58 protein-coding genes, 7 tRNA genes, 2 other RNA genes and 1 pseudogene (2 of these 68 cut by a window edge) are annotated in these 53,831 nt (G+C 62.0%); 45 read left to right on the top strand and 23 right to left on the bottom strand.

Annotated features, from left to right (window positions below):
• Positions 1-879, top strand: partial view of a LysR family transcriptional regulator gene (locus ABNP46_RS11445; RefSeq protein WP_349917865.1) — the 3' portion only. The gene continues 42 nt to the left of window position 1, outside the view; only the last 879 of its 921 coding nucleotides appear in the window; the start codon falls outside the window, past its left edge; its stop codon occupies positions 877-879.
• A 69-nt stretch (positions 880-948) separates the two neighbouring features.
• Entirely contained in the window at positions 949-1,422 is a 474-nt protein-coding gene (locus ABNP46_RS11440) for a DUF4442 domain-containing protein (protein WP_349917862.1), read from the top strand.
• 76 nt (positions 1,423-1,498) lie between these two features.
• Here ABNP46_RS11440 and ybcJ read toward each other — a convergent pair whose 3' ends face one another.
• On the bottom strand, positions 1,499-1,732 hold the full coding sequence (ybcJ, locus tag ABNP46_RS11435; RefSeq protein WP_100860961.1) for a ribosome-associated protein YbcJ: 234 nt from the start codon (positions 1,730-1,732) through the stop codon (positions 1,499-1,501).
• Positions 1,733-2,064: 332 nt separating this feature from the next.
• Between ybcJ and ABNP46_RS11430 the strand changes: the two genes are divergently transcribed.
• The 3 genes from ABNP46_RS11430 to pdxY all read left to right on the top strand — a co-directional run bounded on the left by ABNP46_RS11430 (position 2,065) and on the right by pdxY (position 4,770).
• Entirely contained in the window at positions 2,065-2,643 is a 579-nt protein-coding gene (locus ABNP46_RS11430; protein ID WP_349917859.1) for a VC2662 family protein, read from the top strand.
• 76 nt (positions 2,644-2,719) lie between these two features.
• Positions 2,720-3,475: a DUF429 domain-containing protein gene (locus tag ABNP46_RS11425; protein ID WP_349917857.1), complete on the top strand. Its 756-nt coding sequence runs from the start codon at positions 2,720-2,722 to the stop codon at positions 3,473-3,475.
• A 431-nt stretch (positions 3,476-3,906) separates the two neighbouring features.
• On the top strand, positions 3,907-4,770 hold the full coding sequence (gene pdxY, locus ABNP46_RS11420; RefSeq protein ID WP_349917854.1) for a pyridoxal kinase PdxY: 864 nt from the start codon (positions 3,907-3,909) through the stop codon (positions 4,768-4,770).
• Positions 4,771-4,809: 39 nt separating this feature from the next.
• Here the strand turns inward: pdxY and ABNP46_RS11415 are convergent, their stop codons facing one another.
• The 4 genes from ABNP46_RS11415 to cyaB form a co-directional block, all read right to left on the bottom strand.
• On the bottom strand, positions 4,810-5,124 hold the full coding sequence (locus ABNP46_RS11415; protein WP_349917853.1) for an antibiotic biosynthesis monooxygenase family protein: 315 nt from the start codon (positions 5,122-5,124) through the stop codon (positions 4,810-4,812).
• 125 nt (positions 5,125-5,249) lie between these two features.
• Positions 5,250-5,756 carry a GNAT family N-acetyltransferase gene (locus ABNP46_RS11410; protein WP_349917850.1) on the bottom strand — a complete coding sequence of 169 codons (507 nt, stop codon included), beginning with the start codon at positions 5,754-5,756 and terminating at the stop codon, positions 5,250-5,252.
• A 120-nt stretch (positions 5,757-5,876) separates the two neighbouring features.
• Positions 5,877-6,269 (bottom strand): NUDIX hydrolase, encoded by a 393-nt coding sequence (locus ABNP46_RS11405; protein WP_349917847.1) that lies wholly within the window; start codon positions 6,267-6,269, stop codon positions 5,877-5,879.
• Positions 6,270-6,283: 14 nt separating this feature from the next.
• Positions 6,284-6,838, bottom strand: coding sequence for a class IV adenylate cyclase (cyaB, locus tag ABNP46_RS11400; RefSeq protein WP_349917846.1), 555 nt, complete (start codon positions 6,836-6,838; stop codon positions 6,284-6,286).
• 265 nt (positions 6,839-7,103) lie between these two features.
• On the opposite strand from cyaB, the gene ABNP46_RS11395 reads away from it, so the two are divergent.
• The 4 genes from ABNP46_RS11395 to ABNP46_RS11380 all read left to right on the top strand — a co-directional run bounded on the left by ABNP46_RS11395 (position 7,104) and on the right by ABNP46_RS11380 (position 9,473).
• A complete protein-coding gene (locus ABNP46_RS11395) occupies positions 7,104-7,946 on the top strand; it encodes a DUF5718 family protein (protein ID WP_349917843.1) in 843 nt (280 codons plus the stop codon).
• 211 nt (positions 7,947-8,157) lie between these two features.
• Complete coding sequence (locus tag ABNP46_RS11390) at positions 8,158-8,490, top strand: YnfA family protein (protein WP_349917841.1); 333 nt, start codon at positions 8,158-8,160, stop codon at positions 8,488-8,490.
• Positions 8,491-8,516: 26 nt separating this feature from the next.
• Positions 8,517-8,969 carry a GNAT family N-acetyltransferase gene (locus tag ABNP46_RS11385; RefSeq protein ID WP_349917839.1) on the top strand — a complete coding sequence of 151 codons (453 nt, stop codon included), beginning with the start codon at positions 8,517-8,519 and terminating at the stop codon, positions 8,967-8,969.
• A gap of 54 nt (positions 8,970-9,023) precedes the next feature.
• Positions 9,024-9,473: a GNAT family N-acetyltransferase gene (locus ABNP46_RS11380; protein ID WP_349917837.1), complete on the top strand. Its 450-nt coding sequence runs from the start codon at positions 9,024-9,026 to the stop codon at positions 9,471-9,473.
• 67 nt (positions 9,474-9,540) lie between these two features.
• Here ABNP46_RS11380 and ABNP46_RS11375 read toward each other — a convergent pair whose 3' ends face one another.
• Together ABNP46_RS11375 and ABNP46_RS11370 are read right to left on the bottom strand one after the other, a co-directional pair.
• Positions 9,541-10,956: a DEAD/DEAH box helicase gene (locus ABNP46_RS11375; RefSeq protein WP_349917834.1), complete on the bottom strand. Its 1,416-nt coding sequence runs from the start codon at positions 10,954-10,956 to the stop codon at positions 9,541-9,543.
• A gap of 204 nt (positions 10,957-11,160) precedes the next feature.
• Entirely contained in the window at positions 11,161-11,637 is a 477-nt protein-coding gene (locus ABNP46_RS11370; RefSeq protein WP_349917832.1) for a glutathione peroxidase, read from the bottom strand.
• Positions 11,638-11,878: 241 nt separating this feature from the next.
• Here ABNP46_RS11370 and ABNP46_RS11365 point away from each other — a divergent pair, with 241 nt between their 5' ends.
• Both ABNP46_RS11365 and ABNP46_RS11360 read left to right on the top strand, forming a co-directional pair.
• On the top strand, positions 11,879-12,487 hold the full coding sequence (locus ABNP46_RS11365) for a 2OG-Fe(II) oxygenase (RefSeq protein WP_349917829.1): 609 nt from the start codon (positions 11,879-11,881) through the stop codon (positions 12,485-12,487).
• Positions 12,488-12,709: 222 nt separating this feature from the next.
• Positions 12,710-13,693: a D-alanine--D-alanine ligase gene (locus ABNP46_RS11360; protein ID WP_349917827.1), complete on the top strand. Its 984-nt coding sequence runs from the start codon at positions 12,710-12,712 to the stop codon at positions 13,691-13,693.
• Between the two features lie 62 nt (positions 13,694-13,755).
• On the opposite strand, the gene ABNP46_RS11355 is transcribed toward ABNP46_RS11360, so the two are convergent.
• Positions 13,756-14,169, bottom strand: a complete 414-nt coding sequence (locus tag ABNP46_RS11355; protein WP_349917825.1) for a VOC family protein — start codon at positions 14,167-14,169, stop codon at positions 13,756-13,758.
• Positions 14,170-14,342: 173 nt separating this feature from the next.
• Here ABNP46_RS11355 and ABNP46_RS11350 point away from each other — a divergent pair, with 173 nt between their 5' ends.
• Entirely contained in the window at positions 14,343-15,116 is a 774-nt protein-coding gene (locus ABNP46_RS11350) for a tRNA-uridine aminocarboxypropyltransferase (protein WP_349917823.1), read from the top strand.
• 145 nt (positions 15,117-15,261) lie between these two features.
• Entirely contained in the window at positions 15,262-16,041 is a 780-nt protein-coding gene (locus ABNP46_RS11345; protein ID WP_349917821.1) for a TSUP family transporter, read from the top strand.
• A gap of 3 nt (positions 16,042-16,044) precedes the next feature.
• Here ABNP46_RS11345 and ABNP46_RS11340 read toward each other — a convergent pair whose 3' ends face one another.
• On the bottom strand, positions 16,045-16,932 hold the full coding sequence (locus ABNP46_RS11340; RefSeq protein ID WP_349917819.1) for a LysR family transcriptional regulator: 888 nt from the start codon (positions 16,930-16,932) through the stop codon (positions 16,045-16,047).
• Positions 16,933-16,983: 51 nt separating this feature from the next.
• A complete protein-coding gene (locus ABNP46_RS11335; RefSeq protein ID WP_349917817.1) occupies positions 16,984-17,901 on the bottom strand; it encodes a DMT family transporter in 918 nt (305 codons plus the stop codon).
• Positions 17,902-18,114: 213 nt separating this feature from the next.
• Between ABNP46_RS11335 and ABNP46_RS11330 the strand changes: the two genes are divergently transcribed.
• From ABNP46_RS11330 to yjjG, 14 genes are all read left to right on the top strand, one after another.
• Entirely contained in the window at positions 18,115-19,002 is an 888-nt protein-coding gene (locus ABNP46_RS11330) for an AraC family transcriptional regulator (RefSeq protein WP_349922467.1), read from the top strand.
• Positions 19,003-19,061: 59 nt separating this feature from the next.
• Positions 19,062-19,184 carry a hypothetical protein gene (locus ABNP46_RS11325; RefSeq protein WP_349917814.1) on the top strand — a complete coding sequence of 41 codons (123 nt, stop codon included), beginning with the start codon at positions 19,062-19,064 and terminating at the stop codon, positions 19,182-19,184.
• Positions 19,185-19,261: 77 nt separating this feature from the next.
• The gene (locus ABNP46_RS11320) at positions 19,262-20,896 is read left to right on the top strand and encodes an ATP-dependent endonuclease (protein ID WP_349917812.1); all 1,635 of its coding nucleotides are present in this window, start codon (positions 19,262-19,264) and stop codon (positions 20,894-20,896) included.
• A gap of 126 nt (positions 20,897-21,022) precedes the next feature.
• Positions 21,023-21,751 carry a hypothetical protein gene (locus ABNP46_RS11315; RefSeq protein ID WP_349917810.1) on the top strand — a complete coding sequence of 243 codons (729 nt, stop codon included), beginning with the start codon at positions 21,023-21,025 and terminating at the stop codon, positions 21,749-21,751.
• 57 nt (positions 21,752-21,808) lie between these two features.
• Positions 21,809-22,552, top strand: coding sequence for a hypothetical protein (locus tag ABNP46_RS11310; RefSeq protein WP_349917807.1), 744 nt, complete (start codon positions 21,809-21,811; stop codon positions 22,550-22,552).
• A gap of 210 nt (positions 22,553-22,762) precedes the next feature.
• Positions 22,763-22,839 (top strand) — tRNA-Met (locus ABNP46_RS11305).
• Positions 22,840-22,951: 112 nt separating this feature from the next.
• Positions 22,952-23,028: transfer RNA gene (locus ABNP46_RS11300), tRNA-Met, on the top strand.
• A 112-nt stretch (positions 23,029-23,140) separates the two neighbouring features.
• Positions 23,141-23,217, top strand: a tRNA-Met gene (locus tag ABNP46_RS11295).
• 112 nt (positions 23,218-23,329) lie between these two features.
• Positions 23,330-23,406: transfer RNA gene (locus tag ABNP46_RS11290), tRNA-Met, on the top strand.
• Between the two features lie 112 nt (positions 23,407-23,518).
• Positions 23,519-23,595: transfer RNA gene (locus ABNP46_RS11285), tRNA-Met, on the top strand.
• Between the two features lie 112 nt (positions 23,596-23,707).
• Positions 23,708-23,784: transfer RNA gene (locus tag ABNP46_RS11280), tRNA-Met, on the top strand.
• 112 nt (positions 23,785-23,896) lie between these two features.
• Positions 23,897-23,973, top strand: a tRNA-Met gene (locus tag ABNP46_RS11275).
• A 139-nt stretch (positions 23,974-24,112) separates the two neighbouring features.
• Positions 24,113-25,579: a M17 family metallopeptidase gene (locus tag ABNP46_RS11270; RefSeq protein WP_349917805.1), complete on the top strand. Its 1,467-nt coding sequence runs from the start codon at positions 24,113-24,115 to the stop codon at positions 25,577-25,579.
• Between the two features lie 70 nt (positions 25,580-25,649).
• The gene (gene yjjG / locus ABNP46_RS11265; RefSeq protein ID WP_349917802.1) at positions 25,650-26,330 is read left to right on the top strand and encodes a pyrimidine 5'-nucleotidase; all 681 of its coding nucleotides are present in this window, start codon (positions 25,650-25,652) and stop codon (positions 26,328-26,330) included.
• Positions 26,331-26,418: 88 nt separating this feature from the next.
• On the opposite strand, the gene ABNP46_RS11260 is transcribed toward yjjG, so the two are convergent.
• From ABNP46_RS11260 to ABNP46_RS11205, 12 genes are all read right to left on the bottom strand, one after another.
• Positions 26,419-27,675, bottom strand: a complete 1,257-nt coding sequence (locus tag ABNP46_RS11260; protein ID WP_349917799.1) for an amidohydrolase — start codon at positions 27,673-27,675, stop codon at positions 26,419-26,421.
• A 1,108-nt stretch (positions 27,676-28,783) separates the two neighbouring features.
• Positions 28,784-30,010 (bottom strand): EAL and HDOD domain-containing protein, encoded by a 1,227-nt coding sequence (locus tag ABNP46_RS11255; RefSeq protein WP_349917798.1) that lies wholly within the window; start codon positions 30,008-30,010, stop codon positions 28,784-28,786.
• A 114-nt stretch (positions 30,011-30,124) separates the two neighbouring features.
• Entirely contained in the window at positions 30,125-31,381 is a 1,257-nt protein-coding gene (locus ABNP46_RS11250) for an outer membrane protein transport protein (RefSeq protein ID WP_349917796.1), read from the bottom strand.
• Between the two features lie 249 nt (positions 31,382-31,630).
• Positions 31,631-32,890, bottom strand: a complete 1,260-nt coding sequence (locus ABNP46_RS11245) for an outer membrane protein transport protein (RefSeq protein WP_349917793.1) — start codon at positions 32,888-32,890, stop codon at positions 31,631-31,633.
• Between the two features lie 408 nt (positions 32,891-33,298).
• Entirely contained in the window at positions 33,299-34,045 is a 747-nt protein-coding gene (locus tag ABNP46_RS11240; protein WP_349917791.1) for a DUF3379 domain-containing protein, read from the bottom strand.
• Positions 34,038-34,628: a sigma-70 family RNA polymerase sigma factor gene (locus ABNP46_RS11235; RefSeq protein WP_349917788.1), complete on the bottom strand. Its 591-nt coding sequence runs from the start codon at positions 34,626-34,628 to the stop codon at positions 34,038-34,040. The genes ABNP46_RS11240 and ABNP46_RS11235 overlap by 8 nt, the downstream gene beginning before the upstream one ends.
• A gap of 39 nt (positions 34,629-34,667) precedes the next feature.
• Positions 34,668-36,119, bottom strand: a complete 1,452-nt coding sequence (locus tag ABNP46_RS11230) for a hypothetical protein (RefSeq protein ID WP_349922465.1) — start codon at positions 36,117-36,119, stop codon at positions 34,668-34,670.
• Positions 36,120-36,211: 92 nt separating this feature from the next.
• Positions 36,212-37,690 carry a vWA domain-containing protein gene (locus tag ABNP46_RS11225; protein ID WP_349917787.1) on the bottom strand — a complete coding sequence of 493 codons (1,479 nt, stop codon included), beginning with the start codon at positions 37,688-37,690 and terminating at the stop codon, positions 36,212-36,214.
• Positions 37,691-37,711: 21 nt separating this feature from the next.
• A complete protein-coding gene (locus ABNP46_RS11220) occupies positions 37,712-38,680 on the bottom strand; it encodes a VWA domain-containing protein (protein ID WP_349917785.1) in 969 nt (322 codons plus the stop codon).
• Complete coding sequence (locus ABNP46_RS11215; RefSeq protein WP_349917783.1) at positions 38,677-39,210, bottom strand: DUF4381 domain-containing protein; 534 nt, start codon at positions 39,208-39,210, stop codon at positions 38,677-38,679. Before ABNP46_RS11215 ends, ABNP46_RS11220 begins: the two co-directional genes overlap by 4 nt.
• Complete coding sequence (locus tag ABNP46_RS11210) at positions 39,195-40,091, bottom strand: DUF58 domain-containing protein (RefSeq protein WP_349917782.1); 897 nt, start codon at positions 40,089-40,091, stop codon at positions 39,195-39,197. The genes ABNP46_RS11215 and ABNP46_RS11210 overlap by 16 nt, the downstream gene beginning before the upstream one ends.
• Positions 40,092-40,131: 40 nt before the next feature.
• Complete coding sequence (locus tag ABNP46_RS11205; protein WP_349917780.1) at positions 40,132-41,082, bottom strand: AAA family ATPase; 951 nt, start codon at positions 41,080-41,082, stop codon at positions 40,132-40,134.
• A 182-nt stretch (positions 41,083-41,264) separates the two neighbouring features.
• Here ABNP46_RS11205 and fadI point away from each other — a divergent pair, with 182 nt between their 5' ends.
• The 5 genes and pseudogenes from fadI to ABNP46_RS11180 form a co-directional block, all read left to right on the top strand.
• Positions 41,265-42,575, top strand: coding sequence for an acetyl-CoA C-acyltransferase FadI (fadI, locus tag ABNP46_RS11200; RefSeq protein ID WP_349917777.1), 1,311 nt, complete (start codon positions 41,265-41,267; stop codon positions 42,573-42,575).
• Between the two features lie 14 nt (positions 42,576-42,589).
• Positions 42,590-44,737, top strand: coding sequence for a fatty acid oxidation complex subunit alpha FadJ (gene fadJ / locus ABNP46_RS11195; RefSeq protein WP_349917776.1), 2,148 nt, complete (start codon positions 42,590-42,592; stop codon positions 44,735-44,737).
• 271 nt (positions 44,738-45,008) lie between these two features.
• Positions 45,009-45,149: a TIGR02808 family protein gene (locus ABNP46_RS11190; protein ID WP_083443334.1), complete on the top strand. Its 141-nt coding sequence runs from the start codon at positions 45,009-45,011 to the stop codon at positions 45,147-45,149.
• 186 nt (positions 45,150-45,335) lie between these two features.
• Positions 45,336-45,893 (top strand): YaeQ family protein, encoded by a 558-nt coding sequence (locus ABNP46_RS11185; protein WP_349917774.1) that lies wholly within the window; start codon positions 45,336-45,338, stop codon positions 45,891-45,893.
• Between the two features lie 8 nt (positions 45,894-45,901).
• Positions 45,902-46,234, top strand: a pseudogene (locus ABNP46_RS11180) (AEC family transporter); the annotation flags it as partial.
• A gap of 254 nt (positions 46,235-46,488) precedes the next feature.
• On the opposite strand, the gene ABNP46_RS11175 reads toward ABNP46_RS11180, so the two are convergent.
• Entirely contained in the window at positions 46,489-47,172 is a 684-nt protein-coding gene (locus ABNP46_RS11175; RefSeq protein WP_332502132.1) for a helix-turn-helix transcriptional regulator, read from the bottom strand.
• Between the two features lie 443 nt (positions 47,173-47,615).
• On the opposite strand from ABNP46_RS11175, the gene ABNP46_RS11170 reads away from it, so the two are divergent.
• The 13 genes from ABNP46_RS11170 to ABNP46_RS11110 form a co-directional block, all read left to right on the top strand.
• Positions 47,616-49,829 (top strand): DNA-binding protein, encoded by a 2,214-nt coding sequence (locus ABNP46_RS11170; RefSeq protein ID WP_349917772.1) that lies wholly within the window; start codon positions 47,616-47,618, stop codon positions 49,827-49,829.
• A 41-nt stretch (positions 49,830-49,870) separates the two neighbouring features.
• A complete protein-coding gene (locus tag ABNP46_RS11165; protein ID WP_349917769.1) occupies positions 49,871-50,593 on the top strand; it encodes an ATP-binding protein in 723 nt (240 codons plus the stop codon).
• 45 nt (positions 50,594-50,638) lie between these two features.
• Positions 50,639-51,241 carry a hypothetical protein gene (locus ABNP46_RS11160; RefSeq protein ID WP_349917767.1) on the top strand — a complete coding sequence of 201 codons (603 nt, stop codon included), beginning with the start codon at positions 50,639-50,641 and terminating at the stop codon, positions 51,239-51,241.
• Positions 51,225-51,785: a transcriptional regulator gene (locus ABNP46_RS11155; RefSeq protein WP_349917764.1), complete on the top strand. Its 561-nt coding sequence runs from the start codon at positions 51,225-51,227 to the stop codon at positions 51,783-51,785. The genes ABNP46_RS11160 and ABNP46_RS11155 overlap by 17 nt, the downstream gene beginning before the upstream one ends.
• A gap of 56 nt (positions 51,786-51,841) precedes the next feature.
• Positions 51,842-52,072 carry a hypothetical protein gene (locus tag ABNP46_RS11150; protein ID WP_323939601.1) on the top strand — a complete coding sequence of 77 codons (231 nt, stop codon included), beginning with the start codon at positions 51,842-51,844 and terminating at the stop codon, positions 52,070-52,072.
• 41 nt (positions 52,073-52,113) lie between these two features.
• Complete coding sequence (locus tag ABNP46_RS11145) at positions 52,114-52,734, top strand: DUF3164 family protein (RefSeq protein WP_349917762.1); 621 nt, start codon at positions 52,114-52,116, stop codon at positions 52,732-52,734.
• Positions 52,735-52,748: 14 nt separating this feature from the next.
• Positions 52,749-52,946: a hypothetical protein gene (locus ABNP46_RS11140; protein ID WP_349917760.1), complete on the top strand. Its 198-nt coding sequence runs from the start codon at positions 52,749-52,751 to the stop codon at positions 52,944-52,946.
• Between the two features lie 4 nt (positions 52,947-52,950).
• Positions 52,951-53,020: hammerhead ribozyme type II (locus ABNP46_RS11135), an RNA gene on the top strand.
• Between the two features lie 5 nt (positions 53,021-53,025).
• Positions 53,026-53,238 carry a hypothetical protein gene (locus tag ABNP46_RS11130; RefSeq protein WP_349917758.1) on the top strand — a complete coding sequence of 71 codons (213 nt, stop codon included), beginning with the start codon at positions 53,026-53,028 and terminating at the stop codon, positions 53,236-53,238.
• An RNA gene (locus tag ABNP46_RS11125) (hammerhead ribozyme type II) lies at positions 53,237-53,300 on the top strand. The genes ABNP46_RS11130 and ABNP46_RS11125 overlap by 2 nt, the downstream gene beginning before the upstream one ends.
• A 40-nt stretch (positions 53,301-53,340) precedes the next feature.
• Positions 53,341-53,571: a hypothetical protein gene (locus ABNP46_RS11120; RefSeq protein ID WP_349917757.1), complete on the top strand. Its 231-nt coding sequence runs from the start codon at positions 53,341-53,343 to the stop codon at positions 53,569-53,571.
• Positions 53,558-53,725 carry a hypothetical protein gene (locus tag ABNP46_RS11115; protein WP_349917756.1) on the top strand — a complete coding sequence of 56 codons (168 nt, stop codon included), beginning with the start codon at positions 53,558-53,560 and terminating at the stop codon, positions 53,723-53,725. The genes ABNP46_RS11120 and ABNP46_RS11115 overlap by 14 nt, the downstream gene beginning before the upstream one ends.
• Positions 53,722-53,831: the 5' portion of a gp16 family protein gene (locus tag ABNP46_RS11110; protein WP_349917753.1), read on the top strand. The gene runs 484 nt beyond the window's last position; 110 of the gene's 594 nt are visible here — the first part of the coding sequence; the start codon lies at positions 53,722-53,724; its stop codon lies off the right edge, out of view. Before ABNP46_RS11115 ends, ABNP46_RS11110 begins: the two co-directional genes overlap by 4 nt.

Raw genomic sequence — 53,831 nt, 5'->3', positions numbered from 1 at the left:
CTGGGGGGCTTTACCAGCGCGGCCGATGCACTGAACATTCCGCGCTCCAACGTGAGCCGCCGGATCAAGGATCTGGAGACCGAGCTCAATGCCAAGCTGCTCACCCGCACGACCCGACGGTTGACCATGACCCCGGTGGGGCTGGAGTACTACAACAACCTGCAACACATCATCAGCCAGCTGGATCAGACTCACGAACAGATCCGTACCCAGAGCCATCAGCCGGTGGGCAACATCAAGATTGGGCTGCTCAATGACTCTGACATCTTCATCCACGACATCATCAAGTGCTTTCTGGCGCGATATCCGAAGATCAACATTGAGCTGCACCTGAGCAGCGTCGGCTACCGAGACATCCTGAACTACGGGCTGGACGCCAGCATCCACATCGGCGATGTGATCGATAACAGCTTTGTCGCCCGCACCATCATGCCCTTCACTCGCAAGCTCTACGCCAGTCGGGAGTATGTGGCGCGCCACGGCAGGCCCGCCTCCCTTGCGGATCTGCACCATCACAACGTGCTGGTGACGCGCCTGCCGGATGGCCAGCTGGACAATAAGCTTACCTTCAATCACGGGGAGATCCTGATCAACAGCCGGATGATCTCCAACAGCTCCTACTACATCCGCCATGCGGTGTCCGAGGGGGACGGCATCGCCGTGCTGCCCGAGCTCACCATGCGTGCCCAGGTGGAGAGCGGCGCCATCATCGATCTGCTGCCCGAGTATGAGACGACCCTGGACAACATCTGGCTGGTCTACCCGAGCCGCAAGGGACTCTCTTACGCGGCGCGCCTGTTCATCGACTATGTGCTGGAGGAGGTGGCGCTGCTGCTCAAGGAGAACGGGGGGATCCTGGGGCGTTCAGGGAACGGCTAATCGGCGCTTGCCTCTGAGGGGGGATGCTGGCAACATTTCATTCACACTCACTCATCGGATCAGTTTGCAATGGACCTGCAACGCCTCAAAGCCAACCTCGCCCTGCGTCTCTTCGCCTGGCGCTACATTCCCGTCATCGGTTTTTGCGCCCCCGTCATAGAGCGGATGGACGCAAAAGCCCTGCGCATCCGCATTCCACTGGGTTGGCGTACCCGCAATCACCTGGGCAGCATGTATTTTGGCGCCCTGGCGACCGGTGCCGATCTGGTCGGTGGTCTGCTGGTGATGGAGAAGGGGCGGCAGCGGCGCAAGAAGGTGCATTTCGCTTTCAAGGATGTGCAGGGGGAGTTTTTGAAGCGGCCGGAGGCGGACGTGCGCTTCGATTGCGAGGCCGGGGAGGCCATCGATGTCATGATCGACGAATCCCTCGCGACCGGACAACGCATCAACCGCCCCATCCAGGTGGTGGCCACCTGTCCGTCATTGAACGGCGATGAGGCGATGGCGCGTTTCGTGCTGACCCTGTCGATCAAGGCCAGCTGAGTCACAGACTCACATTCTGAAGAGGGCTCGACCCATGGCTGGGCTCTCCTGCCATCAGACCCGATGGCGGTGGTACTCACTCGATCTCGGGGCTGATCCCTTCTTTCACCACCACCTTCATGCCGTTGAAGTTGACCACCTGGCCAGCCACTATCTTGCAACGCTTGCGGGTCTCGACCTGGCCATTCACCTCGACCAGACCGTCGGCGACCAGCGCCTTGGCCGCGCCACCGCAATCGGCCCACCCCTGATGCTTGATGAGATCGCACAGGGCGACGAAGGGGTGACCCTCGAGCAGAAACGTTTCCATGATGAATCCTCTTGCTGACGATGAGTGCCGAAAACGGCAGGGCGGCTATTTTAGGCAGTTAGGGGCAACAGGAAAAGAGCCAGAGCCGGATTGAGGCAGAAAAACTGCTGTCAGGCTGCGAGGTGACAGGGGAGGGCGTCATGCCATTCACCAGTGCTATCGGTATGTCAGACCCTCTACCGGTCAAGGAAGTGACTGAGCAAGGGCACGTATTCCGTCACAAATGCAGTTACGGGATGACGGGAGGTGACGCAGCCGCGGGGTGGCCGCCTCGTGCCCGCGGTGCGGCTTTGCTAGGGTAGGGGTTTCACCTCCACTCCCAGGATTTATCGATGAAGTCTCTCGCCTTGCTGCTCACCAGCGGTACTCTGGCTTTGGGTGCTGTGACCTTGAGCAGCGCCGCTCAGGCCAGTACCCCGGTCCAGATCTCCCTGCCCGGCGTCAATCTGCCCGCTTCCCATCAGGTGGAAGGGGCGCGCGCCTCCTTCCTCTATGGCCGTACCGGTCAGGTGAAAGGCATCGATCTGCCGGTGTTTGCGCTCTCCGATGTGGATCAGTTCACCGGCCTGCAGCTCGGCATCTTCTTCGGGGCTGCGCGAGTGCGTCACCAGTTTGGCGGGGTCGCCATCAACGCCGTCAACTGGCACGAGGGGCAGGACATCGGGGTCAACCTGGGCTTCGTCAACCTGACCAATAACGTGAAGGGCCTCAACTGGGGGGCGGTGAACATCGCCAAGGGCAATGCCCTGGCCAACGTGGGCTTCGTCAATTATGCCGAGCGCACCACCTTCCAGATTGGCTTTGTCAATGCCACCAAACACCTGGATGGCTTGCAGATCGGCCTGGCCAACTACGCCGAGAACGGTGTCTTCCCCATTCTGCCCCTCATCAATTTCAAGAAATCCTTCTAGGTCGTGGTCTCGCCCTTGCTTTGGCGGGGGCAGGCATTACCCTGTGCAGCATCCTGAACAGAAAGATGTGATTGAGATGACGACTGCTCATATGGATGCCATCGGCATCGGCTGGGATGTGCGAGGCTGGCAGGGCAATGCCCAGGCGGTGGCCGTGGTGGGCTGGCAGGCGAGGACGCAGCAGCTGCATTGGCTGGGGATCTCCCCCCTGTTTCGGCTGAGCTCCCGGGTGGCTCCGGATCTGGATGCCCTGCTGCGCCCGGCGCTGCAAGACGAGATGGGGTTGATGCAGGTGCTGGCCTGCCCGCAACTGGCCCTTGGCATCGATGCGCCCCTGGCCTTCCCGCGCGCCCTTGCCGAACTGCTGGCGGGGAGGGGACCCGAGTGCGCCGTGCCCCAGCGGGAGATAGACAACCCTTTCGCCTATCGCGACTGTGATCGCTGGCTTCATCGGCAATACAAGAAGAAGCCGCTGTCGGCCACCTTCGACCGGCTCGGCAACAACGCCACCCTGGCGATCTCCATGTTGCCACGGTTGGCGGACTTGCAATTGGTGCCGAGTCGGGTGGCAGAGGCCGATCGCGCCGTGCTGGAGACTTATCCTGCCCTCGCTAAAACCGCTGGCAGGGCCTCGCTGGCGAGAGGGGAGATAGCGGCTCATCTGCCGGCGACCTTGGTACCAGGCACGGATCCCTACGATGCGGCCCTCTGCGCTCTGGTGGCGCTGCAATATGCCGCCAAGGGTGCCGTCTCCGTGTTGCCCCCCTTGCTGTCAGCCCCGGCGGACTTCCCGCTGGATGAGGGCTGGGTCTATCACTTCGCCCAAGGGTGATCCCAAGGTAGAAGCAGCCACCTGATTCATGAGTTGTTTCTGGGTCAGGTGGCGTGATATTCACCGTCGTTTGCTCTTCTGCCCGGTTTGTCTGCGCGCCATTCTACCCGCCATCCGCCATCCGCCACCCGCCACCCGTTTTTCACCCTAGTTAGAGTTGTCTGTTCTATCGCCCTATCTTGGTTCAAAAACGCTCTCATATGCCATCAAACTAAAATCTTGCAGTCCGATTTCAGGCTGACGCAACATCAAAGACAACCGAGACAAAAGGCTTCGCAGGGAGCAGGGAATGGCGAGGTTGGTAGCGGGCGCCGCCACTTTCTCGGTTTTTTGATGGGGAATTACCGGTTTGTGCCGCTAATCGCTGGAACCGCCGTCTCTTCATCCGATATATTGCCTGCTTTCCTCATGCTTCTTCTGCGGTGGTTTCCATGAAACGCATTCTCTCTATCCAGTCCCACGTGGTCTTTGGTTGCGCCGGCAACAGCGCTGCCGTGTTTCCCATGCGTCGTCTCGGCATGGAAGTCTGGCCCATCAACACGGTGCAGTTCTCCAACCACACCCAGTACGCGGCAGGCTGGCAGGGGATGGCGATGCCCGCCGGCCACATCAGTGCGCTGTGCAAAGGGTTGGGAAATATTGAGGTGTTGGGACTGTGTGACGCCGTGCTGAGCGGTTATCTCGGCTCTGCCGAGCAGGGGGACGAGATCCTGGCGGTAGTGGCGGCGGTCAAGCTGGCCAACCCGGCGGCCATCTATTTCTGCGACCCCGTCATGGGCCACCCGGAGAAAGGCTGTATCGTCGCCCCCGGCGTGACCCGTTTCCTGACCGAGAAGGCCTTGCCGGTGGCGGACATCATGGCGCCGAATCTGCTGGAGCTGGAGACCCTGTGCGACACCCAGCTGGCGGATTTGGAGGAAACCCGTGCCGCGGCGCACCAGTTGCTGGCCAAAGGGGTGAAGATGGTACTGGTCAAGCACCTGGGCCGGGCCGCCAGTCAGGTCGGCCGGTTCGAGATGCTGCTCGCGACCGCCGAGGGGGATTACCTCATCGCCCGTCCGCTCTACGAGTTTGCCCGCCAGCCGGTGGGGGTGGGGGATCTCATCAGCGCCCTGATGCTGGCGAACCTGCTGGCGGGCTTCGATGCGGTGGCGTCCTTCGAGCGCACCAATGCAGCGGTGGATGCGGTGCTGCTTCGCACCTGGCAGGTCGATGCCTATGAGCTGCAGCTCATCGATGCGCAGGCGGCGTTTGCCGAGCCGCAGATAACACACAGGGCTGAGCAACTGGCCTGATGAGGGTGATCAGCCCGTCATGTGATGGGCTGATCAGCGTTAGACCGCCTGCTCCGAACCGTCCAGGATCACGGCTTGAAAGTGCTCGACCGTGGGGAAGGGGTCGTAGAAGTGGTGCAGCAGCGCCTTCCACTCCTGATAGTGGGGGGAGCCCCGAAAGCCCTGGGTGTGATCCTCGAGTCGTTGCCAGTTGACCAGCAGCAGGTAACGGTCGGGATCGGCCAGGGACCGTTGCAACTGGTGACCGGCGTAACCCGGCATGGTGCTGATGATGCGCTGGGCCTTGGCAAACGCCTGCTCGAAGGCGGCGCTCTGGCCCGCAATGACCTGCAATGGGGCGACTTCCAATATCATGGGGACTCCTTGTTCGGTAGCGGGTTGCTTTGTAAAGAAGCCTCATCTCAACAACTTATGCCCCAATAAACAAGGCCAGCCTCGCGGCTGGCCTTGTTTATGATGGGCGTTCAATACACCCCGACTCAGAGCTGCTTGTAGAAGAACTGGGTCGCCGCCAGGGTGCCGTCTGCACTCTTGGCGAAATTGGGGATCTGGCCCGCCTCCACATAGCCGAGCTGGCGATAGAGGTTGGAGGCGACATCCCCCACCCGGGAGTCCAGCACCAGCAGGGTGCGATGGGCGTCGCGGGCCCCTTGCTCCATGGCGAGCATCAGGGCGCGGCCCACCCCCTTGCCACGGGCCTCGCTGTGCACCATGAGTTTTTCCACTTCGGCCCGGTGGCCACCGTTGGCCTTGGTGCTGAGGGAGAGCTGCAGGGCGCCGACCAGATGGTGCTGATCGAAGGCCACCCAGAGCTTGCGCACCCCGTCGGCCAAGTCGGCCTCGATGCCTTGCCAATATTCCAGTCCCTGCTCTTCTTGCAGTGGAGGCAGGAAGCCCACCGAGGCGCCGCTGGCCACGCTGTCTTGCAGCAGGGTGATCAGTGCCGGTTTGATGCCTCTGGTGCTATCGACCTCAAGGATCTCCATTGAAACTCCTCATCGTTTCTTCATTGCCAATAAATAGGGTCATCACGCCCTGAACATAATCTGGAGCAGGCTCTTCGCTGCCCATGCGCGGCACGGTGGATGCTTGTCGCTATGCCGTGCTCAGCGGATCAGACCCTGCTCTGCCAGCCACTGAAACAGCAGGCGGGAGACGGGAGAGATCTCATCCAGATGACGGCTGTCCAGCCAGCGCAGCTCGGCGATCTCCGCCGAGGCGGTGGGCGTGCCCTCGGCCTCGCCGGTGTAGCAGCGCAGCCTGACGTTCACTCCCTCGGGCTTGCCATCGGCCTGGGCGCTGAACTCGCAGGCAAAGCGCAGGGAATCCGGCTTGAGATGCACCGAGAGCTCCTCGTCGATCTCCCGGATGAGGGCTGCCTCGTCACTCTCTCCCGGCTCCCGCTTGCCGCCGGGGATGTAGTAGATGTGCTTGCCGTGGGAGCGCGCACACAGCAGTTGTTTATCCTGAAATGTGAGCCAGGAAAGTTTGTCTATCATGTAAAACTCCATTTTTAAAGTGACTCCCGCTGCTGTTCGCACAGTATGCGGTAGGAGCGGCTTTCCCGTTGTGCATCGTCAAGGCCGAGCCGGGCCGCCAGCGCCAGCAACTGCTGGCGATAGCCCGGCAGGGCGGCCTCGTCGTCGGTCATGATGGCCAGCTCGGCGAAGTCGCCGAGCCCGGTCAGGTGATCCAGCGTGAGGTGGAAGGGGCCGAGGAAGTAGATGCTGCGCCGCTTCTCGATGCAGAGCACCTGCTCATACCCCAGGTTGTGCAACATGCTGATGGCCTTGCCATCGTCGCTGATGTTGACCGCCTCACAGCGATCCGCGCCCGGCCCTTTCAGGATCCACAACCGAATGCCGGACGGCGCCATGGCACGGATCACCAGACTCTTCCCCTCGGCGGCGAGGGTACGCGCCGGGGTATCGAAGTAGCAATCCCGCTCCTGATTGTCCTCCAGCATCACCTCGGGACTGAGGTGGTCGAGGGCCGCGAGAAGGGCGGTGCGATCGGCGAGGCGATACTTGAATTCCACCTCGAAACGGCCTTCAAAATGTGTGGTCATGGCAGGCAACGGGCGCTCATCCGACAAATGAATAGCGCAGACTAGCAAAACTACGGGGCTTGCCCAAGTGACGGGATCACAGCCTGATGCCAATTGTCTGTTTTATGCTCACTCGACCCGGTAAAACAGGCGTTGGCGCACAGCTTGATGGCCGCCGGCTGGGCGAGGAGAGGGGGCTGTGCTTTAATATTCTCCCTCTTTGGCGGTAGTCACCGACCATGAACAACGACAGCGGCGGCAGGGGCCGGCGCGAGTGGAGTCACAGATGCAGATAACCGAGAGCAACTTCATCGGATTGGGGGTGGCGGGCAATTTTGCCGGCCATCTGGAGCAGGCAGGGGAGGCAGCGGACTTCGTGGCCGTGCAGGTCACGGACAAGGCGGCCCCCAAGGCACTGTTCCCCTTCTATGTGCCCTCCCACCCGGGCCAGCTCGGGGTCTTCCCCTTGAGCGGTGACGCCATCTTCCTGCCCGAGGTGGCGGTGAGCGGCGACGAGAAGGTGCAGATAGAGCCGGAAGTGGCGCTCTGGTGCGAGCTGGCCTACGCCGGGGATCAGGTGGTGGCCATCCATCCCCGGGCGTTTGCTGCCTACAACGACTGCTCCATCCGCCGCCCCAACGCCAAGAAAATCAGCGAGAAGAAGAACTGGGGCCCCGAGAGCAAGGGGCTGGCCGCGAACCTGTTGCCGCTCTCCCACTTTGCCAAGGGCTGCGAGCTCGATGATTACCGCATCGCCTGCTATCTGGAGCGGGGCGGTGAGTTGCATCCTTATGGCGTTGACAGCGCGGCGCTCGGTTACAGCTATTTCCACGGCCAGCTGCTGGACTGGGCCATCGACAAGTTCAATCATCAGCAGGATGAGGGGCCGGCGGAGCACATCCAGGGGCTGCTGGCCCAGGCCGGGCGCCCGAGCCATGCCCTCATCAGCATTGGCGCCACCCGTTACACTCCCTTCGGTGAGACCCACTTCCTGCAACCGGGGGACACCGCCTGCGTGCTGGTCTATCCGGGCAGTCGCTACAGCGAGCAGGATATCCGGGAGGCCATTCGCAACCGCACCTTCGGCGCGGATGTCTCAGTGCTGCTGCAGGCGGTGAAGACCCGCTGAGAGGCTCGCCTGCTGAGGCCCGCCAGCTGGCAGGCCTCAGCACTGATACCGCAAACCAGTCCTTTCAACTGCCTTGCCCCGCCTTGATGTTATCCCCACGGCTGCTGTCTCCCCTCCAAAGCTCACCGAGCTGCCTGACCAATTGCAGAGTCTGTATATAACAGTATGATTTGCCAAAAGAAGCGCATCCCTGCAAGGAACCTCACTGCCCATGATTGAATTCAAGACCCTGGCCCTGTTTCTGGTGACCGCCATCGCCGAGATTGTGGGCTGCTATCTGCCCTATCTCTGGCTGAATCAGGGCAAAAGCGCCTGGTTGCTGCTGCCGGCTGCCCTGAGCCTGGCCCTGTTTGCCTGGCTGCTCTCTCTGCACCCGACCGCTGCGGGCCGCGTCTATGCCGCCTATGGCGGTGTCTATATCTTCGTGGCCATCCTCTGGCTCTGGGCGGTGGATGGCATCAAACCCAGCCTGTGGGATCTGGTGGGGGCCGGGGTGGCCCTCATCGGCATGGCCATCATCATGTTTGCCCCCAGGCCCGCTTGATATCGATGCCAAGGGAGATCAGCAAGATGACTCATGTGGTGATCAGAGCATGCGAGGCGCAGGATCTGGCCGGGCTGCTGGCCCTCTACCAGGAGCTCAGACCCCGGGATCCCGTGCTCGATGAGCAAGCGGCGCACGAGGGGTTGGCGGCCCTGCTTGGCCAACCCCATACCCGCATCATGGTGGCCCTGGTGGATGGCGAGCTTGCCTCCAGCTGCCAACTCGGGATCATCCCGACCCTCACCAACGGTGGCCGCCCTTTCGGTATCATCGAGCACGTGATAACAGGCGCCGCGTTTCGTCGCCAGGGGCTCAGCCATCGGCTGCTGGAGCGCACCCTGGCACTCGCCTGGGCGCTGGATTGCTACAAGGTTATGCTGCTCTCGGGGGAGGGGCGCGAGGCCGCCCACCGTCTCTACGAGGGGCTCGGTTTCAAGGCGGGCATCGAGCGGGGCTTTGTCATCAAGGCGCCGCGCTAAGTGGGGCAGCAACAGCCAGACCTGGGCCCCGTTCACGACACATGCGAGGTATCAATGGAGATTGAAGCCGCACGCCCGTGCGATCACCCGACCCTTATCACCATCTGGGAAGCCTCGGTGCGCGCCAGCCACCACTTCCTGCCAGAAGCGGACATAGTGGCCCTGAGATCGTTGATCCTGGAACACTATTTTGATGCCGTGCGCCTTTACGGTGCCAGGCTGGATGGCAATCTGGTCGGTTTTATCGGGGTGGCTGACGGCAATATCGAGATGCTGTTCGTCGCTCCTGCCGGGATGGGGCAAGGGGTGGGCCGCCAGCTGGTGAGCCATGCCATCGCGGCACTCGGGGCGCGCCGGGTGGATGTGAATGAGCAGAACGAGCAGGCACTCGGCTTCTATCGACGGATGGGCTTCGTGGTGGAGGGACGCTCGCCTCTGGATGGGGAGGGCAGACCCTATCCCCTGCTGCATATGGCCCTGGCCGACGAGCCCGGGGCGAGTTGACCCCGGATGGACAATAAAAAACCGCCTTTCGGCGGTTTTTTATTGTCTGATGGACGACAACCAGGCCTCACTCCTCGTTGGAGTTGTCCTGGTAGTCGTCGCGCTGGGCCTTGGGCAGGCGGCGCAGGGGGGCGAAACCGGTATCCTCGCCACGCACCTCTTTCTTGCGCGCCGGGGCGACGGGTTTGCTGCTACCCCCCTTGGCGGGACGCTTGCCTGCGGGCTTGGCGGATTGCCCCTTGCCGGCGCCGTTTTTGCCGCTGTTGTGCCTGGCGTTGGCATGACCCCGCTCCCGCGACGGGTTCTGCAACTGCTTGTTGCCCGGCAGGGTCTGGCGAGTCGGCTTGCCGCTTGGCTCATAACCCTCCTGGATTTCGCTCGGGATGCTAAGACCGATGAGGGCCTCGATGGCCTTGAGCTGATCGTGCTCATCCAGACTCACCAGGGAGATGGCCTCGCCGCCGCGCCCGGCCCGACCGGTACGGCCGATGCGGTGAATGTAATCTTCGGCCACCTGGGGCAGCTCGAAGTTGATGACGTGGGGCAGATCGTCGATGTCGAGGCCACGGGCGGCGATGTCGGTGGCGACCAGCACCCGTACCTTGCCCTCACGAAAATCCGTCAGCGCCCGGTTGCGGGCACCCTGGGTCTTGTCGCCGTGGATGGCGACGGTGTCCAGGCCATCCTTCACCATCTGCTCGGCGAGCCTGTCGGCAATCTGCTTGGTGCGCACGAACACCAGCACCCGCTGCCAGTTGTTGCGACCGATCATGTGGGAGAGCAGCTCGCGCTTGCGCTCTCTGTCCACCTTGATGATGCGCTGGTTGACCTGCTCGGCGGTGCTGTTGGTCGGGCTCACCTCGATGAGGGTCGGGGTCTTGAGCAGATCGTCTGCCAGCGCCTTGATGTCATCGGAGAAGGTGGCGGAGAACAGCAGGGTCTGCCGCTCTTCCGGCAGCGCCTTCATGATGCGGCGGATGTCGGTGATGAATCCCATGTCGAGCATGCGATCCGCTTCATCCAGCACCAGCACTTCCAGGGCGCTCAGGGTCAGGGCGCCCTGGGTCAGCAAGTCCAGCAAGCGGCCAGGGGTGGCCACCAGGATATCGATCCCGAGCTTGATGGCATCGAGGTTGGGCTTGATGCTGACGCCGCCGTAGGCGACCAGGGTACGAAATGGCAGGTGGTGGGCGTACTTGACGATGCTCTCGCCCACCTGGGCCGCCAGCTCGCGGGTCGGGGTCAGCACCAGGGCGCGGACCTGGCGACGGCCACCGCGGCCGTGGTTGGCCAGCAGCCGGTGCAGCATGGGCAGGGTGAAGCCGGCCGTCTTGCCGGTGCCGGTCTGGGCGCCGCCCAGCACATCCTGTCCCGCCAGAATGGCCGGGATGGCCTGCTGCTGGATGGGGGTTGCCTGTTCGTAACCCAACTCCTTGACGGCGCGCAGAATGTGCGGTGACAGACCCAGTTCATTGAATGACATCTTTGCGAAAGACTCCGAGCCTTGGGCTCAACGGGGGCGGCGCACAGCGGCCGCCACAACATGGAAAGGAAAGATCATGGGCGCGTAATATAGCAGAACTGCGGCAAGGGCGCAGTAACCCTGTGGCGCAGGGCGGTGGGCTACCCATGAAAAATGCCTCCGCATCACGTTGGGAGGCATCTCGAATGACGAAGGAGGGAGGCCTTAGAGCAGGGCGCGGATCGGGGCCGCGAGATCCTCGGGCTTGGTCTGGGGGGCAAAGCGGTCCACCACCCGGCCTTCGCGGTCGATGAGGAACTTGGTGAAGTTCCACTTGATGGCTTCGATGCCGAGCAACCCGGGTTTTTGCTGCTTCAACCAGCGATAGAAGGGGTGAGCCTGATCCCCGTTGACCTCGCACTTGGCGAGGATGGGGAAGCTCACCGGGTAATCCACCGAGCAGAAGCGGGCTATCTCCTCGGCATCCCCCGGCTCCTGGTGACCGAACTGATCACAGGGGAAGCCCAGCACCAGCAAGCCCTCTGGGCCGAACTGGCGATGGAGGGCCTCAAGAGCGGTGTACTGGGGAGTAAAGCCGCAGCGGCTCGCCACGTTCACCACCAGGATGACCTTGCCGTGCAGGTCTGCGCTGGGAAAGTCGCTGCCATCGAGTCGCTGCAGGGGGAAGGAGGCGAGAGGCATGGGCATATCCTTTTCACATGATCCGGTGATAACCGTTTGTTGATAAACCTCGGCGGACAAGAGCCGAGTGATATCAGCACGTTAACGGCCAGTGAGCCGAGCAGCAAGGGAAAAAGCGGTCGCCGTGGCCTTTTCCCCGTACGCATTGATGGCGGGACTTCTCAAGAGAAGCAAACCGGTTTGTGCCAAGGCGCCGAAGTCGCTACAAAGCGCACTCTCTTCATTCGCTGCGAGCCCTATCTTGGACTATCAGGCCGTCATGGATGCCATTTACACCCGGGGATGGGTGATCGTGGACGACTTTTTAACCGCCGACGAGGTGGATGCACTCAAAGCCTGCCTGCCCCACGAGTGGCAGCCGGCGGGCATCGGGCGCGAGGGGCTGCATCAGGGCAATACCGACATTCGCCGGGATCAGATCCACTGGCTCGAGCCCGATCTCGGGGGACCGGTGGCGGATTATCTGGCCCGGATGGAGGGGCTGCGTCTGGCCGCCAACCGCAACCTGATGCTGGGGCTGTTCGACTACGAGGCCCACTTCGCCCGCTACCGGGAGGGGGATTTCTACGCCACTCACCGCGATGCCTTCGCCGGGCGATCCAATCGCCGCCTCACCTCGGTGTTCTACCTCAACAACGGCTGGGCCCCGGAGGCGGGCGGGATACTGCGGGTCTATGACGATGACGAGCAGTTTCTGATGGATGTCTCTCCCAGAGGAGGGCGGCTGGTGCTGTTTCTGTCAGAAGAGTTTCCCCACGAGGTGCTGCCTGCGAGCCAGGAGCGTTACAGCATCGCCGGCTGGTTCCGGGTCAATGGCAACGGGGCCGGGCGGGTGGATCCCCCTCGTTGAGGGGTGCAGGACCATTTTTGACACAGGGACGGCCCCCATCCCCCTTTTCTGGCCTCATCCGGGGGGAAAGAGGGGGCGCATCGGCTGACAAGGCTTCGCCTCCCTTGCTACACTGCCCGCACTTATGTTCGTTTCAGGCTTCGCCCGGTTTTCGTGCGGGGATCGCGCGATGGCATTATCACCGTTCATGACGAAGCCGCTTCTCCCAAGGGATCACATCTAATGAAGAACATGCATGTCTTGCTGCTGTGCGGCGGCGGTGGCGCCGAGCACGAAGTCTCTCTGCGCAGCGCCAATTTCCTCGAGCAACAACTCGGTCTGCTGGCCGGGGTCGAGGTGACCCGGGTCGAGATGTTCGCCGATCGCTGGCTCAGTGCCGATGGCCGCGAGTGCAAGCTGGGGCTCGACAAGCTGCTCTCCTTTGACAGCGTGGCCCGTCCGGTGGACTTCGTGGTGCCCTGCATCCACGGCTACCCCGGCGAGACCGGTGATCTGCAATCTTTCCTGGAGCTGGCGGGTCTGCCCTATCTGGGTTGTGACGCCGAGGCGAGCAAGATCTGCTTCAACAAGATCAGCACCAAGCTGTGGTTTTCCGCCCTCGGCATCCCCAACACTCCCTACCTGTTCCTGACCGAGCAGAGCGAAGAGAGCCTGGCCGAGGCAAAAGCCGGGCTGGCCAAGTGGGGCAAGGTCTTCATCAAGGCGGCGTCGCAAGGTTCGTCGGTCGGCTGTTATGCCGCCAGCAACGAGGCCGAGCTGCTGCAGGGGATCAAGGACGCCTTCGGCTATTCCGAGCAGGTGCTGATCGAAAAAGCGGTCAAGCCCCGCGAGCTGGAAGTGGCGGTCTATCAGTACGGCGACGAGCTGGTGGCCACCTATCCGGGGGAGATCTGCGTGCCCACCGACAAGTTCTACACCTATGAAGAGAAGTACAGCAGCGCCAGCCACACCGAGACCGCCCTGCGGGCCGAGGGATTGACCCAGGCTCAGGCCGATGCCATTCATGAGTACGCCCTCAAGGCGTTCCGCCAGCTCAAGCTGACCCACTTGTCGCGCATCGACTTCTTCCTGACGGAAGAGGGGGAGATCCTGCTCAACGAGATCAACACCTTCCCGGGGATGACCTCCATCTCCATGTTCCCGAAACTGCTGGCCCACCACGGCCACAACTTCGCGCACTACCTCGAGCAGATCCTGCGCAAATAACGCGGACTGTTACAAGCAAGAGGGGCCCACGGGCCCCTCTGTCGTATGGGTGGCAACCCGGTTTACATGGGGGCCGAGGTGAACAGCCAGATATGGGCGCCCTGCGGGTCAGCAATGAGCGCCATGCGCCCGACACTGGGGATATCCATGGGGGGCACCACCACGGTGCCGCCGTGCTGGGCCACCCTGGCGAGCCGTGCATCCACGTCGTCCACCGCCACATAGGTTGCCCAATGCGGGGGCACCCCGTTCATGTCGGGGTTGTCCCGGGTGGACATGACCCCGGCCACCGGTCGGCCGTTGGCCACCAGCATGGGGTAGTCGAACCCCTCCAGCGCCGTCTGCTGCACCTGCCAGCCGAGCACCTGGGTGTAAAACGCCACCCCGGCATCGCGATCCGGCACATAGAGCTCGTGCCAGGTGAAGGTCGACCCCTCCGCCAGGGCGTGCTCTTTTGCCATGTCTTGTTCTGCCATCTTTGCTCCTTGTCCCATCGGTTGCCCGGGCCGGGTGGATGGGTGACGACCAAGTATAGGAGGGGATGGCAGGCATGCCGGCGCTCCGGTGAGCCACTGCTTGCGAGCCATCATGGCGCTCGCTACAATCCGCTCCCTTTACCCGTGAACCCGCATCCCGAGCGCCTCCTCTCATGAAGCCCATCCCCGATCACGCCGTCAATCGCCTGCGCATCTGGCGCAAGAGCGTCTCGACCCGACCCTTTCTCGCCCGTGGCGGCGCCGTACCCCGCTGCGAGGCGTGCCAGCTGCGCCACGACTGGTGTGCCTGCGAGTGGCGCCCCGCACTGAAAGCCGAAGCGGGTTTCTGCCTGCTGATGTATGACAGCGAACCCATGAAGCCCTCCAACACAGGTCGCCTCATTGCCGACGTGTTGCCAGGCACCACTTGGGCCTTTCTCTGGAAGCGCACTCAGCCCCATCCCGAGCTGCTGGCTCTGCTGGCGGATCCCGCCTGGCAGCCCTATGTGGTGTTTCCCGCCTGCGAGAAGGCGCCGGCCCGCCTCACCACCGAGGTCGTGCCGCTCCCCGGCAAGAAGCCGCTCTTCATCTTGCTGGACGGCACCTGGCCCGAGGCGCGCAAGATGTTCAACATGAGCCCCTATCTGGATGGCTTCCCGGTGCTCGCCATCAAGCCGGATGCGCTCTCCACTTACGGCATGCGAGTTGCCCACAACGATGAACATCTGTGTACCGCCGAGGTGGCGGCCTGCGTGCTGGAGGTGGCTGGCGAGATCAGGGTGGGGCAGGCGCTGCAGCACTGGTTCAACCTCTTCAGCAGTCGCTACATGGCGGGCCGGGTGAGCCGGGCACCGGGAGAGGATGAACAGCCGCTGCTGCGGGCCCTCGAGGCCATCAAGGGGGAGGCGGCCTTGCAAGGCGAAGGTGAGGGGAGTCGCAGTCTCTGAGTCGGGACTATTGATGAATATCAGGAATCAATTGGCTGCCATCGTTTCGTTGGCTTCATGAGCCGGGGCTCGCTAGGATAGCGGCCTGCTGACTCATTCAGGTTCCTGGCTAGCGCCGGGCGCCGCAATCACACGAGGTCTATGGATGGAATTGGAACTGTATACCCTGCTCGCCCTGTTCGGGGTGGCCCTTGTCGCCGGTTTTATCGATGCCATCGCCGGGGGCGGGGGCCTGTTGACGGTGCCGGCCCTGCTGGCCACCGGCATGCCGCCGGCCCTGGTGCTCGGTACCAACAAGTTGCAGAGCAGCTTCGGCTCCTTCTCCGCCACCTGGTTCTATGCCCGCCGCGGCCTGCTGGAGTGGTCCATCATCTGGCCCGCGGTGATCTGCACCTTTATCGGCGCGGCGCTCGGCACCCTGGCGGTGCAGACCATAGACGCGGCCATCCTGGAGCGGTTGCTGCCCTTCCTGCTGGTGGCCTTCGCCTGCTATTTCTACTTCTCCCCCCGGGTGAGCGATGCCGAGAGCCAGCGCCGCCTCAGCCCCATGCTGTTTGCGTTGCTGGTGGGGGGCGGGGTCGGTTTCTACGACGGTTTCTTCGGGCCGGGCACGGGGTCGTTTTTTGCCATCGGTTTCGTGGCGTTGGCGGGGTTTGGCATGGCGCGGGCCACGGCCCACACCAAGCTGCTGAATTTCACCTCCAACATCGCCTCCCTGCTGTTCTTCACCCTGGGGGGCAAGGTGGTGTGGAGTGTGGGGCTCTGCATGGCCCTTGGCCAGTTCATCGGCGCCCGGCTCGGCTCCCGGCTGGTGCTGAAAAAAGGGGTGAAGCTGATTAAACCATTGCTGGTCACCGTCTCCTTGCTGATGTCCGCCAAATTGGTGTGGAGCCAGTATCCCGAACTGTTTTCCTGGCTTCACTGAGCATTATCTGAGGCCGGGCTGCGGCTCTTTATCGAGCCCGGCGAAGTGCCCCTTGATGGCCGCCACCAGGCGAGCGATGCGGGATCGCTTCAAGCTGTTGGGGCGATAGACCAGGTGCAGGGGGCGCCCCAATCCCGGCAGGGGGCGGGCCTGTACACCTTGCTCTCCCACCAGGGCCAGCAGGCCGGCGGGTAGCAGCACCGGGCCTATGCCCGCCTTGGCGAGTTCAATCAACGCCAGATAGGAGTCGAGCTCCATGGCGGGCTCGAACCCTTGCGCCGCCAACGGCTCGCGCAGATAGCGGTTGGAGGGGTTGTCCAGATCCATGGTCAGGATCTTGCGCATCTCCCCCTGGCTCCCCTGATCACCCACTTCCGCTTCCTGTTGATCACCTCCCACCAGATAGAAGGGCTCCGTCAGCAGGAGTTCGGCGCACAGGCCGTGTCCGGGCGGCAGTCTGCCTGCACAGATGCCGAGCAGGGCATCGCCGCCGCGCACCCGGGCCAGGATCACCGGGGTGTGGTGGGTGGAAAGGGCGAGGTGGGGATCCTGCCCGAGATAGTCGTGCATGAAGCGGGCGAGATAGCCCGCCAGCAATGTCTCCGAGCAGGCGACGGGCAGGGGGCTGCCATCGGTGAGGATCTGGCTGTCCGCCAGTACCCCCTTCATCTCGGCCAGGCTCGGTGCCACCCGGGCCAGCAGCTCGCGGGCCTGGGGGGTGAGCCGGATCTGGCGCCCGTCCGGCTCGATCAATTTCTTGCCAAGGCGCAGCTCCAGCTGATTGATGCGCTTGCTCACTGCCGACTGGCTAATATAGAGGCGGCTGGCCACCTTGGCCATGGTCCCCTCGCTCGCCAGCAGGCAGAGTGTCTCCAGTCCTTCCAGTAACATGTCGCCTCCCGGCCTCTTGGTTGGAAGTCGTTACCTTAGGGGCTGGCGGGATCAGGGGCAAGTACCGTTTGCAGCCCTCGAGAGCGGCCAGCGCCACGCCTTGACGGGAGGGGCGAAGATCACCAGGTTGCCGATGAGGCTGACCACCACCCCGACGATGGAGACCGTCTGCCAGACGAACCCCTCGTACAGGGTCGATAGGCTCAGCGCCACCAGGGGGAAGAGCACGGTGGCATAGGCCGCCTTGCTGGCCCCGATGCGCCCCACTAGGGTGAGGTAGGCGGTAAAGGCGATGACGGAGCCGAAGATGGCCAGGTAGATCATGGCTGCGACATAACGGGGCTCGGTGGGCAGGGTCAGGGACTGACCGAGCAGGGCGACCCAACCGAGCAGGAGCAGCACCCCGTAGACCATGCCCCAGGGCACCATCTGCAGTACCTGATAGCCCTGGCGCTGACCCCGGGCCGACACCAGGTTGCCGAGCGAGAAACAGAGGGTGCCGGCGCAGGCGAACAACAACCCCTTCCAGCCATTGGCACCGAGCTGGGCATCCGCCAGCACCGGCCAGAACAGGAGCAGGGTGCCGAGCAGTCCCAATACGGAGCCCTGCAGCCAGCGCAAGCCGGGGCGCTTACCCTCGAACAGCCAGAGGTTGAGGCCGTTGAAGATGCTGGCACTGGCGAAGATCACCGCCGACAGGCCGCTCGGGATGTAGAGGGTGGCGTGGTAGAAGCAGAGGAAGTTGGTGGAGAACAGCAGGGCGCCGAGCAGGGCGGCATAACGCTGCCCCTGCCAGGGCAGGCGTGGGAACCGGCCGGTGATCGTGAGCAGGGCAAACAGCGCCAGCGCCGCCAGGGCGAAGCGATAGAGCACGGACACCTCGATGGGGATGGGGCCAAGCTGCCAGGCGATGGCAATCCAGGTGCTGCCCCAGATGAGGACGGTGGAAATATAGAGCAAGAGGTTCATGGGTTTTCCGTGGAGCAAGATGACAGGATCCCAGCATGGGCCCGGTGCGCAACGCTGGCTTACAGCATCTTGCGGTTTTTTGCCGCCAGGGGCAGCGCCCGGGCAGGGCCCACGATAAGATGAGGGCAAAGGCGAATATGGGCCCACGGGAGAGTGGGCCAAGTAGCGCGGCCAACGAGGAGAACCGAGGTGCAACAGGCAATGCAGCCAATGATGCCGCCCATCAGACAGGCGGGGGTATTCGATGCCCTGGTCAGCACGGGGGCGCGGCTGGAGAACGCCTGCTGGCTGGAACCCGGGCTCGGCCTCGCCAGCTGGTGCAACCGCTATGATCAGACCCGCTATCACAAGCCCGGTCATCACACCATCAGCGTCTATCTGCAGGGGGGCGAGCAGACCGAGCGCCTCGATGGACCAGGCGGCCACGGCGGAACCGGCAAGGTGTGCATCATGCCGGATCACCACAGATCCGAGTGGCTGGTGCGCGAAGAGTTTCGCTTCTTCCACCTCTATTTCAGTCCGGCCCACCTTGCTCGCATCGCCGAGGAGGCTTGCGACAAGGAGGGGCGGCATCTGCTGCTGGAGGACAAGACCTTCATCGAGGATCCCCAGGCCGCGGCCCTGGTGCAACAACAGCTGATGGGGCTGGACTGGCAGATGGACGGGGATCGCATGGCGCTCTCTCACGGCACCTGGATGCTGATGCTCCATGCCTATCGCCACCACACCCGGGAGGCGCCGGCTCTGCCGCAGGTGCGTGGCGGGCTGGCACCCGTGACCATCCGGCGGGTGCAGGAGTACCTGCTGGCCCACCTGGCGGATCCCGTCACCTTGAGCGATCTCGCCCGGGAGGCGGGTCTGAGCGAATATCACTTCGCTCGCATGTTTGGCCAGAGCCTTGGCTGTCCACCCCATCGCTATCTGCTGGGGCTGCGTTTGCAGCGGGCCAAGCAGTTGCTGGCGGGGCCCGAATCCCTGGCCGGGATCGCCGCCCTGTGCGGTTTCTCCTCCCAGGCACACCTTGGCAACCGCTTCAAGGAGGCCTTCGGCCTGAGCCCGGGCCAGTGGCGTGGCCAGCTGTCATCTGGCTGTCACGGTTGAGGGGCACACTGCGAAGCCATGGCGGCGGTTGGCTGCCCTTGTCTCAAACGGAGTGCCCATTGAATCATCGCAAACGTCAGACCCGTACCCGCCACCTCTGGTTCAGCCACTGGAATGGCCCCAAGATCCGCCTCTGTGCCCCTGCCGCCCCCGAACCCCTCGTGCCTCACAGTTCCCGCTGAAAATCGTCGCAACCCGGTAGGTTTTTGCAGGCAACTTTGCCACTATGGCTCCATGTATATGGATCTGGTGTGGCTGAATGTTTCTGGAACGTATTGAAGTCAAAGGTTTTCGTGGCATAAACCGGCTCTCGCTCGGGCTGGATCACACCACGGTGCTCATCGGCGAGAACGCCTGGGGCAAGTCCAGCCTGCTGCGTGCCCTCTGGTGCCTGCTGGGGGATGCCGAGCCCTATCAATTCACCGCGGATGACTTCCATCAGCCGGAAGATCCTGAGCTGGCCGCCTCCCGCACCCTGCAACTGGTGCTCACCTTTTGTGAATACCGTCCCCAGATGTGCCAGCACTCCCGCCGTTTGGCTCGCCTCGGTGCGGCCTGGATCCCCCACAAGGACAAGTTCCACCGGGTTCACTACCGGGCCAGCGCCGAGTTGCAAGATGACGGCAGCGTGCTGACGATTCACGATTTTCTCGATGGCATCGGCAAGAGCCTGGAAGTAGAGAACAACGACGATCTGGTGCAACTGCTCATCACCATGAACCCGGTGTTCCGCCTGCGGGATGCCCGCACCGCGCGGGATGGCATCGAGACCCTGCCCTGGGGAGATCTCAGTACCCAGCGGCTGGGAGATCTCTCCGGCAAGCTGACGGACGAACCCCAGCGCATCGGCGAACCCGAGTTGAAAGAGGCGTTGGAGGCGGTGCGTCAGCTGATGGATCACTACTTCCGCGCCCTGGCCCCCATCAAGCACAAGCCGCGCAGCCAGCGGGAGATCGTCAATCGCCCCATGACCCTGCGCAACCCCGGCAACCTGCAGGTGCTGCTGCGCAGTGCGGACAACCGGGCGCTGCAACTGGCCATGGCGGGGATGGCGGCCATGCTGCTCAATGCCCGTGGCAACCGGGAGCTGGAGGAAGGGGCCAGACCCATCATGATACTGGAAGATCCGGAGAGCCGGCTGCACCCCACCATGCTGGCCCTGGCCTGGGGGCTGCTGGAGCAGTTGCCGGGGCAGAAGCTGCTCACCACCAACTCGGGGGACTTGCTGTCGTCACTGCCGCTCAATCAGGTGCGCCGGCTGGTACGGCGCCAGCAGGATATCCTCTGCCAGCAGCTTGGTGGCGAGCGCTACAGCAGCGACGATCTGCGCAAGATAGCGTTTCACGTGCGCATCAACAGGCCCATGTCCCTGTTCGCGCGCTGCTGGTTGCTGGTGGAAGGGGAGACCGAGATCTGGCTGCTCTCCGAGCTGGCCCAGATCTGCGGTTATAGCCTGCGGGCCGAGGGGGTGCGGATCATCGAGTTTGCCCAGTGCGGCCAGGCGCCCCTTATCAAGGTGGCCCGGGACTTTGGCATCGAGTGGCACCTGCTCACCGACGGCGACGAGGCGGGGGTCAAGTACGCGAGCTCCGCCCGTGCCCTGCTCAAGGGGGAGCGCGAGCGCGATCGGGTGACCCAGTTGCCGGCGGCGGACATCGAGCACTACCTCTACCAGAACGGTTTTGAATCCGTGTTCCGGCGTGAAGCCGGGGTCGGGGGGCGCTCGACCATGAGCCCTTCTCGCATCATCACCAAGGCCATCCATCATCGCAGCAAGCCCGGCATGGCGCTGGCGGTGGTGGAGGAGGCAGAGCGCCTCGGCAGTGATCGCATTCCCCCGGTGATCAAGCAGATGTTTGGACGGGTGGTGGCGCTGGCTCGCGGCCAGGGCTGATCGGTGCGGATCGTCGGCCGTTGGGGAAGGGGGCGAGTTTGGGTATACTCGCCCCCTTCTATATGAAGCCGCGCACCTATGGTTGGCGCGCGTCACGCCTACTTTTTGTCTGTTGCTGGAGACCCTATGTTCGTCCAACTCCCTTCCTGGCTCTTCCCCCTGACCGGCCTGATGGCGCTGGGGGCCCTGATCGCCCTCGCGCTGGTGCTCTGGCGCGGCGATCTCTGTCCGGGACAGCGTTCGCGGATCACCACCCAGCTCTTCTCCGTCTGGGTCATTACCGGTCTCTCCCTGATGCTGGCCATCGAAGCCGGGATGAGCGGCTGGCTTATCTGGAGCGGGGGGGCAGCCCTGGTGCTGGGAATTGTCCTGTCGCTGGTCCAGTCCCGCCTCGAGGGTAAACGCGCCATTCCCGCCACCCTGCTGTGGCTGCCGGCCCTGCCGCTGGCCCTCTATGGCACAGGCTTGCTGCAACTGCAGGGATGGGTGAACGGCTTGCTGCAGATGGTGCTGCTGGGATCGGCGTTTGCCCACCTGATGTTGCTGCGGGCCCGTCACCGCTTGCAGGCGTTCAATGTCCTGCTGCCGGTGGCCGGTCTGGTGGCGGCCATCGCCAGCCTGCTCTGGTTCGTCGCCCTGATGATGATGGCGGAGCCTGCCACTCAGGTGCTGAGCGCCCTGCAACCCTGGGTGCTGACCCAGGCCGCGCTGCTGATCGCCGCCTTGCTGCTCTGGTTCACCCCCCTCTATCGACAGCAGGAGACGGCCCCCGTGGTGCTCTCCGTGACGCTCTGCGGTCTGCTGATCGCCGAAATCGCCGCAAGTGGCGCATTGCAGCAGTTGTCTCTGCCTTGAAAGAGAAAATCGGTTATGGTGTGGGTTCACAACAAGACAAGCAGGGGTGAGATGGGGATGAATACGGACTGGGTCAGTCGTATCACGGGGGGATTGTTGCTCCTGGCTGTCAGTGGGGGTGTCCAGGCGTCGGCGCGGGATATCAAGGAAGCGGACAAGCTGGCGGACGATCCCACCAAGGTGGTGACCCAGCTGGGGGCCAGTTACACCGATGAGTTCAAGGTGTCGGGTTCCATCGGGATGGGGCCGGTCAGCAAGCTCAACGCCTCCATCAACAAGGATGGCAGCGAGTGGCGGCTGGGGGGCTCCTGGCTCTCCGATATCGGCATCTTCAACTTCAACTTCCGCAAGAAGCAGTTTGATCATGATGCGGAGCAGACCAGCTACAGTCTCGGCACCTTCATTCCCCTGAGTGCCTTCGGCTTTGCCCCCGCGGGCTGGCAGATCTTCCCCATGGCGGGGGTCAGCTACAACGACGGGGACATCGCCTGCGAAGTCGGCACCCAGGGCTGTGGCTCGGTGGACATCGATACCGGCTCGGAGTTCGTCTTGATGCCCAATACCAGCAAGGGGGGATATCTTGGCGTCTTCACCCTCAAGCCGCTCTCGCCCAAGTGGACCTTCATTGCCTTCGGGACGGGGTCTATGGGGTCGAACGATTATCATGGCTACTTTGCCGGTCTCGGCATGGGCTACAAGATCACCAAGCGTCAGTCCATCAGCACCTATGCCTATGCGTCGGACAACAATTATGGGAATGATCAGCAACTGGGGATCGCCTATCGCTATCAGCTGAACTGATGGCCTGGACAGGGAATGTTGAGACGGACCTGCGGGTCCGTTTTTTGTTGTGAAAGGGGATGAACGAAGAGGTGGCGGCGTTAACTGCATAAAAACAAAGCGGTTTGTCCGGCAAAGCAGCAAATAGCGGCGGCTTAGTACACACACTCAACTTTTTCAAGATTTTTGCTTGCAATATTTGGGATGGAGCCTATTATTGGCCACCTCGGACGCGGGGTGGAGCAGCTCGGTAGCTCGTCGGGCTCATAACCCGAAGGTCGTCGGTTCAAATCCGGCCCCCGCAACCAACTCTTTGCCGGCATGGCAGAGGCGCAAGTCTCTGGGATGCTGCAACGACATCAACTGCTACTGCTCGGCAGTGTGATGGTGAAAACGTCTGGCAACGGACAACAATTCGGACGCGGGGTGGAGCAGCTCGGTAGCTCGTCGGGCTCATAACCCGAAGGTCGTCGGTTCAAATCCGGCCCCCGCAACCAACTCTTTGCCGGCATGGCAGGGGCGCAAGTCTCTGGGATGCTGCAACGACATCCACTGCTACTGCTCGGCAGTGTGATGGTGAAAATGTCTGGCAACGGACAACAATTCGGACGCGGGGTGGAGCAGCTCGGTAGCTCGTCGGGCTCATAACCCGAAGGTCGTCGGTTCAAATCCGGCCCCCGCAACCAACTCTTTGCCGGCATGGCAGGGGCGCAAGTCTCTGGGATGCTGCAACGACATCCACTGCTACTGCTCGGCAGTGTGATGGTGAAAATGTCTGGCAACGGACAACAATTCGGACGCGGGGTGGAGCAGCTCGGTAGCTCGTCGGGCTCATAACCCGAAGGTCGTCGGTTCAAATCCGGCCCCCGCAACCAACTCTTTGCCGGCATGGCAGGGGCGCAAGTCACTGGGATGCTGCAACGACATCCACTGCTACTGCTCGGCAGTGTGATGGTGAAAACGTCTGGCAACGGACAACAATTCGGACGCGGGGTGGAGCAGCTCGGTAGCTCGTCGGGCTCATAACCCGAAGGTCGTCGGTTCAAATCCGGCCCCCGCAACCAACTCTTTGCCGGCATGGCAGGGGCGCAAGTCACTGGGATGCTGCAACGACATCCACTGCTACTGCTCGGCAGTGTGATGGTGAAAACGTCTGGTAACGGACAACAATTCGGACGCGGGGTGGAGCAGCTCGGTAGCTCGTCGGGCTCATAACCCGAAGGTCGTCGGTTCAAATCCGGCCCCCGCAACCAACTCTTTGCCGGCATGGCAGGGGCGCAAGTCTCTGGGATGCTGCAACGACATCGACTGCTACTGCTCGGCAGTGTGATGGTGAAATCGTCTGGCAACGGACAACAATTCGGACGCGGGGTGGAGCAGCTCGGTAGCTCGTCGGGCTCATAACCCGAAGGTCGTCGGTTCAAATCCGGCCCCCGCAACCAACTTTCTATCTTTTCTTTCCCCCTTATCATTTCCCCTGACTATCTCCCTGATCTTGAACATTAATCTTCAAGAGACTGGTCGTTTCTGCCGTTTGTTCTGTATCATCCTGACTTCTGTCCATGGATGAGGCTTCCCCTTATGTTGCAACCCTTTCGTTATCTCCCTCCCAAGATAGAGCTGCAAGAGACCACCCTGCCCGAGGTGATGGCGAGTCAGGCCCCCATCAAGCTGCTGCTGATCGCCGAACCCGAGCGGGCGCGCTTGCTGGCCGAGCCTGCCTTTGCCGCGGTGGTGGCCCAGATCAGCCTGGGTCAGAAGGCGCCCTATCGCCTGACTGATCAAGCCGGCTTGCAACTGGTGATCTTCCTCGATGCCGCCCCGCCGCGGGATCATCGTCTCTACAAGCAGGTGCGCGACTGGGTGGCACCTCTGGCAAGTCTCAACACCGAGCAACTGGCGCTGCACCTTGCCGGTTTTGACGATGAACATCGGGCACAACTGGCGGAGCTGGTGATCGCCGCCCTGCTCGCGGCCAATGTGGCACTGCCGACCTACAAGCAGCAAACCCATGCCCCGGTGAGTTACCAGCAACTGCTGGTGTCGCCCGGCTGCGCCCTGGATCTGGCACGGATCCTGGCGGAGGCCGAGGGCAACGCGCTGGCGCGCCACCTTGCCGTGCTGCCCGCCTCGGACTTGACCCCCAAACACTATCGCGCCCTGGCCCGGGAACTCGCCAAGGCAGAAGGCTGGCAGTGGCAGGAATATGATGAAGCGGAGCTGACTCGCCTCGGTGCTGGCGCCTTCCTGGCGGTGGCCAGGGGCTCGGCAGATGGCCAGGCCGCCATCGTGAAGCTCAGCTACTGTCCGGCTAGTGCCGAGCGCCGCCTCGCCCTGGTGGGCAAGGGGATCTGCCATGATTCCGGCGGTTATAACCTGAAAGTCGGCGGCAGCATGTATGGCATGCACCTGGACATGGGGGGCAGCGCGGTGGCGCTCGGCACCCTGCTTGCCATCAGTCGCGCCAGGCTGCCCTATGAGGTGCATTGCTGGCTCGCCATCAGTGAAAACCATATAGGCCCGCTGGCCTACAAGCCTGGTGAAGTCGTCACTGCCATCGATGGCACCACCATCGAGGTGGTGGACACCGATGCCGAGGGGCGCATGGTGCTGGCCGATACCCTGGCCATGGCGGTTGGGGACAAGCCGGACTTGCTCATCGACTACGCCACCCTGACCGGTGCCTGCAAGCGGGCCCTTGGCAGCCATTACAGCGGTGCTTTTACCAATCGTCCCGCCTGGCTTGGCGAACTGATAAGCCTGGGTCAGCAAAGTGGCGAGCGGATCTGGCCCTTCCCGCTGGATGAGGATTACGACGACGACCTCGAGAGCGAATGGGCGGATCTGTTGCAGTGCGCCCCCGGCAGCTCGCCGGATCATATTGATGCCGCCCGCTTCCTCAGCCGTTTTGTAGGGGCACAGACGCCCTGGTTGCATCTGGACTTGAGCGGTTTTCGCAGCAAGGGGGGCAATGGCGTGGTCAGCAGCGAGGTGACGGGGTTTGGTGTTCGGCTGACCCTGGATCTGCTCGCGAGCCCGCTGCGTTGATCAACATGGGATGCGGGGGGCCCCGTGCCCCCTTTGGATACAAGCAAAGAGCCAAGCATTGAGGACAAGCGTGAAACAACCAAGTTATGACTGGGTATTGTTCGATCTGGACGAAACCCTGCTGGATTTCCCGGTGACCGAAGCCCTGGAGCGGACCCTGCAGATCTACGGAGTGGTGCCCAGTCCCGCCAAGATGGCGGAATATCAAGGGCTGAACCACAGACTCTGGCAGCAGTACAACAGTGGTGAGATAGACGCGACCCACCTGCAGCAGACCCGTTTCGCCCTGTTTGCCGAACAGGTGAATGTTGCCCCCATGGCCATGAACGATACCTTCCTGCAGCAGATCATCGCTCTCAGCACCCCCCTCGACGGGGTGGCGGAGACCCTGGCGGCGCTGCAGGGACGGGTACGGATGGGGATCATCACCAATGGCTTCAGCCTGCCCCAGCGGGGTCGTCTCGACAAGCTTGGCTGGGGCGACAGGTTCGAGACATTGGTCATCTCCGATGAGGTGAAGGTGACCAAACCGGCTCCCGCCATCTTCCAGCTCGCTCTCGAACGGATGGGGCGACCGGATCCTGCCCGGGTACTGATGGTGGGGGACAACCCCAAGACCGATATCGCCGGTGCCGCGGCCCAGGGGCTCGCCACCTGCTGGTACAATCCCGCGCGTCAGGATGCCTCCTGTGAGCCGACCCATGAAATCCATCACTTCGCTCACCTCGGGGCCATCGTATTGGGGCAGTGAGGCGGAGAGTGTATGAGAAAAGGTGCCATGATGGCGCAGGTATAAAAAAGGCAGCCCGAAGGCTGCCTTTTTGCATGAATGAGCGGCCCTAGCGAGCCAGACGGCCCAGCAGCCAGGCCTCCAGCAGGGCCACCCCTGGAGCCAACACGGATTCGTCGAAGTCAAAGGCCGGATGGTGGTGGGGGGCTGCCAGGTTGGCCCCTAGGATGAGGTAGGCCGCCTGCCCGCCATTGCGTTGCACCCGTTCGATGAGAAAACCCGCATCTTCACTCGCCCCGAAGCGGCGGCTGTGGATGGTCTTGAACGACAGGGTATTGGCCAGCGGGACTATCTCCTCGAGCAGGGCCGGGCTGTTCTCGATACCGATGGCTTCGCCCTGCTTGCGAATGAGGTAGGTGGTTCCCTGCATGGCGGCGGCGCCCGCCACGAGCTGCTGCACCTGGCTGAACATGTAGTCATTGAGCGCAGGCGTCGCACCGCGGGTTTCTCCCTGCAACAGGGCGTGGCCCGGGATCACGTTGCGACCGCTGCCGGCGTGGAGCTGGCCGATGTTGATGCGGGTCATGCCATCGCGATGGCGGGGAATGCCGAGCATGGCCGTGGTGGCCATGCAGGCCGCCGCCAGCGCATTGCAGCCGGCGTTGGGCTCAAGCCCCGCGTGGGCGGCGCGCCCCATCAGCTCCACGTCGAACTTGGTGGAGCAGAGGAAATCGGTGGGATTGACCACCAGTTCGCCACTCTCGGCATGAATGCCGATGTGCAGGGCCAGAAGGGCATCCACGTCATCGAGCTGACCACCGGCGGCCAGGGCCTTGCCACCGCGACACCCCTCCTCGGCGGGCTGGAAGAACAGCTTGACTCGGCCATTGAGTGTCTCGGCCAGGCTTTTTATCCGCTCGGCCAGCACCAGACCGATGGCGGTGTGGCCGTCGTGGGCACAGGCGTGCATCCAGCCCGGGTTGCACGATTGCCACTCCCCCTGGCTCGGGCCATGACCGGGATCCTGCTGCTCCTCCACTTCCACGGCATCGATGTCGAAGCGAAACCCCAGGGTGGGGCCGGGTCGGCCGCTGTCCCAGAGTCCCATCACCCCGGTGATCTCCTCGATACGGGCCAGCCAGTCGGGGTCGGCACCCTGACGAAGGGCTCGCGCCTTCTGGGCGGGTACGTCGATTTCCCGGCCCATGATGAGGTTGCTGGCCAGCAGCTGGTCGCCCAGCATGACGGAAAAACCGAGTTCAGAGAGGTGACGGGCGATGAGAGAGCTGGTTCGAAATTCACACCAGGCCGCTTCGGGCAAACGATGAAGGTCACGGCGCCAGCGGCGCAGAGCATCCTGAGTCATGGTACATCCTGCATGTCGAGTCCAGTGGACATTGTGAAGGGCAGGAGGGGCGGAGTAAATCCCGGTGACGGAATGCAACGAGGGGAGCCTGTGGCTCCCCTCGTGGTCTGGATGCTTGTGATTGAAAAATGGACGGCGATTGTCGATAAACATCGACTCCCATTCATATCTCACTCCAGATCATCAAAAGTGCAATCTTCTGTTCAACTAACCAGCACCCCGGAGATGCTGGTTCGCAACAGCAGGTCTGCGCTGGCTGATTGACCGACTCAGAGCTGACCCAGGGAGGGCAGAGAGACGGCAACCAGAGTGAAAAATACGGTAAAAACGGCGGTAACAACGAACTCAGTCATCATTTGTCTCCCTTGGTTGATGAGTAGTGGGACCAAGATACCATATTGGGGCGATAAAACAACGGAAATTGTGATTTTTGCGGTCTTTTTGTGTCGTACGGGCTGAGAGTGGTGTTTTTATGTTTTTATGGCTTTTTTTTGAACCGTTGGCCTCTTGCTGGAGATCGATATGGCTGTTTGATTTTATTTATCCAATAAAAACAATTGATTGTTTGTTTTCCCCATAATTTTCATCAAGGGTTTTTATGGGTCTCATTTGGTTTTTATCAAATTTTCATCGGCAATATTGTCACTGGCTGAGCCAGAAACTGTCATCCAGGTGATGTTGAGGTGTCTGGGCCACCTTTTTCTACCCATCAGCAAGTTATCTGTCAGAGAATGTCATAACGCCTGTCAGGAGAAGGGGATTACCCCGGTTGAGGGAGAGGCATCTTTCAGTTTGGCGGGTGATTTACCATGAAGGGTGCGGATCTGGCGTGCGTACATGCCTTTAATGGCACCTTGGCATGGCATTGCCGCATCATCTCCGGGCTTGTCAGTGGATCCTGCCGCCTGATGAGCAGAGCGTCATGGTGTCCAGGCTGGCAACAGGGAGAGTAAAGGGTGAAGGCATCAAGGTGCGCAGGCGCAGTGCCGGGAGAAGTGGCAGGCGTCGTGCAGCCGGGAAATCGCCATCATAGTACGGCAGCAGCCGATATGGACAGCGTGCCAAACCGGGTTTGCGTGTCAGGGTCTCGTACTCGCAGGAAGAGGCGCTAGTCAGTTCCCGCCATGGCGAGCAGCTGTTGATTGACCCAGGCGGTGGCGCTCAGATAGAGGTAACTGACCTTCTCCTCGCTCAAACCAAGGCGGGCCGTGCTGGCCATGATCCGCTGCCAGTCCGCATTCTCGTAATCCTCGCAAAAACTGAGATAAAACCCCAGGTCTCCCTGGCGAGCCAGCAGGGCGGCGCGGACTGCATCGGTGAGGGGGATGGAGGCAATCAGCTGTTCCAGTGGCTGCCCCATGAGCACATCCTGCAAGGAGAGCAGGCCGGTGAGAAAGGCCTGCTGCGCCTGCAGGGCGGGTGCATGGGTATGGGCGAGCAATTCACAGAAGCGGGCCCGGATCAGGGACATCTGATAGAGCTCGGCGCTCTTGTCATGACCGGCACTGGTGGCGGCGACCAGGGTCACGAAGCGTTTTAGCTGGGTGTGGCCGAGGTGGCTGGCCGCCTGGCGAAAGGAGGTCACGGGGGGGGAGGCCTCAGGATTCAGGTTGTTGACGTAATGGAGCAGTTTGAGGGAGAGAGAGGCATCCTGGTCGAGCAGCTGCTCTATGTGGTTCAGATCCGGGCTGATCTGGTTGACCTCTTGCAGCAATTGCACCACGACCAGCTGATCAGGCGGCAGCGTGGCCTGTTGTACCAGTTGCGGGCGACTGAAGAAGAAACCCTGGAACAGGGCGACGCCCAGCGCCTTCATCCGTTCGAACTCTTCCTCATCTTCCACCTTCTCGGCGAGATAGGTGAGGGGCATGTGGCGATGGGATTCTATGAACGACGCTATCGTCGCCAGTGGCGTGGCGCGCAAGTCGAACTTGATGATGTGGACATAGGGCAGGAAGCGCTCCCAGGCCGGTGAGAGGGTAAAGTCATCGAGCGCCAGCCGATAGCCCAGTTGATGCAACTGAACCACCTTGGCCAGCAGGGCATCATCGGGAATGGCATCCTCAAGGATCTCGATCACCACCTTGCCCTGGGGCAGGCACTCGGCCAGCCCATCCAGCAACAAGGAGTGGGGGAAGTTGATAAAACAGGGGTGGCCGCCGAGCAACTGATCGATGTTCTGGTGCAGGAACTGCTCGACGACCAGTCTGGCCGTCGCCTGCTGGGACGAAATATGGGGAAACACATTATCCAGGCTGTCGCGAAACAGCAGCTCATAGGCGTGGGTATTGAGGTCACGGTCCAGAATGGGCTGCCTTGCAACATAGGAATACATATTTCTCTCCAGCATGGGCTCTGGCTAGATTCTATGGGCAAGCGGATCACTATGCCAGCGCCAAGCCGTGCCAAGGGACAGCAACTGGCAGAGTGATCGGCGAAAAACTCCTTGTCAGAAGAGATAGTTGAGTTGCAGACCGGCCAGCCAGGCATCCCCTTCCGAGGTGCCCTGGAAGGTGGAGGTCGTCTGGGGCACGCCGGGTTTGAGCTGCATGGTCTCGCTGACATCGACCTTCTTGCCATCGAGCAGGGTCAGACCGAGATCCAGAGTGAGGTTCTTGTCGAGCTGATACCCGACGCCCGCGCTGTACCAGATCCGGTCTGAATCGGGGATGGAGATGGTGCGTCGATCGGCGGGCACCGGGCTGCGGTCATAGGCGATGCCGGAGCGCAGCAGCCACTTTGGATCCAGTCGATAGGTGAGGCCCAGGGCATAGCGCCAGCTGTCTTGCCAGTGCTCGTCCTTGATGTGCATGGTGCCATAGTGATCGAGCCCGGCCTCCAGTGATACGAACTTGCTCCAGTTGGTCCAGTTGATGCTTGAATGCAGCGCCAGTGCGGGGGTCAACTGATGGAACAGGGCCAGCTCGGCAGTGGCGGGCAGGGGCAGGTCCAGGCTGCCGGTATCGGTGAAGGTGCGCCCTTGCAGATCGGTGCCGACGGCGTCACCGGAGAGGGTCAGGTTGACGTCGTGACGGTAGGAGAGGCCGACACGGGTCGAGGACGAGAGCTCGAGCAGTGTCCCCAGATTCCAGCCCAGGGCCCAGCCATCGCCCTTGAGGTGCTTGGCAATCTTGTTGTTCGATGGGAAGGTGCCGCCCACTTCCCCTTCGCCATGAATGGCGGAGAGCCCCGCGCCGACAGACCAGATAGGGTTGATGCGATAGGCCAGAGACGCCCCCAGATCCACCGTCTTGATGTCGGAAACATTGCCGAAATGGCCGGCGTTGTAGCTGTCCGGCATCTGGACGCCGAGGCCGTAATAGGAGGTGGCCGCCAGCCCCAGTCGCCATTGATCGTTCAGGGGAATGATGAGGTAGGCATTGGGTACCCAGGCGTCCCCAGCGATGTCATGGGCTCCCGCGTCCAGGTTCACCGGCCCCGTGGCGGTCGGCACCCGGGTGGTGCCCTCGATGTTGACGTCGGGATGGATGTAGATGACGCCGCCGGAGAAGGCGGTGCGATCGAAGCGGGTCATGGCGGCTGCGTTGCGCGACAGCACGCTGGCGTTGTCGGCGATGGCGGCTTCACCGGCAAAGGCGCGGCCCATCCCGGTGGCAGACTGCTCTGCCAGCTGGAAACCGGCGGCCTGGACCTGGGCTGATGCCATCAGCAGGGCGAGAAGAGAGAGCTTCATGTTCGGGTGCATTGCTAGTCCTTGGGTGAACTTGGTGTTCATTCTGTTTTTTGGTTGGGGGCGGGATTTTATATGGTATGACCAGCAAGGCAATGGGGATGGAGGGCGTGGCGGCAAAACGGGATTAAATGCTGAGGGAGTGGGTGGTAACAGCTTGATAAAAAACGAAAAGCGTACAGCTGTTTGCTACAGCTGTACGCTCAATCGTGATCCCGGTACAAAAAAAGAGCGCCCGCAGGCGCTCTTCTAGAAATCCTGAAATCAGAATTTCATGTTGAACTGGGCAGAGGCCAGGAAGGCGTTGCCGTGGGAGGTACCCTGCCAGCGCAGTGTGTCGGCGTGAGTACGCATACCTTCGTTCACGTCCACTTCCTTGCCATCCAGATAAGCCATGCCGAAATCGATGCTCATGTCTTGATCGATGTGGTAGGTGGCACCGGCGCTGTACCAGACGCGATCAGAGTCAGGAATGCTCAGGCTGCGGTATTCCGGCTCGATGGGGCTGTTGTCGTAGGCAAAGCCGATACGGGCTTCCCAAGCCGGGTTGACGTACCAGGTGCCGCCGATGGCGTAACGCATGGCGTCCTTGAACTTCTCGTCTTTTTGCAGGCAGACGCCGCCAGCGCAGCTGTTGCTGGTCGCCTTGAGCTCCTGGAAGGCGCTCCAGTCGGTCCAGTTGACGGAGTAGTGCACCGCGAACTGCTGGTTCAGACGGTGGTAGCCGGCGAATTCAGCCTGGGCCGGCAGATCCAGCTTCAGGTTGCCATCGACCACACGGTTGCCGGAGGTGGCACCCTGGAAGTCGCCATCAAAGCTCAGGTCTACCTGGGAGCGGTAGGTCAACGCCAGACGGTTGCTGTCGTTGATCTCGTACAGGGTACCGACGTTCCAGCCAAAGCCCCAGGTATCACCCTTGAGGTGGGCCAGTTGGGAGTCAGCCTTGGCGCCAGGAATGGCGGCGGCCAGCGCACCGGCGTAGCGGTTCAGCTCGGCTTCTGCATAAACGGCGTTGATACCGGCACCGATGCTGAAGTTGGAGTTGATGCGATAGGCGATGTTGGGGTTGATGTTGAAGGTCAACAGTTCGGTATCACCGGCAAGAGCACCCGCGGCATAGGTCTTGGAGTATTCGGTGGAGAGACCGTAGTTGGAGAACAGGCCAATCCCCCAGGCCCACTGGTCATTCAGGGGCTGGATGAAGTAGGCCGCCGGTACGAAAGCATCCGGCGCGATATCGCTCTCGCTGGCCGGCACGGCACCGGCAATTTTACCTTCTACATCCACATCAGGCTTGATATAGGTGCCGGATACGGACACTGCCATCTTGTCGAAGGTGGTCATGGCAGCCGGGTTGCGGGCCAGTACGGATGCGTTATCCGCAACGGCTGCTTCCCCGGCGTAGGCGCGACCCAGGCCGGAGGCCGAGTGCTCGTTCAGCTGGAAGGCAGCCGCAAAGGTCTGGGTGCTGGCCAGGGTGACGGCCGCGGCGATCAGGCTTTTCTTGAAAAAGGCAGTAGTCATAGTGTTCTCTCTTGTAAGCAGATTTTATGTCGATATCACGGCTCTTTGTCCGCTATAAACGACAAGATCTGTTGTTATTTAAGCTTCTTCCCATTCACTTCTGGCGTGATTCTATGGATCTGGTAGGAGGTAAGAAATCAGACCAGTGACAGCAGAATACATAAAAGTTTCCATTGTGTTAATCATTTGTTTTAACTTGGCGTTTTATTAGTCAGATTTATCCATTATTGGGTAATAAATGGCCAATGCAGTTTCGTTTGTGTCACTCAAATAAATTCGTGGTTTTGTGACTTCACGCGGGAAATGGGCGGGGAATTGCGGTGATGTGGAGAGGAACAGGCAGACAAAGGGCTTGTCTGCCTGTGGGACTGACATCCCCAGGGGGGCGTCAGTCTGGGTTAAGTTCTGTTAAATCGACCAGTGCAGCCGGGACTCCAGTTGCTTGGCGACCGGGGCCAGGGGCTCCTGCATGTCGCCTATCAGCACCATGTTGGCGCCCTTGAGAGGCATGATCTCCCCTTTGAGCTGACCATCCTCAAAGTCAGGCTGGAGACTGAGGGGCACATGCTTGGGCACCAGGAACAAGGTGACAGGTCCCATCTTGCCCTGGATCACCATGTGCAGCGCCGGCCCCTGGTAAAAGGCGCAGTGATTCACATAGGTCACCTTCATCCCTTGCATGTCCATCAGGGTGGCGCCGTATTTCTCCATCTTGGCGTTGATGGTCTGCAGGCTGACCTTCTCGTCCACGCCCTTGATGAAGGGCTCTTCCCCATAGACATGGGCCATGGCCACCTGAGCGAGGGAGAGTTCGGCCGGGGCCGGGGTGGGCCAGCTCAGCCAGCGGGTGCTCATGCCAAGCAGGAACGCCACAGAGGCCGCCATGGCGAGACTGCGCCACTGGGGGCGTGCCACGGGCGGCGGCAGGGGCACCACGACTTCATCATCGGCTTCCATCGCTTGGCGTAGCAGGATGCGCTCGGCCAGGCCGGGCGGTACCTCCACCTCGAGGGCACGATGCAGATGCCGATCCAGCTGCTTCATTTCATCCAGATGTTTGCGATTGGCCGGGGAGCCCTGGGCCGCGGTGAGGAACACAGGATCGGTGTCCGTCGGATGGGCAGTGGCCCGGCGGCGAAACTCAAGCTCATCCATTGTTGTGTCCTCTCTGTTGTGCTGCTGACTCCATGGCCTCTTTTATCTGGTTGCGAGCCCGAAACAGCCGGGTCATGACGGTGTTCTTGTTCAGGCCCAGCTGCTCGGCGATCTCCTCGCCGCTGAACCCCCCCAGCACCTGCAATAGCAGGGGCTCCTGATATTCGGCGGGCAGCCGGGCGATATGACGCCTGAGCCACTCGTTTTCCATCTCCTGCTCGTTGTGCAGGTTGCCCGGATCGCTCTGGGGGTGATCGTCGAGATCCACCAGATCGAACTGCTTGCGCTCAAAGCGCCTGGCGTTTTCCCGCCGCAATATGGTGATGAGCCAGGCCTTGGCGGCCTTGTCGTCGATCAGGGTGTCGATCGCCTTCCAGGCGCGCAGGAAGGTCTCTTGCACCAGGTCTTCGGCGACCTGCGGATCCCGGCACAGCCAGTAGGCATAGCGGTAGATGTCTGCGTGCAGGGCATGGACCAGAGCTTCATATTTGGTTTGTTTATCTGCCATACCTCCATAGACCGGTGTGGTCGAGGGATCCTTTCCTGCCCCCGCACTTTTTTTTCTGAAAAAACCAAACGCCATTGCTGGACTTCCTTTTATCTGAGGTGGCTTGCTGTGCATTCACTCATGAATACACGCCAGTTTCCTGAGGAGATAGGCTATCGCAAAAGTTTCTCTGGTGCACAATCCCTTGGCGAGCGCGGACCAGTGCAGCTGGACCGGCGTGCGGGAAACGTCGGCAAAACAGGCCCTGTCCAGTGCATCGAGCAAGGGAGCGATGACGGGATCCCGATGACAGGGCAGGCTGGACAGATGCAGGCAGGCTTTTCCCCAACGCAGTTCCCCCCAACCGAGCAGTGCCCACCTGGCCGAGTCCGGCTCTTGCCGGGCCAGCGCCCTTTGCAGGCGCCAGAATGCCAGCCAGCGCGTCCCATGCTGGCACAAGCCGCGCAGCAGCAGCGCCCCCAGTACCCAGAGCAGGCTCTCCCCACCAGGCGTGAGGGGGGGCCTTGCTTCCTCATCCATCGAGCCTTCGAATATCAGCGTCCTGGGCGGCAGGCTTGCATGGTCGATGCGTCCGCTCAGGGTATTGAACCAGGGCAGCTCCACGGCGGGCAGCACATAGCGGCCGGGCGCCTCGGCAATCAGAGCCTGGCGCCATTGATGCTCACTGCGCAGAGCCCCCTTGGCAAGGAAGCGCTCCTGCTGCTGCTCCCCATCTGGCCTCATCGTGAGGCCTGCTGGCAAGGGGGCCTGAGGCGGCAGCCTCATGCGGCTGCCATCCCCGCCCTCCATGACCAGAGTCAGGGTGCGGATCACCGGCTCGCCGGTCCGGGCGCCCGCCGCCGGAGTGAACTGCTCGGTCAGCACCAGGCTGCTGGCCACCGGTTCCACCGGCGCCTTGTCAATCTTGATGAGGCGGGTGGCGGCCCTGGCGGAGAGGGCTTCGCTGCCACCGTATGACTGGGGCAGGCGTCCCTGGAAGCGGGGAGACTCGACAGGGTGCAGCCCCGCCTCCTTGGCCTGCAGCAGCCACTTGCGGGTCAGTCTGCCGGGCATGCCCGGACTGGCGGGAGATTCCCACTGATCGTTGCCGAGGCGGCGAATGATGAAGTCCTCACCGACCGGTTCGTCGAGATTGGGGGCCTCCAGGTTGGCGGGCAGCCAGAGGCTGAGCTCATAGATGAAGGGCTGGCCGGGGTAGAGCGGCCCCTGGTGCGGGACGCTGGCGATCAGTTCAATGGGGGAGGCGGCGGGCCTTGCCTGTGAGTCCGGCGGCGGGCGACTGGTGAGCGGCAACGCGGGGGTTTGCTCGGCCCCCACCGTCAGAGGCGGGATCTGGTTTGCGTCACTCGCGACCCGGTGCAGGGGGATCTGCCAGCGGGTCAGGCGGGTGACCGGGGTGCTGACGCGGCTGATGCTGACCCGGCCCACGGCGAACTGGCGCAGCAGCGGGGTGAGCTTGAGCTCATCGCTGCCCCGCTCGCCATCGACCTCGATGACAAGCAGCCAGCTCCCCTCGCTCTGCCCTGGCAGCAACTGTGCCCGGGGAGGGGCGGCCTGCACCGGCATGGCGAATAAAACGAGTAACGTGGCGAGTCGTAAGAAGGAGGACAGGGGCCCGATGCCGGGTCTGTGCCATGAGAGGCGGAAGGTTGGCACTGTCACCAGGGCTCCTCCACCTTGAGCAGGGGACGACGCTGCGCCTCCTTTCGAAGCCGCTGTTCCAGCAAGATGACGGGGGGCGCAGGGGGGCGGGGGCGCTCCGGAATGGCATCCTGCTCCCGGGTTTGCTCGGGAGTACCCGCCTGGGAACGGGAAGTTGCCTGGGAGGGTTGGGGGCGCAGCAGGGCCAGATTGTGGATCGCGTCCTCATTGTGGGGATCCAGCGCCAGGGCGGCCAGGTAGGCTTGTTCGGCGCCGCTGAGGTTGCCCAGCTGCACCAGGGCATTACCCCGGTTGTAGTGGGCGGTGGCGCTGCTGGCACGGCCATAGGCCTTCGCCGCGCGCTCATAGTCCCCCGCTCTGTACCAGGCATTGCCCTGCCAGATGGGATCCTCGAAGGTACGGGTGGCAGTCAGATAATCCCCGTGCTGATAAGCCTGCCAGGCTTCTCCCTCCAGCATCGACAGCGGCGGGGAGGCGGTGGGGAGCGCCGGTTTGGCGTACAGCGAGGGGGGGCTGGTCATACCCAGCCCCAGGCCCAGCAAGAGCAGCCAGGCCGAACCGACGCGGGCCAGCAGCGCCAGCGGCAGCAGGGGGAGCAGCAGCCAGGGGCCGAGATCCCGGGATTGTCCCTCAGTTGGGGTCTGGGTCATGGGCAGGGGCGCAAAGCGCGGCGTGCCTGCCTGCAACCACTGCAGCGAGCCGCCGAGCTGGCTGGCAAGCCGGGTCATGGCATCCACATCGGGGGGAGGGAGGACGCGCCCGAGACGCAGGTTCAGCCCGGGTTCGCTGGCCGGGGGCAAGGGAGTGGCCTGGCCCCCGTTGGCCAGCAGGATATCGAGGCGGGGGCTGGCAGAGTCATGGCAGAAGAGACTGCCCTGGCAGGGCCACTGGGCGGCGATGTGATCCATTTGGCGGGGAGATAGCCCGTCGGTGATGAGCAGGAGCCGCGCCTGCTGGCCGGCGGGGATCTGGGCGAGCGCCAGGGCGACGGCCCGCTCAGGGGCGCTGCCTTGCAGCGGCATGATGGATGGGCGAAGGTCCGGCAGCAACAGGGCGATGGCGTCATGGTCGCGGCTCGGGGGCATGGCGAGGTAGGCATCGGCGGCATAGAGAATGAGGGCGACCGGGTGCTGCCCACTCTGGGCCAGCATCTCTTGCAGCATCAACCTAACCCGGGTCGCCCGATCCGGCGCCAGATCCTGGGCCAGCATGGAATCGGAGAGATCCAGCAGCCAGATGTCGGTGGCAGGCTGGGTAACCGGTTGGCTCTGTTGGCGCAGGGCGGGGCCGGCGAGGGCCAGGATCAACGGCAGACAGGCCAGCCAGAGCCAGGGGCGAGAGCGGCCTTGCCGCGGCAGCAGATAGGCCGCCATGGCGGGGGCGAGCAGCGCGGCCTGATGGCGACGCCGCCAACCCTGCCAGAGCCAGGGCAGCAGTGCCAGCAGCCAGAGCGGGCGCAGCAGGATCAGCTCCATCACGGTACTCCTTTCATCTGGCTAGTCATGGGCGACGCCCCGTGACTGTCGCGAGGGCCAGCGAAGGCGAGCAGGCCACATCAGCATCAACAGGGCCAGCGCCAGCGGCCAGGGATAGAGCTCCAGGTTCGGGCGATAGAGAAGGCGGGGGCGAGTGATGGGCTCCAGGCTGTCGATGGCCTGGTTGATGTCCGAAAGATCGCTCTGGGAGCGGGCCCGAAAATAGCGGCCATGGCCGAGTTCGGCCAACTGCCTCAGCAGGGGCTCATCCAGCTCTGCGCTGGGATCCTGGCTCCCCGGGGACTGGACATCGGCGAAGGTGCCGGGATCGGCCCCCACCCCCAGGGTGTAGAGGCGAATGTGCGCGGCGCTGGCGTGCCTGGCCTCGGTCAGGGGATCCGCATTGCCTGCGGTGTTGCGGCCATCGGTCACCAGTATGAGGGCGGTGGAGCGGCCGGGTTCGGCATGCTGGCGGGCCAGCTGTATGGCCTCCCCGAGGGCGGTGGTACGCCCCACCAGATCAAAGTCGAGCTCCCGGGAGAGGGTCAGCAGAGCCTGGGTATCCTGGGTCAGGGGGGAGAGCAGATAAGCGTGATCCGCAAACACCACCAGGGCGATGCGATCCCCTTCCCGGCTGCGGATGAGGGCCTGGATCTGCGTCTTCACGGCACTGAGCCTATCGCGCTGCTCACCGTCGTCGAGCATGTCCTGGGTGCGCATGCTGTCCGAGAGATCCACCGCCAGGATGAGATCCCGGCTGGTCTGGTAATGGACGAGGGGCTCCTCCTGCCACTGGGGGCGGCACAGGGCCAGCACCAGGGCGCACCAGCACAGGGTCATGCGCCAGAGGGGTTGTCCCGCCTGGGGTTGCAGCAGGGGAAAACCGTCGTGGGAAAGGCCGCGCCGGCCGGGGAGCAGCGGCGGCAACCCGAAGCGCACCAGCAAGGGCAGCACCAGGGCGAGGGCGAACCAGGGCCAGGCGAGGATCATGGGGCCCGCCTGCGAGGGGCGCGCGCCAGGAAGGGGATCCGGGGCGCACTGACGCAGCGCCGACCCCAGCGCAGGTAAGCGCGGCGCAGTTGGGCACGCTGCTCTGCGTCGGGCTCCCCCTGACCATAGAGCCACAGTGGCCACTCCCTGGCGAAGGCATGGAAGTGGCTGCCTCCCCGCTCATCCAGCCAGCGGAGCCAGGCGTCCCCCTGCAGGGTCCGTGCCTCGGGCCAGCGGGCCAGGGCTGCCGCTCGCAGGGTGGTTTGCAGGCGGGGGACGAGGTCCGGGCCCTGCCATGTCAGCTGGCGAGCCCAGCGGCGCTGGTGCCAGCTCGTCTTGCCAAGTAGCGTGATCAGGCAGATGGCCAGCAGGATGATCACCAACCAGCCGAGCGCCGGCAGGCGGGGATCCGCAGGGCTGGTCAGGGCGGCCCCGGGATGGATGTCCCGCAGCTGGGCCTGGATCTCGGCGAGTCGCTCCGTGGGCGCGCTGGAGGGGGAACCCTCGGGGGCAATCAGATCAGACGGCATCCACCCTCCTGCCACTGGCGCTGCAGGGGTTTGCCGTTGTCGAGACGATAGAGGCGCTGCACCAGAGGTAACAACTGCTGTTGTCCTGACTCTGCGATACCTTCTGCTGCCGCTTGGTATTTCAACCTGAAAGATACGCTGTTTCCATCGAGCCAGCCGCTATGTCTGCCTGTCTGCACCGCCAACCGTCCCGCCTCTGGCAGGGTCGCCTCCAGGGGATCCCGGATCTGCCAGTAGTGAATGTCATGTCTCTGGCCAAGGCGCTGCAACTGCTGGCGCAGGGCGGGATCGCAGGGTTTGTGATCCCCGATGAGGGTGAGTCTGGCCCCCTGGGGCAGGGTTTGTCTGGCGAGGGTCTGGGCGAGGGACTGGGGGCAGGGCGCGCGATCCAGCCCCAGCGCGTACTGGTGGCAGAGGGTTTGCAGCAGGGGCAGGAGCGAGCCGCGCTGGACGGTGATCTGGCTCTGCGCACCCTGGCAGATCAGGGTGTTGGCCTGTTTTTCCCCCTGCCAGAGCAGGGCGGCGGCGAGCTCGCAACCCAGGCGGGCTTTGAGCTGTGGCCCCGAGCCGAAGTACATGGCCGGGGAGAGATCCAGCAGCAGCCAGTGAGCCTGCTCCTGCTCCTCCCCATAGAGACGGGTATAGGGGCGGCCGAGGCGGGCGGTCACCCGCCAATCGATGTGGCGCACCTCGTCCCCCGCCTGATAGGCGCGCAGTTCGCGAAAACTCAAGCCCGGCATCCGCCCGATCCGGCCCTGCTTCGCCTGATGGACGCGGGCCCGGGGGCCCGTTCTTGCCCAGAGCCGGATGGCCAGCAAGCGATCCAGCGGCAGGGCGATATCCGGATGCTGGCGGGGATCGGTATCGGCGATCAGGGACATGTGCGCCCCCCTTGTCGATGATCCGGTGTGAGAGCGGGGCTCAGGGGCACGGTATGGTGTCCAGCAGGAGTGCGATCAGCGCCTCGTTGTCGAGGTTGTCGGCCAGCGCCTGATAACTCGGGATGAGGCGATGGCGCAGCACGGCGGGGGCGAGCTGCTGGATATCCTCCGGCAGCACGAAGTCGCGCCCGGCGAGCCAGGCCCGCGCCCGGGCAGCCCGAGCGAGACCAATGCTGGCCCTGGGGCTGGCGCCGACCGTGATGAGGGGGGCGAGCTCGGGGCAGAGCCCGCTGCCTGGGCGGGTGGCGCAGACCAGCTGCACCAGGTAGTGCTCGAGGCGCCCCTGCATCTGAACATTCAACACCTCGGTGCGGGCGCGTTGCAGATCGGCCTGACTCAGGGTCAGGGGCGGGGAGGCGACCTGCTCGCCCCGGGCATTGAGCTGCAAGATGGCGAGCTCCACGGCGGGGCTCGGGTACTCCACCATGAGTTTGAGCAAGAAGCGATCGAGCTGGGCTTCCGGCAGGGGGTAGGTGCCTTCCTGTTCTATCGGATTTTGCGTGGCCGCCACCATGAAGAGTGGCGGCAGGCGCCAGCTCTTCTTGCCAACCGTGATCTGGTGCTCCGCCATGGCCTCCAGCAGGGCGGATTGCACCTTGGCGGGCGCCCGGTTGATCTCGTCTGCCAGCACCAGATGGTTGAACAGGGGGCCGGGCTGGAACACGAAGCTCGCATCCTGGGGGTGAAACACCTCGCTGCCGGTGAGATCGGCGGGCAACAAATCCGGGGTGAACTGGATGCGGGCAAAGCGTCCCTCCACGGCGCCGGCCAGCGCCTTGACGGCCCGGGTCTTGGCAAGGCCAGGGGCGCCTTCGATCAACACATGTCCTTCACATAACAGGGCGATCAGGAGCCCCTCGATGAGGGGGCCCTGACCCAGGATCTGGCTGCCAAGATAGTCGCTTAGTTGTCTGAACCCGGTCGCTGTCATGAGATGAAGCCGTTGTTTTAATAGAAGTTGCTCTTTTTATACCCCAGATGCCCGACGAGGGCGAGGGAGGGGGCCGAGATGGCGACAATTTAGTTTCAATCAGGCGTATGAAAGTTGTGATTGGATTGTTAAGATGTGGCGCAATGAGGTCAGACCTCTACCCTTCAACCCAAGGAGCCAGGATGAAACAGCCATTGAAACTGACGACGCGCCAGGGCGAACGGATTGCCGTCGTGGCGGGTCTGCGCACCCCCTTTGCCAAGCAGGCAACCGCCTTTCACGGGGTGCCTGCGGTGGATCTCGGCAAGCTGGTGGTGAGCGAGCTGCTCGCCCGTACCGACCTCGATCCCATGCTCATCGATCAGCTGGTATTCGGCCAGGTAGTGCAGATGCCGGAGGCGCCGAACATCGCCCGCGAGATCGTGCTCGGCACCGGCATGAGCGTCAGTACCGATGCCTATAGCGTGTCGCGCGCCTGCGCCACCAGTTTCCAGGCGGTGGCCAACGTGGCCGAGTCCATCGTGGCCGGCAGCGTCGACATTGCCATCGCCGGCGGCGCCGACTCCTCCTCCGTGCTGCCCATCGGGGTGAGCAAGACCCTGGCGCGCGCCTTGGTGGACTTGAACAAGGCCCGAAACCTCCAGCAACGTTTCAATATCCTGCGCAGGCTGCGTATCAAGGATCTGATGCCGGTGCCGCCGGCGGTGGCCGAGTATTCCACCGGTCTCTCCATGGGCCAGACCGCCGAGCAGATGGCCAAGAGTCACGGTATCAGCCGCGAAGCCCAGGACGCCCTGGCGCACCGCTCCCATACCCTGGCGGCGCAGGCGTGGGCCGAGGGCAAATTGAGCGACGAGGTGTTCACCGCCCACGTGCCCCCCTACAAGTCGCCCCTTGAGCGGGACAACAACATCCGCGAGAGTTCTGACCTGGCAAGCTACGCCAAGCTCAAACCCGTATTCGACCGGCTGCATGGCTCCGTCACCGCCGCCAACGCCACCCCGCTCACCGATGGCGCCGCCGCCGTGCTTCTGATGCGCGAGGGACGGGCGAAGGAGCTGGGGCTGGAGCCGCTCGGTTATATCCGCAGCTTCGCCTTCTCCGCCATCAATGTGTGGCAGGACATGCTGATGGGCCCCTCCTACGCCACCCCGCTGGCACTGGACCGCGCCGGCATCACCCTCGGCGATCTGACCCTGATCGACATGCACGAGGCGTTCGCCGCCCAGACCCTGGCCAACCTCAAGATGTTTGCCAGCGCCGAGTTCGCCCGGGACAAGCTGGGTCGTGACAGTGCCATTGGCGAGGTGGACATGGACAAGTTCAACGTGCTCGGCGGCTCCCTGGCCTATGGCCATCCCTTCGCCGCGACCGGGGCACGCATGATCACCCAGACCCTCAACGAACTGCGCCGCCGGGGCGGGGGCCTTGCCCTCAACACCGCCTGCGCCGCGGGCGGACTGGGGGCAGCCATGGTGCTGGAGGTGGAATAATGGAGACGAACAAGATGAGTACCAATACCTTCGCGCTGGCCGTTCGCAAGGACGGCATCGGCATCCTGACCATGGATGTGCCCGGCGAGAGCATGAATACCCTCAAGGCCTCATTTGCGGGCGAGATCCGGGACTTGTTGGCCGAGGTGAAGGCGAACAAGGATCTGATCGGCCTGGTGGTGGTCTCCGGCAAGAAGGACTCCTTCATCGCGGGAGCCGACATCAGCATGCTGGCGGCCTGCACCAGCGCGAGCGACGCCCAGCAGCTGGCCCGGGAAGGGCAGCAGGTGTTCGCCGAGATCGAGGCCCTCGGCATCCCGGTGATCGCCGCCATTCACGGCCCCTGCCTCGGCGGCGGACTGGAGCTGGCGCTGGCCTGCCACGGCCGGGTCATCACGGATCACGGCAAGACGGTGCTGGGCCTGCCGGAAGTGCAGCTCGGTCTGCTGCCGGGCTCCGGCGGTACCCAGCGCCTGCCACGCCTCATCGGGGTGGCCAAGGCACTGGATCTCATCCTGACCGGCAAGCAGGTGCGCGCCAAGCAGGCCAAGAAGCTCGGCCTGGTGGATGATGTGGTACCCCCGTCCATCCTGCTGGAGGCCGCCGTCAAACTGGCCAAGAAGGGCAAGCCGCGCCATGCCCTCAAACGGGATCTGCAGGGCAAGTTGCTGGAAACCAACGCCCTGGGTCGCAAGGTGTTGTTCGATCAAGCCCGCAAGGGGGTGATGAGCAAGACCCGTGGCAACTATCCGGCGCCCGAGCGGATCCTCGAGGTGGTGCGTATCGGTGTGGAGGAGGGGATGCAGGCCGGCCTCACCGCTGAGGCTCGCCACTTCGGCGAGCTGGTGATGACGCCTGAATCTGCCTCTTTGCGCTCCCTTTTCTTCGCCACCACCGAGATGAAGAAGGAGGTGGCCTACCAGGGGGCTGCACCGCGCAAGGTCAGCCAGGCTGCCGTGCTCGGTGGAGGCCTGATGGGGGGCGGTATCGCGTTTGTTACCGCCACCAAGGCCGGGGTGCCGGTGCGGATCAAGGACGTGAATAGTGCAGGCATCGGCAATGCCATGCGTTACAGCTACGATCTGCTGTCCAAGAAGCTAAAACGTCGTCAGATCTTGCGAAGCGATCTGGAAAAGCAGATGAATATGCTGTCCGGCACCCTGGATTATTCGGGCTTCCACCGGGTCGACATGGTGGTGGAGGCGGTGTTTGAAGATCTCGCCTTGAAGCATCAGATGGTGCAGGACGTGGAGCGGGAATGCGGCGAGCAGACCGTGTTTGCCTCCAATACCTCCTCCCTGCCCATCCACCAGATTGCGGCCAACGCCGCCCATCCGGAGCGTGTGGTGGGCCTGCACTACTTCAGCCCGGTGGACAAGATGCCGCTGGCCGAGATCATCCCCCACGCCGGTACCAGCCCGGAGACGGTGGCTACTACCCTGGCCTTCGCCCGCGCCCAGGGCAAGACGCCCATCGTGGTCAAGGACGAGGCCGGTTTCTACGTGAACCGCATCCTCGCGCCCTACATGAACGAGGCGGCCCGGCTGGTGCTGGAAGGGGAACCGGTGGAGGTGCTGGACGGCGCCCTGCTTGACTTCGGCTTCCCGGTCGGCCCCATCCAGCTGTTGGATGAGGTGGGCATCGACGTGGGGGCCAAGATCTCCCCCATCCTCGAAAAAGAGCTCGGCGGCGAGCAGTTCCAGGCGCCGGCGGCGTTTGACAAGCTGCTGCAAAACGAGCGCAAGGGGCGCAAGAACGGCAAGGGCTTCTACCTCTATGGCAAGGCCGCGCCGCGCAACAAGCTCACCGGCAAGGAGGGCAAAAAGACGGTGGATGACAGCGTCTACGCCGTGCTCGGGGTGTCGGTCTCTCCCAAGCTGGCCCGCCAGGAAATGGCAGAGCGCTGCGTGCTGATGATGCTCAACGAAGCGGCCATGGCCCTGGATGCCGGCGTGGTGGCCTCGGCCCGTGACGGCGACATCGGCGCCATCTTCGGCATCGGCTTCCCGCCGTTCCTGGGTGGCCCCTTCCGCTACATGGACAGCCTCGGCATCCCCCATCTGGTGGAGCGTCTCGAGCACTATCAGAAGCGCCACGGGGATCGCTTCGCCCCCTGCGCACGCCTCAAGGCGATGGCGGCGGAGCGGCAGAGCTTCTATTGATGTGAAGGCACTGCATTCGTGATGAGCAATAGGCGGCCCAGGGCCGCCTCTTTCATCTGGTGCTATCCCGCCGGAGTCGGCTATGGTTCAGCGGGGGACCATTGCGGATGGAAAAGGGGGGGAAATTATTGATCTGGCGCAAACCAGCCCCCTATTTATTACTTTGGTGGCATAGGCGTTGGGGGCCGCTTGAGTTCAAATAGTCCCATCGGAGCGGGAACATACCCGCAACCAAGAGGGACACCCATTTTCACTGGATGAAGGACACATTATGAGTCTGCTTGAACAAACCATCTGGAACATATTGGGATACGGGGCCATGCCTTTTATCTTCCTGAGCGGATTTGTAGCCGTCGCCGTGACCTGCTGCGTGCTGCTCAACCTCTTCGGGGTCAAGTCCGCCGAGAAATGAGCCAGTCCGGTTCATACCGCCAAATGCCAGCCTTCGGGCTGGCATTTGTTTTTCTCATCTTTTAAGCACTTATCTGCGCCCTCCCGGGCAAATCTTCGGCCTGGCGGTCGAACCCTGCGTCAATATTGAGTACACTGGCGCGCAGTTTTTCGGCGCGTATTCCACTTCAAGGTATTCAAGGTTTCTATGGCTCTCAAGGCAACCGTATTCAAGGCGCAACTCAGTCTGTCCGACATGGACCGCCATCAGTATCAGGATTTCTCCCTCACCCTGGCCCGTCACCCCTCCGAGACCGACGAGCGCATGATGATCCGCCTGGCGGCCTTCGCCTGGCACGCCGCCGAGCGGCTGGAGTTCACCAAGGGGTTGTCGGCGGACGACGAGCCAGAACTCTGGCTGAAGAACTATTCCGACGAGATTGAACTCTGGATCGAGCTGGGCCAGCCCGATGAGAAACGGCTCAAGAAAGCCTGCAATCGCTCCCGCCAGGTGGTGCTCTACCTCTACGGCGGCCGTGGCACCAGCGTCTGGTGGAAGCAGAATCAGGGCAAGCTCAGCCAGCATGACAACCTGAGCATCATTGAACTCTCCGACAGCCAGACCCTGCCGCTCACCGCCATGGTCGAGCGCACCATGGCGCTGACCTGCACCATCTCGGACGGTCAGCTCTGGGTGAGCAACGGCCAGCAGGAAGTGACCCTCGATCCCATTGTGCTGATGGGCAAACCCGCCCGGGAGATCTAGGCCGTTCCATGTTCGTGACCCTGCTCGATATCGTCATTCCGGTGTTTGCCGTGGTGGGCCTCGGGGCCCTCTATGGCCGGTTGCGTGGGGGAGCCGAGCTCGGCTACATCAATCGCGCCAACATCGAACTCTTCTCCCCGGCGCTGGTGTTCTCGGCGCTGGTGAAATACCCCCTGGCGCTTGGGGATCATCTGCCCCTCATCGCCGCCGGCATCCTGGTGATCCTGCTGCCCGGCCTGCTGCTCTCCCTGATAAGGCCCAGGGAGATGGAGCGGGCGGCGCTGATCCTGCCCGCCATGTTCCGCAACACGGGCAATCTCGGCATCCCCCTGATGGTGCTGTACCCGACCACTGAGAATGAAAAAACCGGGAGCAGCCGAAAGCAAGTGGGATCTCGCGGGACAAATTCACGCCTGACAAGGCTTGGAGGGCGATCGGTAGGGGATAGGTGCGCAAGACACCAAAATGAAAAATGGCTCAGGATCTTAGCCATTGATACGCAGAAAATGAAAAACAGGCTTGTCGCCTGCTTTTTCGTTTTAATCACCAGCAGAGGTTTAATGAAGGGTTTAAACCTCAGATAGAGTGCGCTGACTTAGAAAAAGTCATGCCCCAACCAAACTACCTTGCCGATGATGCTCAGCGCGCTTAGTTCGTCGGGTAGTACGGCAAGCGTCTCATACCCCGTCTTGTTATCACTGATGATGTTCACACCGCCATCAACCCGTTTCTGCAGCCGTTTGGCATAGAGCTCATCGCCAAGGCGTAGCACGAACAGACCGCCATCCTGGATCTGGTTACGGCTCATATCAACCAGGATGGAGTCGCCAGAGTGAATGGTTGGCTCCATGCTGTCGCCTTTGGCGAACACGACTGCCAGGTTATCCGGGTTGAGCTGACGGAACTTTAGCCACTTACGGCGAAAAGCCAGTTTGCGTTTAACTTCATGTTCATCGTTGAACGCGCCATGGCCTGCACTGACGGCAATGTGATAACCATCGATTAGTGCGTATTCCTCATCGAACTGCGCCTTATCCAACCCATCCGGGTTGAGGCGTTCGTCCTGCACATCTTCCTTTGCACCACGCCCTGTGGCCAGCCAGTCAATTCTGACCCCAGCAGTATCCGCAATCTTGATCAGCTGACTCATGTTTGGCTCAGAACGGCCATTCAGATACTGGCGCAAAGTGGTGTCTGCCATCCCAGCTCTCAACGCAAATGAGCGCGCGCTTTCCGTCCCGATAATCGATTCAAGCCTGTTCTTGAATTCACTTTCCATAAAGTCCCTCAAGAAGGAAAGCGCGCTTTCTTTTGTTATGAGCACTTTCCATTGTTTAACTCATTGATATAAAAGGCCTAAAACGAAAAGGCTCAAATGAGTGAATTTACGAAAAGAAAAGAGTGAATCTTTCCATTGCAAGAGTTTTTGAGTTGATCAATACTCTCAATTGTTCGCGCAATGCGCGAAAGATTTCTCAAATTGTATCACGGTGATCCCATGAGCATAAGTACAGCCAATCACATCTACGGAGAGCTTAGAAAGCGTGGTTACTCCGTCAGGAACTGGGCCATTGAACGTGGTTTCAAACCCCGCACCGTACAGGAGTGTATTCACACTTATGCCCCTTGCAAGCACCGTCAGCCCGCCGATGGCACTGTTTCATCAAGGATCATGGCTGGACTGAGTGAAACCCTTGGCGTTGCTCTGTATGGAGAAGGCAAATGAAAGAGTGGTTCACATCCATGGATCTTGTCAGCTTGCCGGGAATGCCCAGCACGGTACAGGGGGTCAGGTATCGTGCAAAGTCTGAGCAGTTCAACTCGCGCAAATGCGCAGATGGCAAGGGGGCGGAGTATCACATCAGCTCCCTGCCAGTAGAAACCCGTCGGTATCTGGCAGAACAAGCCGTGGCAGAGCAAGGTCAGGCCGTGACCGATCATGCAGCCGGCGGCACGGCGATGGCCAAATTGCTGGCGTCAGAGGTACAGCTCAAGCCGGATGCTGGTCGCAAGCTGCTGACACTGGGAGAAGGCGCGCGCAAGAAAGTCGATGCCAGGTTGCTGATCCTGCAGGCCGCCGATATATACCTGGCTCCGTATCAGGCCTGCCAGCAAGGGGAGGTGGGTCGCCGCGCCTTCATCGAGGCATACCGTACCCGTACGCTTTCTTTACCCTCCAATGTCTATGAAAGGCAAAAGCCGTTCAGCCTTATCACGCTGCGCCGCTGGCAGGGCGCGTTGGCTGATGAAGGCCCGGCAGCTCTGGCTGGCAACTACCAGCGGGAACGGCCATCGACTGTGGAACAGAGCCCCGAGCTTGTCCAGTTCCTCACCGCCCTAGTTACCGCCAAACCGCATCTGGCTAACAAATGGGGCGCTCTGCACGAGCTTGCCAACCAATACAGCGATATGAACCAGCTAGGTTGGCACATCCCCAGTCAATCCTCCTTGCGTCGCTGGTTGGTCAAATGGCTGGCGGAGAACAAGGTGGCCTTCACCTATGCCACCAACCCGGATGCTTACAACAACAAATATCGCAGCGCGATCGAAGAGATGTACCCCTGGATGGCCCAGCCCAATGACGTCTGGGAGTTCGACAGCACCCCGGTCGACGCCATGCTGGTGGACGGTCGTCACAGCATCATTGCGGTGATCGATGTGTTTACCCGTCGGGTACGCCTGCTGGTGGCCAAGAGCTCATCGAGCGAGGGGATCTGCTTGCTGCTGCGCAAGACCCTGCTGGCCTGGGGCACCCTCAACGAGAACGGCGTGATGCGAACCGACAATGGTTCCGACTATGTGAGCCAACGGGTCATGTCCATTTGCACCCTGTTGGGGATGAACGTCAGCCGCTCCAACGCCTATTCGGGGTGGGAAAAGCCACACATCGAGCGCTTCTTCCGCACCCTGAGCCACGGTCTGATTGAACTGTTGCCCTCTTATATCGGGCACTGCGTGGCTGATCGCCAGGTGATCGAGGCGCGCAAGAGCTTTGCCGAACGTTTGGAGGAAAAGCGCAAGCCTGACACTGCGAAGGAGCTCTTCGAGCTGGCCATGACGGCAGCCGAGCTGCAGACCCTGCTCGATAACTGGCTGGATGCTCGTTACCACAACCGCAAGCACAGTTCCTTAGGTGTGACCCCCAACGAGAAGTACCAAAACGCCCGTTACCAGCGCAGGGCCATTAGCGATGATTCCGCGCTGGATCTGCTGCTCAACCATATCGGTGAGGCCACCGTCTCGAAGGGCTTTATCAAGGCAGGCGGCCTTAAGTACAGCGCGCCAGAGCTCTTGGAGCACAACTGGAAGAGCCAGCGGGTTAGCGTGTTCCTCGATCCTTGCGATGTGGGCCGAGCCATCTTGTACCGCACCGGTGACTGGAACGAGCGGATCGAGGCGGTAAATCTCGACTTGCTGGGCAACGGAGTGAGCCCGGATGCATTCCGCGCCGCCAAAAAGGCCGATGCCAAGGCACTGGGGAGTTTCCGCCGTGAGATGAGAAGCCTCGCCAAGACCTTTGGTATCGACCAGCTCCATCAGGACGTGGTTACCCACTTTGTCGATCAAGCCAAGGACACCCTGCTGTTCCGCCAACCAGACGAGAGCCTCAACAACAGTGCTCTGGCAGCCTTGAGCGGTGTGGTGTTGCAACCCGTTGAACGTAGTTTCAGCGCCGCCGAGCTGGCTGCGATAGAAGCCAGGCGTGAAGAGAAGGCGGCCCGTGCCCAGGCTATGGCCGGGCAGGAGTCCAGGGCGCTCAAGACCGAGTATGAGCAGGCTATTTATTTGGCCGAGAAAGAGTTGGATGCCCCGCTTGGCGAGCGGGAGAAGGAGTGGCTGACCAAGTACCTCTATAGCCACAAGTTGATGGCGAAACGGATTTACCGCCATCTGGACGAGATCAGGGCCACTCGCAACACCCAGGCAAAAGGTTAACGAGCGGCCCTGTAAACCACGGACATAAGGACACAAAGACTATGAAACACAAGATCGTCGAAGTCAAAAACATGATCAAGACCGAGCAGTTGCTCGATAACCTGCTCAATCGCTCCAGCATCGTGCCAGGCATCGGGCTTATCCATGGCCCCAGCGGTTTTGGTAAGACCACCGCCGTGGAGTGGCTGTTCAACCAGGACGAAGTAAACGGCATCTATGTGCGCTGCTACAAGGCCGACACCGTGACCAGTTTGCTGGAGCAGATTGCCAAGGAGATTGGTATTCCCCAGCGCCATAACTTGCGGGGGCAGGTCGATAGCATCGTGGAGGCGGTGCGGGCCGAAGAGTTGGCCATCTTCGTGGATGAGGCGGATTACGTGGTTGGCAATGCCCGCATCATGGAGACCCTGCGTGACATCTATGACGCCACCGAGCAGCCCCTGATCCTGGTGGGGATGGAGGAGATCGCCCGCCGCATCAGCCAACGCAAGCAACTGTTCAACCGCATATCCCAATGGATTGAGTTCAAGCCCGCTGACCTGGAAGACGTGTCACTGATTGCCAGCGAGATGTTGGAGGTGGACGTGGATATCGACGACGCCCTGCTGGATCTCATCCGCAAGCGCTCCAACGGGGTGGTGCGCACCATCGTCTCCGCGTTGGACAAGATCGAGAAGCTGGCCATGGCCTCAGACGCCCGGATTATCCGGCTGGAGGATGTCGACGCCAGCGAGTTGCTGCACGACGTGCGCCGCAGCCGCTAGGTATTCGCAAGGTCGAAACAAGAACAAAGCACGGGAGGGATACCAGTGGTTGATCAAAACAATGAGCCAATGACGGCACGGGCTTGGCAATGGATGTGCGAGCAGGAGGCTTTCGTCATCAAGGATGTGGTTGCCGTGACCGGTATGTCAGAGCCCCACATTTACAAGGTTGTGAAAGATTGGCTCTCCTCTGGCCACCTGATTAAAAACCCAGCGGGTGTTGCGACGAAACCGGCTTGGTTCAAGGTGGCCACTTTGGGCAAGGCTCCGCCAATAGGGAAAAACAGTGGTGCGAAAAAGCCCAAATGTCGGAGCAAGCGCAAAACCAATCAGCAGAAGATGTGGAACACCATGAAGATCAGCAGCCGATTTACCCTGTCAGATTTGATGCTCACAGCCAACGTAGGCCAGCGTCAAGCCTGGCACTTCACTAACAGCCTGGTCAAAGCGGGTTATGTGAAAGTCCTCTACAAGGTGGACAAATTTTTGCCGGTGCGAGCGAGAACAGGTTTAACAGGGCGGTTCCAACTGGTCAGGGATACCGGTCGCCATTCCCCTATCTGTCGGGCCAATGGTTGTTGGGATCAAAACCAGAAGCGGCTTTATCCGTTCCTGGTGGAGGGGGATGAGCATGGAAACGTGGCTTGAGGTATTGCAGGCCGAAGTGGAGGCCAGTTCGTTGGCCGTGGTAGCCGAGAAGCTCGGTCTGTCCCGAACCTTGATCAGCCAGGTCTGCAACGAGAAGTACCCAGGGGATCTGGCGCGGGTGCAGAAGTTGGTGGAAGGGAACCTGATGGGCCACAAGGTGATGTGTCCCATCCTGGGGGAAATCCCGGTGCATCAGTGTCTGGCCCATCAGCGCAGAAAGGCGGATGAGGTCGGGACCAGGCCGATGGATATCAAGCTCTGGAAGGCCTGTCACAGCGGCTGCCCCCATAGCCAGCTCAGCGAGGACCAGCAACTGCGTCGGCCAATGCGGCTCGCCGTCGGACAGGGTGGCCGAGGAGGGGACAAAAACGTTCGTTATGACGCTGATGCCACCCTGTCCAGATTGCGCCGCCAGGCAAAAAGCGATGGTGAAAACGCAAGCAGTAGCTTGCGCATTCTGGCCGAACTGCTGGCGGAGGAGCTCAAGATCATGGGCATCAAGTACAACCGGCTGCTCGACAAGGTGGAGAAGCACGGCCAGTAAACCAGCGGGCTCGGGTTGTGCTGTGGGCCCAGTGACGAGATCACAAGGAGAACGGGATGAACAGAAATCTGCAGAACACCGCTGACCAGCTGCGCCTCTGGCTGACGGCAAACGGGTGCAAGGTACGCACCGGCCAGGTTCGCCATACCCCGCTGCTGATGGTGACCGGGCCCTTGCCGCCGGAGATGACCCGGCGGGCGGTATGGGGCCGCGAATACCTGGCCGGCGTGGTCAGCGAAGTGGCCATGGTGCGCTTTGGTGGCTGCGTATTGCACTGGCGCCAGTAAGCGACCACCGAACAACAACGGGATAAATCAAGGAGAGCTTTATGCAAGAAGCACAGACCAGCAACACCACCCCGATGCGGCAGAACGCCCAGGGGCACTGGGTACCGGAGAACCTGATCGCTCCGGCGGACAAGCTGCGCGATGAGGTGGTGATGGCCATCATCGCGGCGGCCCGTGAGCAACGTTCACTGCTCGCCGCCTTTAAGATCGACGCCATGCAGCAGATCGCCGACTTTGTGGACCTCTCGGCCGAGCAATACGGGGTGGCCTGGGGCGGCACCAAGGGCAACGTCACTCTGCTCAGCTTCGATGGCCGTTACAAGCTCATTCGGGCGGTGGGGGAGCACCGCAAATTTGATGAACGGATCCAGGCTGCCAAGACGCTTATCGACCAGTGTATTGCGCGCTGGAGCGATGGCGCCGACGCCAAGCTGCGGGCCCTGGTGGACCATGCCTTTCGGGTTTCCAAGGCGGGACACATCGACGTCAACCAAGTGCTCTCCCTGCGTCAGCTGAACATAGAGGACGCCGACTGGGAGCAGGCCATGCAGGCGATCGCCGACGCCATCCAGGTGACCGGCACCAGCCAATACCTGCGGCTCTACGAGCGTGACGGACAGGGCCGTTACGTCCAGATGAGCCTGGATCTGGCGAAGTTGTAAGGGAGGAGTGAGCGATGGAAATCAACGTAGAACAGGCCGAAGAGCAACTGCTGCTGTGCGAGCAGATCAGCGAGACAGAGGGCACTTGCTACCCCGACGACACCTATGAGGATGGGATCAAGGCCGCCCTGCTGTGGGCGCTGGGACTGGGCCCCATGCCGCTCAATGAGGAGGAGTATCAGGGGTTGATGCCGTTGAAATTTGAAGAATAAGCCAGTGCGAAACAGGGTGGCTCTGCCGCCCTGTCTGCCCGGCGTGGTGGTCGGGTACTGATGAGCAGCCGGAGGAAGGATGGAAAACGTGAAAGCCCTTTTGAACACAAGCGTGGCCGATGCCAAGAGCTCCTTGGAATGCCAGCTGAGGAGCAACCCACAGCGGTCTCTGGATGATGCGCAACTGGCCATCGACTTCATCAATCAATACGGCCAGGCTGCCAGCCAAAAATCCCGGCTGACCATGTTATCCGCCATCGTCAACAAGGCGCGCAAGCGCCTGTCCAAGTAAGCGAAACGGGGGCTTTCCCCGTCTACCCAACGTGGTGGTTGGGTACTGATGAGCAGCCGACCTGGGCCCAGGTCTTCACCGCCTCGATAAAGGAGCACGGCGATGACCAAAACAGAGATGGATATTCGGCTTACCAAGATTTTCAGCGCGGCCGCTATTGCACTGGCGACCCCTGACAAACGGGCTGTGTGCAGACAGCTCAAGCAGTTTGATAAAGAGGCTCGCCAACAGGGCTTTCATGCCCTGGCAGGGGAGGCCAGCCAGATGCGCTGGCAACTGGTGGCGGAGTTGCAACAGGCTAGGACGGCAGAGGTCCACCATGGCCGCGTCTAACTGGCAGGCTTTGCTGGCCTATGTGATGAAGTTTGGCGCCCTGAGCCAGCCGCAGGCTGAGAAGTGGCTGGACAGCCATTGTTCGCAGTGGCGCAGCGGGGATGAGGTAACGGCCGGCCAGATCTGGGTGGCGAAAGCGGGGAGGGGATCATGACAACGAGCAGTGAACGCACCCGCTTGATCCGGTTGGTGCAGGTGGGCCGCCGCTCTTTGGGGCTGGACGATGAAACCTATCGAGAGCTGTTGGCCCAGCAGAGTGG

The sequence above is a fragment of the Aeromonas veronii genome (assembly GCF_040215105.1).
Classification (GTDB): domain Bacteria; phylum Pseudomonadota; class Gammaproteobacteria; order Enterobacterales; family Aeromonadaceae; genus Aeromonas; species Aeromonas veronii_G.
This window is presented reverse-complemented; position numbering and strand designations above follow the sequence as displayed.

What these genes read in the sequence shown, in the direction of transcription:
- ABNP46_RS11345 (WP_349917821.1), top strand. Translation starts at nt 15,262, where the DNA reads ATGGAATTGGAACTGTATACCCTGCTCGCCCTGTTCGGGGTGGCCCTT.
- ABNP46_RS11340 (WP_349917819.1), bottom strand. Translation starts at nt 16,932, where the DNA reads ATGTTACTGGAAGGACTGGAGACACTCTGCCTGCTGGCGAGCGAGGGG.
- ABNP46_RS11215 (WP_349917783.1), bottom strand. Translation starts at nt 39,210, where the DNA reads ATGCCGTCTGATCTGATTGCCCCCGAGGGTTCCCCCTCCAGCGCGCCC.
- ABNP46_RS11245 (WP_349917793.1), bottom strand. Translation starts at nt 32,890, where the DNA reads ATGACTACTGCCTTTTTCAAGAAAAGCCTGATCGCCGCGGCCGTCACC.
- fadJ (WP_349917776.1), top strand. Translation starts at nt 42,590, where the DNA reads ATGAGTACCAATACCTTCGCGCTGGCCGTTCGCAAGGACGGCATCGGC.
- ABNP46_RS11115 (WP_349917756.1), top strand. Translation starts at nt 53,558, where the DNA reads ATGGCCGCGTCTAACTGGCAGGCTTTGCTGGCCTATGTGATGAAGTTT.
- ABNP46_RS11360 (WP_349917827.1), top strand. Translation starts at nt 12,710, where the DNA reads ATGAAGAACATGCATGTCTTGCTGCTGTGCGGCGGCGGTGGCGCCGAG.
- ABNP46_RS11250 (WP_349917796.1), bottom strand. Translation starts at nt 31,381, where the DNA reads ATGCACCCGAACATGAAGCTCTCTCTTCTCGCCCTGCTGATGGCATCA.
- ABNP46_RS11380 (WP_349917837.1), top strand. Translation starts at nt 9,024, where the DNA reads ATGGAGATTGAAGCCGCACGCCCGTGCGATCACCCGACCCTTATCACC.
- ABNP46_RS11395 (WP_349917843.1), top strand. Translation starts at nt 7,104, where the DNA reads ATGCAGATAACCGAGAGCAACTTCATCGGATTGGGGGTGGCGGGCAAT.
- ABNP46_RS11270 (WP_349917805.1), top strand. Translation starts at nt 24,113, where the DNA reads ATGTTGCAACCCTTTCGTTATCTCCCTCCCAAGATAGAGCTGCAAGAG.
- ABNP46_RS11315 (WP_349917810.1), top strand. Translation starts at nt 21,023, where the DNA reads ATGTTCGTCCAACTCCCTTCCTGGCTCTTCCCCCTGACCGGCCTGATG.
- ABNP46_RS11375 (WP_349917834.1), bottom strand. Translation starts at nt 10,956, where the DNA reads ATGTCATTCAATGAACTGGGTCTGTCACCGCACATTCTGCGCGCCGTC.
- ABNP46_RS11205 (WP_349917780.1), bottom strand. Translation starts at nt 41,082, where the DNA reads ATGACAGCGACCGGGTTCAGACAACTAAGCGACTATCTTGGCAGCCAG.
- ABNP46_RS11440 (WP_349917862.1), top strand. Translation starts at nt 949, where the DNA reads ATGGACCTGCAACGCCTCAAAGCCAACCTCGCCCTGCGTCTCTTCGCC.
- ABNP46_RS11210 (WP_349917782.1), bottom strand. Translation starts at nt 40,091, where the DNA reads ATGTCCCTGATCGCCGATACCGATCCCCGCCAGCATCCGGATATCGCC.
- ybcJ (WP_100860961.1), bottom strand. Translation starts at nt 1,732, where the DNA reads ATGGAAACGTTTCTGCTCGAGGGTCACCCCTTCGTCGCCCTGTGCGAT.
- ABNP46_RS11330 (WP_349922467.1), top strand. Translation starts at nt 18,115, where the DNA reads ATGCCGCCCATCAGACAGGCGGGGGTATTCGATGCCCTGGTCAGCACG.
- ABNP46_RS11155 (WP_349917764.1), top strand. Translation starts at nt 51,225, where the DNA reads ATGGAAACGTGGCTTGAGGTATTGCAGGCCGAAGTGGAGGCCAGTTCG.
- ABNP46_RS11415 (WP_349917853.1), bottom strand. Translation starts at nt 5,124, where the DNA reads ATGATATTGGAAGTCGCCCCATTGCAGGTCATTGCGGGCCAGAGCGCC.
- ABNP46_RS11255 (WP_349917798.1), bottom strand. Translation starts at nt 30,010, where the DNA reads ATGTATTCCTATGTTGCAAGGCAGCCCATTCTGGACCGTGACCTCAAT.
- ABNP46_RS11240 (WP_349917791.1), bottom strand. Translation starts at nt 34,045, where the DNA reads ATGGATGAGCTTGAGTTTCGCCGCCGGGCCACTGCCCATCCGACGGAC.
- ABNP46_RS11425 (WP_349917857.1), top strand. Translation starts at nt 2,720, where the DNA reads ATGACGACTGCTCATATGGATGCCATCGGCATCGGCTGGGATGTGCGA.
- ABNP46_RS11310 (WP_349917807.1), top strand. Translation starts at nt 21,809, where the DNA reads ATGAATACGGACTGGGTCAGTCGTATCACGGGGGGATTGTTGCTCCTG.
- ABNP46_RS11350 (WP_349917823.1), top strand. Translation starts at nt 14,343, where the DNA reads ATGAAGCCCATCCCCGATCACGCCGTCAATCGCCTGCGCATCTGGCGC.
- cyaB (WP_349917846.1), bottom strand. Translation starts at nt 6,838, where the DNA reads ATGACCACACATTTTGAAGGCCGTTTCGAGGTGGAATTCAAGTATCGC.
- fadI (WP_349917777.1), top strand. Translation starts at nt 41,265, where the DNA reads ATGAAACAGCCATTGAAACTGACGACGCGCCAGGGCGAACGGATTGCC.
- ABNP46_RS11190 (WP_083443334.1), top strand. Translation starts at nt 45,009, where the DNA reads ATGAGTCTGCTTGAACAAACCATCTGGAACATATTGGGATACGGGGCC.
- ABNP46_RS11145 (WP_349917762.1), top strand. Translation starts at nt 52,114, where the DNA reads ATGCAAGAAGCACAGACCAGCAACACCACCCCGATGCGGCAGAACGCC.
- ABNP46_RS11235 (WP_349917788.1), bottom strand. Translation starts at nt 34,628, where the DNA reads ATGGCGTTTGGTTTTTTCAGAAAAAAAAGTGCGGGGGCAGGAAAGGAT.
- ABNP46_RS11355 (WP_349917825.1), bottom strand. Translation starts at nt 14,169, where the DNA reads ATGGCAGAACAAGACATGGCAAAAGAGCACGCCCTGGCGGAGGGGTCG.
- ABNP46_RS11405 (WP_349917847.1), bottom strand. Translation starts at nt 6,269, where the DNA reads ATGATAGACAAACTTTCCTGGCTCACATTTCAGGATAAACAACTGCTG.
- ABNP46_RS11390 (WP_349917841.1), top strand. Translation starts at nt 8,158, where the DNA reads ATGATTGAATTCAAGACCCTGGCCCTGTTTCTGGTGACCGCCATCGCC.
- ABNP46_RS11165 (WP_349917769.1), top strand. Translation starts at nt 49,871, where the DNA reads ATGAAACACAAGATCGTCGAAGTCAAAAACATGATCAAGACCGAGCAG.
- ABNP46_RS11430 (WP_349917859.1), top strand. Translation starts at nt 2,065, where the DNA reads ATGAAGTCTCTCGCCTTGCTGCTCACCAGCGGTACTCTGGCTTTGGGT.
- ABNP46_RS11220 (WP_349917785.1), bottom strand. Translation starts at nt 38,680, where the DNA reads ATGATCCTCGCCTGGCCCTGGTTCGCCCTCGCCCTGGTGCTGCCCTTG.
- ABNP46_RS11370 (WP_349917832.1), bottom strand. Translation starts at nt 11,637, where the DNA reads ATGCCTCTCGCCTCCTTCCCCCTGCAGCGACTCGATGGCAGCGACTTT.
- pdxY (WP_349917854.1), top strand. Translation starts at nt 3,907, where the DNA reads ATGAAACGCATTCTCTCTATCCAGTCCCACGTGGTCTTTGGTTGCGCC.
- ABNP46_RS11385 (WP_349917839.1), top strand. Translation starts at nt 8,517, where the DNA reads ATGACTCATGTGGTGATCAGAGCATGCGAGGCGCAGGATCTGGCCGGG.
- ABNP46_RS11130 (WP_349917758.1), top strand. Translation starts at nt 53,026, where the DNA reads ATGGAAAACGTGAAAGCCCTTTTGAACACAAGCGTGGCCGATGCCAAG.
- ABNP46_RS11230 (WP_349922465.1), bottom strand. Translation starts at nt 36,119, where the DNA reads ATGCCGGTGCAGGCCGCCCCTCCCCGGGCACAGTTGCTGCCAGGGCAG.
- ABNP46_RS11120 (WP_349917757.1), top strand. Translation starts at nt 53,341, where the DNA reads ATGACCAAAACAGAGATGGATATTCGGCTTACCAAGATTTTCAGCGCG.
- ABNP46_RS11150 (WP_323939601.1), top strand. Translation starts at nt 51,842, where the DNA reads ATGAACAGAAATCTGCAGAACACCGCTGACCAGCTGCGCCTCTGGCTG.
- ABNP46_RS11185 (WP_349917774.1), top strand. Translation starts at nt 45,336, where the DNA reads ATGGCTCTCAAGGCAACCGTATTCAAGGCGCAACTCAGTCTGTCCGAC.
- ABNP46_RS11140 (WP_349917760.1), top strand. Translation starts at nt 52,749, where the DNA reads ATGGAAATCAACGTAGAACAGGCCGAAGAGCAACTGCTGCTGTGCGAG.
- ABNP46_RS11170 (WP_349917772.1), top strand. Translation starts at nt 47,616, where the DNA reads ATGAAAGAGTGGTTCACATCCATGGATCTTGTCAGCTTGCCGGGAATG.
- ABNP46_RS11225 (WP_349917787.1), bottom strand. Translation starts at nt 37,690, where the DNA reads ATGGAGCTGATCCTGCTGCGCCCGCTCTGGCTGCTGGCACTGCTGCCC.
- ABNP46_RS11260 (WP_349917799.1), bottom strand. Translation starts at nt 27,675, where the DNA reads ATGACTCAGGATGCTCTGCGCCGCTGGCGCCGTGACCTTCATCGTTTG.
- ABNP46_RS11335 (WP_349917817.1), bottom strand. Translation starts at nt 17,901, where the DNA reads ATGAACCTCTTGCTCTATATTTCCACCGTCCTCATCTGGGGCAGCACC.
- ABNP46_RS11320 (WP_349917812.1), top strand. Translation starts at nt 19,262, where the DNA reads ATGTTTCTGGAACGTATTGAAGTCAAAGGTTTTCGTGGCATAAACCGG.
- ABNP46_RS11410 (WP_349917850.1), bottom strand. Translation starts at nt 5,756, where the DNA reads ATGGAGATCCTTGAGGTCGATAGCACCAGAGGCATCAAACCGGCACTG.
- ABNP46_RS11175 (WP_332502132.1), bottom strand. Translation starts at nt 47,172, where the DNA reads ATGGAAAGTGAATTCAAGAACAGGCTTGAATCGATTATCGGGACGGAA.